56 protein-coding genes (2 of these 56 cut by a window edge) are annotated in these 56,095 nt (G+C 64.2%); 22 read left to right on the forward strand and 34 right to left on the reverse strand.

Annotated elements, in window-relative coordinates; translation table 11 throughout:
* Both JYK05_RS16885 and JYK05_RS16890 read right to left on the reverse strand, forming a co-directional pair.
* Positions 1-605: the 5' portion of a calcium:proton antiporter gene (locus tag JYK05_RS16885; protein ID WP_206468355.1), read on the reverse strand. Its footprint begins 490 nt before the window's first position; only the first 605 of its 1,095 coding nucleotides appear in the window; it begins with the start codon at positions 603-605; the stop codon falls past the left edge of the window.
* 159 nt (positions 606-764) lie between these two features.
* Entirely contained in the window at positions 765-1,196 is a 432-nt protein-coding gene (locus tag JYK05_RS16890) for an OsmC family protein (protein ID WP_175941681.1), read from the reverse strand.
* Positions 1,197-1,507: 311 nt separating this feature from the next.
* Here JYK05_RS16890 and JYK05_RS16895 point away from each other — a divergent pair, with 311 nt between their 5' ends.
* Positions 1,508-2,848, forward strand: a complete 1,341-nt coding sequence (locus JYK05_RS16895; RefSeq protein ID WP_206468356.1) for an FAD-binding oxidoreductase — start codon at positions 1,508-1,510, stop codon at positions 2,846-2,848.
* Positions 2,849-2,940: 92 nt separating this feature from the next.
* Positions 2,941-3,594 carry a DsbA family protein gene (locus tag JYK05_RS16900; RefSeq protein ID WP_206468357.1) on the forward strand — a complete coding sequence of 218 codons (654 nt, stop codon included), beginning with the start codon at positions 2,941-2,943 and terminating at the stop codon, positions 3,592-3,594.
* A gap of 24 nt (positions 3,595-3,618) precedes the next feature.
* Here the strand turns inward: JYK05_RS16900 and JYK05_RS16905 are convergent, their stop codons facing one another.
* The gene (locus tag JYK05_RS16905; RefSeq protein WP_206468358.1) at positions 3,619-4,524 is read right to left on the reverse strand and encodes a flagellar brake protein; all 906 of its coding nucleotides are present in this window, start codon (positions 4,522-4,524) and stop codon (positions 3,619-3,621) included.
* Between the two features lie 407 nt (positions 4,525-4,931).
* Here JYK05_RS16905 and JYK05_RS16910 point away from each other — a divergent pair, with 407 nt between their 5' ends.
* Positions 4,932-5,201, forward strand: coding sequence for a type VI secretion system baseplate subunit TssF (locus tag JYK05_RS16910; RefSeq protein ID WP_206468359.1), 270 nt, complete (start codon positions 4,932-4,934; stop codon positions 5,199-5,201).
* A gap of 169 nt (positions 5,202-5,370) precedes the next feature.
* Here JYK05_RS16910 and JYK05_RS16915 read toward each other — a convergent pair whose 3' ends face one another.
* The 5 genes from JYK05_RS16915 to JYK05_RS16935 all read right to left on the reverse strand — a co-directional run bounded on the left by JYK05_RS16915 (position 5,371) and on the right by JYK05_RS16935 (position 9,649).
* Positions 5,371-5,688: a four-helix bundle copper-binding protein gene (locus JYK05_RS16915; protein WP_175941688.1), complete on the reverse strand. Its 318-nt coding sequence runs from the start codon at positions 5,686-5,688 to the stop codon at positions 5,371-5,373.
* Between the two features lie 27 nt (positions 5,689-5,715).
* Positions 5,716-5,916 (reverse strand): hypothetical protein, encoded by a 201-nt coding sequence (locus JYK05_RS16920; RefSeq protein WP_206468360.1) that lies wholly within the window; start codon positions 5,914-5,916, stop codon positions 5,716-5,718.
* 71 nt (positions 5,917-5,987) lie between these two features.
* Positions 5,988-7,229, reverse strand: coding sequence for a hypothetical protein (locus JYK05_RS16925; protein ID WP_241269926.1), 1,242 nt, complete (start codon positions 7,227-7,229; stop codon positions 5,988-5,990).
* Positions 7,230-7,517: 288 nt separating this feature from the next.
* Complete coding sequence (locus tag JYK05_RS16930; RefSeq protein ID WP_206468362.1) at positions 7,518-8,912, reverse strand: MFS transporter; 1,395 nt, start codon at positions 8,910-8,912, stop codon at positions 7,518-7,520.
* 449 nt (positions 8,913-9,361) lie between these two features.
* Complete coding sequence (locus JYK05_RS16935; protein WP_175941695.1) at positions 9,362-9,649, reverse strand: hypothetical protein; 288 nt, start codon at positions 9,647-9,649, stop codon at positions 9,362-9,364.
* Between the two features lie 218 nt (positions 9,650-9,867).
* Here JYK05_RS16935 and JYK05_RS16940 point away from each other — a divergent pair, with 218 nt between their 5' ends.
* From JYK05_RS16940 to JYK05_RS16990, 11 genes are all read left to right on the forward strand, one after another.
* Positions 9,868-10,872, forward strand: a complete 1,005-nt coding sequence (locus JYK05_RS16940) for a hypothetical protein (RefSeq protein WP_371826427.1) — start codon at positions 9,868-9,870, stop codon at positions 10,870-10,872.
* 84 nt (positions 10,873-10,956) lie between these two features.
* Entirely contained in the window at positions 10,957-11,676 is a 720-nt protein-coding gene (locus JYK05_RS16945; RefSeq protein WP_206468363.1) for a PIG-L deacetylase family protein, read from the forward strand.
* The gene (locus JYK05_RS16950) at positions 11,673-12,641 is read left to right on the forward strand and encodes a glycosyltransferase family 2 protein (RefSeq protein WP_206468364.1); all 969 of its coding nucleotides are present in this window, start codon (positions 11,673-11,675) and stop codon (positions 12,639-12,641) included. Before JYK05_RS16945 ends, JYK05_RS16950 begins: the two co-directional genes overlap by 4 nt.
* 197 nt (positions 12,642-12,838) lie before the next feature.
* Positions 12,839-14,128, forward strand: a complete 1,290-nt coding sequence (locus JYK05_RS16955; protein WP_206468365.1) for a glycosyltransferase family 1 protein — start codon at positions 12,839-12,841, stop codon at positions 14,126-14,128.
* Positions 14,125-14,703, forward strand: coding sequence for an HAD-IIIA family hydrolase (locus tag JYK05_RS16960; RefSeq protein ID WP_206468366.1), 579 nt, complete (start codon positions 14,125-14,127; stop codon positions 14,701-14,703). Before JYK05_RS16955 ends, JYK05_RS16960 begins: the two co-directional genes overlap by 4 nt.
* A complete protein-coding gene (gene waaF / locus JYK05_RS16965) occupies positions 14,700-15,884 on the forward strand; it encodes a lipopolysaccharide heptosyltransferase II (RefSeq protein WP_206468367.1) in 1,185 nt (394 codons plus the stop codon). Before JYK05_RS16960 ends, waaF begins: the two co-directional genes overlap by 4 nt.
* A gap of 12 nt (positions 15,885-15,896) precedes the next feature.
* Positions 15,897-17,642 (forward strand): carbamoyltransferase C-terminal domain-containing protein, encoded by a 1,746-nt coding sequence (locus tag JYK05_RS16970; RefSeq protein WP_206468368.1) that lies wholly within the window; start codon positions 15,897-15,899, stop codon positions 17,640-17,642.
* The gene (locus tag JYK05_RS16975) at positions 17,639-18,694 is read left to right on the forward strand and encodes a glycosyltransferase family 2 protein (RefSeq protein ID WP_206468369.1); all 1,056 of its coding nucleotides are present in this window, start codon (positions 17,639-17,641) and stop codon (positions 18,692-18,694) included. The genes JYK05_RS16970 and JYK05_RS16975 overlap by 4 nt, the downstream gene beginning before the upstream one ends.
* Entirely contained in the window at positions 18,691-19,755 is a 1,065-nt protein-coding gene (locus JYK05_RS16980; RefSeq protein ID WP_206468370.1) for a glycosyltransferase family 9 protein, read from the forward strand. The genes JYK05_RS16975 and JYK05_RS16980 overlap by 4 nt, the downstream gene beginning before the upstream one ends.
* A complete protein-coding gene (locus JYK05_RS16985; protein ID WP_206468371.1) occupies positions 19,742-20,701 on the forward strand; it encodes a glycosyltransferase family 4 protein in 960 nt (319 codons plus the stop codon). Before JYK05_RS16980 ends, JYK05_RS16985 begins: the two co-directional genes overlap by 14 nt.
* A gap of 36 nt (positions 20,702-20,737) precedes the next feature.
* Positions 20,738-21,721 (forward strand): UDP-glucuronic acid decarboxylase family protein, encoded by a 984-nt coding sequence (locus JYK05_RS16990; RefSeq protein ID WP_175941718.1) that lies wholly within the window; start codon positions 20,738-20,740, stop codon positions 21,719-21,721.
* On the opposite strand, the gene JYK05_RS16995 is transcribed toward JYK05_RS16990, so the two are convergent.
* From JYK05_RS16995 to JYK05_RS17025, 7 genes are all read right to left on the reverse strand, one after another.
* Complete coding sequence (locus JYK05_RS16995) at positions 21,711-22,313, reverse strand: ParB/Srx family N-terminal domain-containing protein (protein WP_206468372.1); 603 nt, start codon at positions 22,311-22,313, stop codon at positions 21,711-21,713. The genes JYK05_RS16990 and JYK05_RS16995 overlap by 11 nt on opposite strands.
* A 9-nt stretch (positions 22,314-22,322) precedes the next feature.
* A complete protein-coding gene (locus tag JYK05_RS17000) occupies positions 22,323-24,989 on the reverse strand; it encodes an ATP-binding cassette domain-containing protein (protein WP_206469619.1) in 2,667 nt (888 codons plus the stop codon).
* 93 nt (positions 24,990-25,082) lie between these two features.
* On the reverse strand, positions 25,083-27,488 hold the full coding sequence (locus JYK05_RS17005; RefSeq protein WP_206468373.1) for a DNA polymerase II: 2,406 nt from the start codon (positions 27,486-27,488) through the stop codon (positions 25,083-25,085).
* Between the two features lie 175 nt (positions 27,489-27,663).
* Positions 27,664-28,335 carry a flagellar transcriptional regulator FlhC gene (gene flhC, locus JYK05_RS17010; RefSeq protein ID WP_175941722.1) on the reverse strand — a complete coding sequence of 224 codons (672 nt, stop codon included), beginning with the start codon at positions 28,333-28,335 and terminating at the stop codon, positions 27,664-27,666.
* Between the two features lie 17 nt (positions 28,336-28,352).
* On the reverse strand, positions 28,353-28,670 hold the full coding sequence (gene flhD / locus JYK05_RS17015) for a flagellar transcriptional regulator FlhD (protein WP_175941724.1): 318 nt from the start codon (positions 28,668-28,670) through the stop codon (positions 28,353-28,355).
* Between the two features lie 513 nt (positions 28,671-29,183).
* Positions 29,184-30,260, reverse strand: coding sequence for a purine nucleoside permease (locus JYK05_RS17020; protein WP_206469621.1), 1,077 nt, complete (start codon positions 30,258-30,260; stop codon positions 29,184-29,186).
* 199 nt (positions 30,261-30,459) lie between these two features.
* Positions 30,460-33,018 carry a mechanosensitive ion channel domain-containing protein gene (locus JYK05_RS17025; protein WP_206469623.1) on the reverse strand — a complete coding sequence of 853 codons (2,559 nt, stop codon included), beginning with the start codon at positions 33,016-33,018 and terminating at the stop codon, positions 30,460-30,462.
* A 68-nt stretch (positions 33,019-33,086) separates the two neighbouring features.
* Between JYK05_RS17025 and JYK05_RS17030 the strand changes: the two genes are divergently transcribed.
* Entirely contained in the window at positions 33,087-33,488 is a 402-nt protein-coding gene (locus JYK05_RS17030) for a hypothetical protein (protein ID WP_206468374.1), read from the forward strand.
* A gap of 24 nt (positions 33,489-33,512) precedes the next feature.
* On the opposite strand, the gene JYK05_RS17035 is transcribed toward JYK05_RS17030, so the two are convergent.
* From JYK05_RS17035 to JYK05_RS17045, 3 genes are all read right to left on the reverse strand, one after another.
* A complete protein-coding gene (locus tag JYK05_RS17035; protein WP_206468375.1) occupies positions 33,513-34,442 on the reverse strand; it encodes a cation diffusion facilitator family transporter in 930 nt (309 codons plus the stop codon).
* A 34-nt stretch (positions 34,443-34,476) separates the two neighbouring features.
* Positions 34,477-35,556 carry a selenide, water dikinase SelD gene (gene selD / locus JYK05_RS17040; RefSeq protein ID WP_206468376.1) on the reverse strand — a complete coding sequence of 360 codons (1,080 nt, stop codon included), beginning with the start codon at positions 35,554-35,556 and terminating at the stop codon, positions 34,477-34,479.
* A gap of 65 nt (positions 35,557-35,621) precedes the next feature.
* Positions 35,622-36,161 carry a putative glycolipid-binding domain-containing protein gene (locus JYK05_RS17045; protein WP_206468377.1) on the reverse strand — a complete coding sequence of 180 codons (540 nt, stop codon included), beginning with the start codon at positions 36,159-36,161 and terminating at the stop codon, positions 35,622-35,624.
* Positions 36,162-36,366: 205 nt separating this feature from the next.
* Here JYK05_RS17045 and JYK05_RS17050 point away from each other — a divergent pair, with 205 nt between their 5' ends.
* Both JYK05_RS17050 and JYK05_RS17055 read left to right on the forward strand, forming a co-directional pair.
* Positions 36,367-36,789, forward strand: a complete 423-nt coding sequence (locus JYK05_RS17050; RefSeq protein WP_206468378.1) for a BspC domain-containing protein — start codon at positions 36,367-36,369, stop codon at positions 36,787-36,789.
* A 298-nt stretch (positions 36,790-37,087) separates the two neighbouring features.
* On the forward strand, positions 37,088-37,291 hold the full coding sequence (locus tag JYK05_RS17055; protein ID WP_206468379.1) for a hypothetical protein: 204 nt from the start codon (positions 37,088-37,090) through the stop codon (positions 37,289-37,291).
* Positions 37,292-37,577: 286 nt separating this feature from the next.
* On the opposite strand, the gene JYK05_RS26385 is transcribed toward JYK05_RS17055, so the two are convergent.
* The 9 genes from JYK05_RS26385 to JYK05_RS17090 form a co-directional block, all read right to left on the reverse strand.
* Positions 37,578-37,802, reverse strand: a complete 225-nt coding sequence (locus JYK05_RS26385) for a type VI secretion system tube protein Hcp (protein WP_241269929.1) — start codon at positions 37,800-37,802, stop codon at positions 37,578-37,580.
* 27 nt (positions 37,803-37,829) lie between these two features.
* The gene (locus tag JYK05_RS26390; RefSeq protein ID WP_241269930.1) at positions 37,830-37,919 is read right to left on the reverse strand and encodes a type VI secretion system tube protein Hcp; all 90 of its coding nucleotides are present in this window, start codon (positions 37,917-37,919) and stop codon (positions 37,830-37,832) included.
* A gap of 62 nt (positions 37,920-37,981) precedes the next feature.
* Positions 37,982-38,290, reverse strand: coding sequence for a hypothetical protein (locus tag JYK05_RS17065; protein WP_175941737.1), 309 nt, complete (start codon positions 38,288-38,290; stop codon positions 37,982-37,984).
* The gene (locus JYK05_RS26735) at positions 38,287-38,517 is read right to left on the reverse strand and encodes a tlde1 domain-containing protein (RefSeq protein WP_347879158.1); all 231 of its coding nucleotides are present in this window, start codon (positions 38,515-38,517) and stop codon (positions 38,287-38,289) included. Before JYK05_RS26735 ends, JYK05_RS17065 begins: the two co-directional genes overlap by 4 nt.
* Positions 38,481-38,762: a tlde1 domain-containing protein gene (locus tag JYK05_RS26740; protein ID WP_347879161.1), complete on the reverse strand. Its 282-nt coding sequence runs from the start codon at positions 38,760-38,762 to the stop codon at positions 38,481-38,483. The genes JYK05_RS26735 and JYK05_RS26740 overlap by 37 nt, the downstream gene beginning before the upstream one ends.
* 420 nt (positions 38,763-39,182) lie before the next feature.
* The gene (locus JYK05_RS17075) at positions 39,183-39,950 is read right to left on the reverse strand and encodes an anti-sigma factor (RefSeq protein WP_175941740.1); all 768 of its coding nucleotides are present in this window, start codon (positions 39,948-39,950) and stop codon (positions 39,183-39,185) included.
* Positions 39,947-40,462 carry a sigma-70 family RNA polymerase sigma factor gene (locus JYK05_RS17080; RefSeq protein ID WP_175941743.1) on the reverse strand — a complete coding sequence of 172 codons (516 nt, stop codon included), beginning with the start codon at positions 40,460-40,462 and terminating at the stop codon, positions 39,947-39,949. The genes JYK05_RS17075 and JYK05_RS17080 overlap by 4 nt, the downstream gene beginning before the upstream one ends.
* A gap of 43 nt (positions 40,463-40,505) precedes the next feature.
* Positions 40,506-40,877: a hypothetical protein gene (locus JYK05_RS17085; RefSeq protein ID WP_175941746.1), complete on the reverse strand. Its 372-nt coding sequence runs from the start codon at positions 40,875-40,877 to the stop codon at positions 40,506-40,508.
* A gap of 158 nt (positions 40,878-41,035) precedes the next feature.
* Entirely contained in the window at positions 41,036-42,025 is a 990-nt protein-coding gene (locus JYK05_RS17090; RefSeq protein WP_175942440.1) for an AraC family transcriptional regulator, read from the reverse strand.
* A gap of 220 nt (positions 42,026-42,245) precedes the next feature.
* On the opposite strand from JYK05_RS17090, the gene JYK05_RS17095 reads away from it, so the two are divergent.
* Positions 42,246-43,298 carry an aldo/keto reductase gene (locus JYK05_RS17095; protein WP_206468380.1) on the forward strand — a complete coding sequence of 351 codons (1,053 nt, stop codon included), beginning with the start codon at positions 42,246-42,248 and terminating at the stop codon, positions 43,296-43,298.
* A gap of 33 nt (positions 43,299-43,331) precedes the next feature.
* On the opposite strand, the gene JYK05_RS17100 is transcribed toward JYK05_RS17095, so the two are convergent.
* Positions 43,332-44,198, reverse strand: a complete 867-nt coding sequence (locus tag JYK05_RS17100; protein ID WP_206468381.1) for an SDR family oxidoreductase — start codon at positions 44,196-44,198, stop codon at positions 43,332-43,334.
* A 183-nt stretch (positions 44,199-44,381) separates the two neighbouring features.
* On the opposite strand from JYK05_RS17100, the gene JYK05_RS17105 reads away from it, so the two are divergent.
* Entirely contained in the window at positions 44,382-45,563 is a 1,182-nt protein-coding gene (locus JYK05_RS17105; protein WP_206468382.1) for a 4-hydroxybenzoate 3-monooxygenase, read from the forward strand.
* A 160-nt stretch (positions 45,564-45,723) separates the two neighbouring features.
* Here JYK05_RS17105 and JYK05_RS17110 read toward each other — a convergent pair whose 3' ends face one another.
* Positions 45,724-47,982: an amylo-alpha-1,6-glucosidase gene (locus JYK05_RS17110; protein ID WP_175941755.1), complete on the reverse strand. Its 2,259-nt coding sequence runs from the start codon at positions 47,980-47,982 to the stop codon at positions 45,724-45,726.
* A gap of 190 nt (positions 47,983-48,172) precedes the next feature.
* Here JYK05_RS17110 and JYK05_RS17115 point away from each other — a divergent pair, with 190 nt between their 5' ends.
* Together JYK05_RS17115 and JYK05_RS17120 are read left to right on the forward strand one after the other, a co-directional pair.
* On the forward strand, positions 48,173-48,967 hold the full coding sequence (locus JYK05_RS17115) for a sulfite exporter TauE/SafE family protein (RefSeq protein ID WP_175941758.1): 795 nt from the start codon (positions 48,173-48,175) through the stop codon (positions 48,965-48,967).
* A 222-nt stretch (positions 48,968-49,189) separates the two neighbouring features.
* On the forward strand, positions 49,190-50,872 hold the full coding sequence (locus JYK05_RS17120) for an acid phosphatase (protein ID WP_206468383.1): 1,683 nt from the start codon (positions 49,190-49,192) through the stop codon (positions 50,870-50,872).
* Here the strand turns inward: JYK05_RS17120 and JYK05_RS17125 are convergent.
* Positions 50,869-51,267, reverse strand: coding sequence for a RidA family protein (locus JYK05_RS17125; RefSeq protein ID WP_175941762.1), 399 nt, complete (start codon positions 51,265-51,267; stop codon positions 50,869-50,871). The genes JYK05_RS17120 and JYK05_RS17125 overlap by 4 nt on opposite strands.
* 36 nt (positions 51,268-51,303) lie before the next feature.
* Positions 51,304-52,203: a LysR family transcriptional regulator gene (locus tag JYK05_RS17130; protein ID WP_175941763.1), complete on the reverse strand. Its 900-nt coding sequence runs from the start codon at positions 52,201-52,203 to the stop codon at positions 51,304-51,306.
* Between the two features lie 113 nt (positions 52,204-52,316).
* On the opposite strand from JYK05_RS17130, the gene JYK05_RS17135 reads away from it, so the two are divergent.
* Positions 52,317-53,213, forward strand: a complete 897-nt coding sequence (locus tag JYK05_RS17135) for an NAD-dependent epimerase/dehydratase family protein (RefSeq protein ID WP_175941765.1) — start codon at positions 52,317-52,319, stop codon at positions 53,211-53,213.
* Positions 53,214-53,268: 55 nt separating this feature from the next.
* On the opposite strand, the gene JYK05_RS17140 is transcribed toward JYK05_RS17135, so the two are convergent.
* From JYK05_RS17140 to JYK05_RS17150, 3 genes are all read right to left on the reverse strand, one after another.
* A complete protein-coding gene (locus JYK05_RS17140) occupies positions 53,269-54,372 on the reverse strand; it encodes a malate/lactate/ureidoglycolate dehydrogenase (protein WP_206468384.1) in 1,104 nt (367 codons plus the stop codon).
* A gap of 166 nt (positions 54,373-54,538) precedes the next feature.
* Positions 54,539-56,008, reverse strand: a complete 1,470-nt coding sequence (locus JYK05_RS17145; RefSeq protein ID WP_206468385.1) for a M20 family metallopeptidase — start codon at positions 56,006-56,008, stop codon at positions 54,539-54,541.
* Between the two features lie 71 nt (positions 56,009-56,079).
* Positions 56,080-56,095 carry the final stretch of a penicillin acylase family protein gene (locus JYK05_RS17150; RefSeq protein WP_206468386.1) on the reverse strand. Its footprint extends 2,417 nt past the window's final position, so only the last 16 of its 2,433 coding nucleotides appear in the window; its start codon lies beyond the right edge, outside the window; the stop codon is at positions 56,080-56,082.

Raw genomic sequence — 56,095 nt, forward strand, 5'->3', positions numbered from 1 at the left:
GCATCGGGCGAAGTCGCGGCCTTCGGCGCGAACGGGAGAAAATAATCGCGATGGCGGATGGTCTGCACGAACACGAACATCATGTACAGCACGAGCGACACCACGCCGACGAAAATCAGTTGCGACGTCGAAAGCGCCGGGCCGACCACCGTGCTCGTGAAGTTCGGCAGCACGAGCGTCAGCACGGAAAGCGCGCAGAGAATGGCGAGCGCCGCGCTCGCGCCTTGCAGCTGGAAGTCCTGCACGTGATGCCGCAGGCCGCCCATCAGCAGGCACAGCCCGACGATGCCGTTGCCGCAGATCATGATGGCGGCGAACACGGTATCGCGCGGCAATGCCGCCTTCTCGGGACCGCCGGACAGCATCACGGAGACGATCAGCGCCACTTCGATCACCGTCACCGCCACCGCGAGCACCAGCGTGCCGAACGGCTCCCCGACGCGATGCGCGACCACCTCGGCGTGATGCACCGCCGCGAACACGGCGAACGCCAGCGCGACCGCGGCCAGCGCGGTCAGCACGGCACCGTGAATGAGCGCGGCCGCGCCGAGCACGACGAGCGCGAGAATCGGCGCAACGAGGGTCCAGTCGAGCTTGAGTTTCATCGGCGCTCCGGGCTTGTCGGGTGAATGGGATCGTCGGCACGCGGCGACGAGCCATCGGCATGATAGCGGGCGGACCGCGCGCCGACGACAACGCAAAAAGCGCGACACAAAACAAAACGGACGGCCTGAGCCGTCCGCGATGCGCCGTTCGGTGGCGAATTACGACTCCAGTTCGGCGTTCAGCGTAATCTTCGCATTGCCGGCGAAGAGCTTCGACACCGGGCAGCCTTCTTTCGCCGCCTGAGCGGCCTTGTCGAACGCGGCCTTGTCCGCGCCCGGAATCTTCGCCTTCAGGTCGAGCTGGCACGACGTGATCGTGAAGCCTTCGCCGTCTTTCTCCAGCGTGACCGTCGACTTCGTTTCGAGGCTTTCCGCCTTCATGCCCGCCTGTTCGAGTTGCAGCGAAAGCGCCATCGTGAAGCAGCCGGCGTGCGCCGCGCCGATCAGTTCTTCCGGGTTCGTGCCCGGACCTTCCTCGAAGCGCGACTTGAATCCATACGGCGCTTCGTTGAGCACGCCGGTTTGCGTCGAGATGAAACCCTTGCCGTCCTTGATGCCGCCGCTCCATTTAGCCGATGCAGTCTTTTGCACGAGAGTTCTCCGTGAAGATGGTTTCAGTTGCGTTCGACCGGGCGCGCTGGCCTCGCTTCGATCAATGCGCACGACGTCCGGTCTCGATGACGCTTGTCGATGAACGCGTCGCGCCGAAGCAATGCGCGAAGCGTCGGGTCCATCGTAGCGGATCGCTGCTCGCGGCGCAGGAAGCGCGCTGCCGCACGACTTTTGTCCAGATGGCGAAGCACCGCCGATTCACTTACGATGCGTGGGCTCGTTCAACTCTCTGCATGCTTAATACATGATTCCACTCGCACGACGCGCCGCGACCCACGGAGCGGCCTAGCATGGGACCGCCGACCGAACGCATTGCCGAAGATGTCGTGCTGCCCGAGCGCGTCGACGTAGTCGTCGTGGGCGGCGGCGTGATCGGTATCAGCACCGCCCGCTTTCTCGCAGAGAAAGGGCTTTCGGTCGCGGTGTGCGAGAAGGGCCACGTCGCGGGCGAGCAGTCGAGCCGCAACTGGGGCTGGTGCCGCGCGACGCACCGCGACTTGCGGGAGCTCGAACTCAGCCTCGAAAGCCTGAAGCTGTGGCGTCGCATGGACGCGGATCTGGGGATCGACAGCGGCTATCGCGAATGCGGCATTTTGTATGCCGCCGATGACGCCGACGCCCTCGCCGATCATGAAGCGTGGCTCGCGCGCGCCGTCGCGAAGGTCGGACGCGGCGCGCTGGATTCGCGCATCGTGTCGCCCGAAGAAACCGCCGCGCTCATGCCGGGCACGGCGCGACGCTTCGCGGGCGGCATTTACACGCCGAGCGACGGCCGTGCCGAACCGCAACGTGCCGTGCCCGCGATGGCCGCCGCGCTGCGCGAGCGCGGCGTCAAGATCGCGATGCCCTGCGCCGTGCGCGGCGTCGAAACGAGCGGCGGCGCGGTGAGCGGCGTCGTGACGGAACACGGGCGAATTCGCTGCGACAGCGTGGTGATCGCGGGCGGCGCGTGGACGCGGCTCTTCGCCGGCAATCTCGGCGTGGACGTGCCGCAATTGATGGTGCGCTCGTCGGTCGTGCGCACCGCGCCGCTGCCCGGCGGCCCGGAGGTGAGCGCGTGCAATCAGTCGGTCGGCTATCGCAGGCGGCTGGACGGCGGCTATTCGATTGCAAACGCGTTTCGCAGCTACAGCGACATCACCCCTGACAGCTTTCGCCTGTTCGGCAAGTTCCTGCCCGCGCTCAAGAGCCAGTTCGGTTCCATCAAGCTCGGCTTCAACGGGCGTTTCTTCGAGGAGTTGCGCCGCCCCCGCCGCTGGCCGCTCGACCGCGAAACCGTCTTCGAGCGCGTGCGCATCCTCGACCCCGCGCCCGTCGAAGCCTTCAACGAAACCGCGCTCGCCGAGTTTCGCGCAATCTTCCCTTCGCTCGCGCATGTGACTGTGGAGCAGTCGTGGGCCGGCTATATCGACGTGACGCCGGATGCAGTGCCCGTCATCTCAGGCGTCGAGCGCGTGCCGGGGCTTTTCATCGGCACGGGGTTCTCGGGGCACGGCTTCGGCATCGGACCGGGCGCGGGCAAGTTGATGGCCGATATCGTCGCGAACGACGCACCGCTGGTCGATCCCCATGCGTTCCGTCTGTCGCGTTTCTTCGACGGCAGCAAGATCGAGATCGACGGCGGCTTCTGACGAACCGGGCGCCTTCGCGGCGCGCGGCGGCACGCGCTAACATACCGGATTCGCTGGCGACGCCGCCGCACTTCATTCGTTTTGAGGCTTTCATGGCATCCACGCCCCTTTTGTTCATCGACGTCTGGTCGGACTTCGTCTGTCCGTTCTGTTATCTGGAAACGCCGGTGCTCGACCAGTTGCGCAACGCCTACGGGGACGCGGTCGAGATTCGCTGGCACGCGTTCGAACTGCGTCCGGAGCCCGCGCCGCTGCTTGATCCGAATAGCGAACACATCGCGGAGTCGTGGGAGAAGTCGGTGCGCCCGCTCGCCGACGAGCGCGCTTTGCTCATGCGCATGCCGCCCGTCGCGCCGCGCAGCCGCAAGGCGTTCGAGACGGCGCTTTTCGCGCGTGAGTCCGGCCGCTACGACGTCGTGCATCGCGCGATCTTCAAGGCGTACTTCGAGGAAGGAATCGATATCGGCGACACCGACGCGCTGCTGGACATCGCCGCGACCTGTGGCGTCGATCCGGAGCTTCTGGAAGAAGCGCTCGATGAAGGCACGTACACAGATCTCGTCGTCGAAGACGAGGAATTCGCGAAGAAAATCGGCGTGACCGGCGTTCCGTTCGCGGTGCTGTCGCGCGAGCCGGCACCCGGAAAAGAGCCGCCGCCGCCCATCGCCCTGCGCGGCGCCGCGCCGGTCCAGCATTTCGAAGCGGCTATCGAGCGGCTCTTTCCCGACGGTTTTCCCGGCAGCTGAGCCGATACGCTTGCTGGAAGTCGGCTAGCAGTGGTGCTCCGCCATGAACGACTTCAGCGCGATACGCTGCGACGGTTCCAGCGCTTCGAATTCGAGTCCGTATGCGATGCCCGCGTCGCCGGATTCCGCCGCGCCGACGTGGCGCACCAACGCCGATGTATCGATCTCCACGTCGATGCCATCCGTGCTGAAGCGAAACGACAGGCGCAGGCGGTCGCCTGCCTGCGCGCTCGGCGCGGGCACGGTCAACGACATGCCGTACGGACTGATGTCGCTCACGCGGCCGAGTTGCGGTGATGCGCTCGGCTGACTTTCGATCGAATAAAGCGCTGCAAGCCGCGTCGGCATGCGGGCGAACTTGCGCGTGCGCAGGCGGCGGATGGCGCCGGGCGCGGACAGCACGACATAGCTGAACGGCTCGCGGCTCGTCGCATCGACCGTGCAGGCGAAGCGAAACACGCCGCGGCCCGTGAGCGCGACGAGTTCCACCGTCTCTCCGCGCGTGAGTTCGAGCGGTGCGACGCCGGTCATCACCGGCTGCGTGACGAAGAGCGACCGCTCACCGTTGCGCCGCACAGCCGAGAAACCGATGACTCGGCTCGCGTACATCGAGGACGCAGACCACCCGCTGCCGCGCAGGCCGACACGCCCGCCGATCGCTAGGCCCATGTCGTCGAGTGTCAGCGGCGCTTCGCGGCTGGCATCCGTGGTCGATTCCGCGGTCGCGGGCGCCCCCGCCGCGCGGTGCGGCTCGAAATGTCGAAACAGGAAATCGCGCGTGGTTTCGTCGGGGATGACGACGTCTGCTTCGAAAAGCAGCGCGCCGTCGGGTCCGAGGAGCGGCGTTCCGAGGGGCGCGTTCAGCGGGATGTCGCTTGCGGCGAGGCGGACAAGAGTCGGAGAAACTTCGGAAGCGGATTGTGCGGTCATTGGCCAGACGATTCTTATTGATTTTAAGAATCGTCGCCGTTGATTAAATTGGCGTCAAGCGGATTTCGGAATAAGTTACGCAATCCCGGCGCAATGACCCAGCCGACCGGTCACTTATTCGCCCAGATGTTATGCGCATAAATTTTTAGAGGTTTGCGCCGCTGCCCACGCTGAGCCGCCAGGCGTCCAATGGAGATGCCACTGATACATCGGACGCTTTCTCCCCACAACGGCTGCAAGAGAAGGCTGACGCTGACGCAGAGTGCAGTCGCGAGCGGTCCGGTTGCACCTACCCTCGCATTAGCGCGCGAAAGTCTGACCTTTCATCCCTACGACGAGAATCTACGATTAGGACAGCCTACTAACCGGGAACGTGTCTAGCTCGCTCCATGTCCCTCCGCTTCCTCATGCTGAGCATCGGTGCCGCTGCGATCGCTTTAGCGGTAAGCCATAGCCATGAACCCGCTCTTTCTCGTCAGTACCTGGAGCAACTGCGCTATACCGAAGCAGGCGCCGATGAATTCGCGCCACGATTACTCGAGATCGGTCGACGGCTGAACATCGACAGAACGGACATCGCCGGTTCTTTCATTCACAGGCTGCTTGCGTCTTTCGCTATCGTCATGGCGCGTAGAGGCAGTGCGTTCCTGCCTTTATTCCGCCGTTGTCGGCGGTAACGTAACGCAACAACTTACGCGTTACAGCGGTTCGCCACCGTTTCGCGCAGGTGTTCGCAAATTCCCATCCGACGAGGGGAACACCGGACTGACGGCGAAGTCGGCGCGTACCTGTAGCTCTAGCGTGCGATGAATGAACATAGCGATCCCGCACGCATACTTACCGTTGCTACAAAGCCCGGCACGCCTCCGCGCACTTCCGGCACGCGTCACTGCACGCCTGACAATGGCTCGCAGTATGCCGGCTGCACTCGTCCGCGCATGCATCGCAGATCCGCGCGCACAGGTCGAGGAAATCGCGCATGAACTGCGTGTCCCGCGCCAGCGATTCCGACGTGAAGCGGCACAGCGCCGCGCAGTCGAGGTCCAGACGAATGCACTTCTCCATGTCCGGCAGATGGCCTTCCGCAATGCAGGCCGAAGCGCAGTTGTCGCAAGCGGCGGCGCATCGGTCGAGCGCGGCAATGCAGTCGATATAGTCGCTCATTCGGCAAATCCTCGTTAGATTGGTGGACTAGTCGCGCGTCGATTGCGGCGGCACGGGGTTGTTGTCTTGCGCGGTCGGCAGCGCGTTCTCGCTCGCGGGATGGTGCTGCTTTTCGCGCTCATCCAGCTTCTCTTGCCGCGTATCGCCAGTGGCGGGGGCGCCCACCGGTTCGTCCATGTCGTCGGCCGTTGTGCGCGAGCCGTCGTTATCGCCTGAGACCTGGGTCATGCTGCCCTCCTTTGACGGGGTCATCGTTCGAGGACGATGCAGCAAACCTCGGTCCCGTCGTGCGCCAGGGGCTACACCTCGATCGACTCGTATCCGCCTTTCGGAACCTTATCCATCGACATAAACAACATCCGCAGTTCCGTACTCAAGCCGTGAAAATGGCACATGAACGTATCCGGCTTCGCGTAGTACCACGGCGTGTTGAGTTCGTTGAAGCTCACGAGGTCCGCAGAGTCCGGCTCGGGGCACAGGCCGTGCGAAATCATCTGCTCCATGAAATAAAACTGGTCGCCCTGGCTCGAAAACGTGTACTTGATGTCCTCGGTTTCCAGCACGCGCGCAAGGACGCCTTGCAGCACGTTCGCGTTCGCCTCCGTGTTGCGAAAGCCCATCACGCCCGAATTGAAGCGCCAGCCGCATATATCGGCGGTCAGCACGCGGTCGCGGCCCTCGGTGAATCGTTCGAGCTTCACGAAAGGATTCATGACGAGAATATCGGCATCGATCCAGAAGACCCATTCGTGATGCGGCAGATACTTGGCGAGCAGAAACGGCTTCGACCAGTTGCCGCATGCTTCACGCTGAAAGTCGGCTGGCACCGCGCGATGTTGATACAGCGTGTAGCCGTGACGCTCGCAGAACGCGCGCAGGCTCGCTTCGCCGAACCGCGCATAGCCCGCGATGTTCGGCGTGTACAACATGACGACCGCGATTGCCCTGCCCGGCTGATAGACGGTCAACGGCTCGTCGGTATCGCATCGAGGCGGCGGCAAGGCGTCGAAGAACGCGCTATGTCCGGCCGCATGGCACGCGTTCAGATGACGCGCGAACACGGCTCGCCAGCGCGGACCATACTTGCTATAGAGACGCGGCGTGAACACGAGCGACACCGCCACCACCGGCGCGCCGCGCAAGTCCGGGTGCTGCCCCGACCACATGGATGCAATCGGTATCACGCCGTTCAACAAGTCCCAGTCGGCAACAGCCGGAAACGCCTCCAGCAATTCTTCTTCCGTGACGAACTTGCCGTATTCGTAAAAGGCCCGGCATCGCGCAGCCATGCCACGCGCGATGCGGCGGTTCGCTTCCTTATTTCGGATGACGAACATTTCCGTATTGATGCCGAAGAAGCCTTTGGTCACGAGGCTGTCTCGTCCTTCCATGATCCGCCCGAAATCTTCGAAGCGAATGAAAAGCGCATTCTCCGTCGCGAAGATGACGACCTCGCCTTCGGCCGCGCGCGCGAGCCGGTCGCTGATCATCTGGTATTTGAAGAGGACACCGAGTTCGAGCGAATCGACGCTGCTCGACATCGACTCGTCGTAATGCGCCGCTTGCGTTCGGCGACAGAACTCGGCGTGGTTGTCGCGCGAGGATGTCGCGCGGCGGTCGGAGAAGCAGCTAACCAGTGTGACCATGTTGTACCGGCAAGTGAATAGCGTGGACGCACGAAGCGCGGCGCAAGAGGCCGCGCGCAAGGGGCCAAGCATATCCGTTGCGGTCAACGAACTTGCAAATTATTGCGTCAACCGAAGTATCGCTGCGCGCGGCGAAGAGCGACCCGCGCTCAATTGTAGGACGCGCGAAGAAGCATGAAAGCACTAACGACCGGCGGCGCGCTCGCCTGTTCGAATCACGCGCACGATGCCCACCGCGACGCCGATCGCGGCCGCTGCCGCCGCGCCGACGAGCGACACCTGCGCGCCGTGTTGTCCATACATGCCGAACGCAACGGCGGCGAGCGCCGCGCCCAGCGAAAGGCCGATCATGCGCGCCATCGTCATGAGGCCGCCCGCCGCGCCGCTGCGTTCATGCGGCGCGGACGTCAGCATGATGCGATTGTTCGGCGTCTGAAAGAAGCCGAATCCGATGCCGCACACCGCGACACGCCACGCGATGTCCACGTTCGAAGGCGATGCCGGCAGCCCGATCAAAAGACATAGCCCGATTGCCATGATGCCGAGTCCCATGCCGCCGATCAGCCCCGGCGCGTGCCGGTCCGACAGGCGACCGGCGAGCGGCGCGACGAACACAATCACGAGCGGCCACGGCGTGACGAGCAGTCCGGTCGTCGTCGCGCTGCGGGCGAACTGGTGCTGGAGCATGAACGGCAGCGCGAGATAGGCGAGCGTCTGCGCCACGTACGAGCAGATGGACGTCAGCGAGGACAGCGAGAGGATCGGAATGCGCAGCAGATCCAGCGGCACGAGCGGCGCGGACCGTCCGCGTTGATGGCGGATGAGCGCGAAACCGGCGACGCACGCACACGCGATCTCGACGAGAGGCAGCGCCCGCAGTTGCACATGGCCCTCGCCCGCGCCCTCGCCTGCACCGAGCCCGCCCACGCCCAGAATGAAGAGCCCGATGGCGAGCGCGCTGAGCGTCGCGCCCGCGAAGTCGAAGCGGCGCGCGGCGTTCGGCGTGCCGGGCGGCAGCATCGTGCTGGCGAGACCGAGGCCGATGATGCCGAGCGGCACGTTCACCGCGAAGAGCCAGCGCCATCCGGCGACCGAGAGAATCCCCGCCGCGACTGTCGGCCCGAGCGCCGCCGAAAGCGCCACGGTCAAGCCGAGCAGCGCGACGCCGCGCCCGACGAGCTTCGGCGGATAAACCTGCCGCAGCAGCGCGGGCACGATGGTCGACATGCATGCGCCGCCCACGCCCTGAATCGCGCGAGCAGCGACCAAGAGCGGCAGCGTCGGCGCGAGCGCGCAGCCTATCGACGCCAGCGTGAAGACCACGAAGCCCCAGAGAAACACGCGCCGGAAGCCGAGCTTTTCGCCGAGCGCGGCGAGCGGCAGCACCGAGACGGCGACCGCGAGCTGATACGCGGTGACGACCCAGACCGTATCGGCTGCGCTGCGCGAAAGGTTGTGCGCGATGGTCGGCAAGGCGACATTCGCAATGGACGAATCGAGGTTGCCGAGAAACGTGCCGAGCAGCACGGAGACGACTGCCCAGTAATTGACGCGGGTGGCGGGTATGGCGCTGTTCATGTCTGCTTTTGAAATGCCCGCGGGAGGCGGACCCGCGCGGCGCCCGCATGGTAACGGACACTGCCGTGCGTGTGCAAAAGCGTGCTGTCGGCCAATGTGCCGACTGCTCCCTGACGCTTCGCGCGAGCGCGTCGGCGATCACATCACCGACATGTCGTCTGAACGACCGTTCGTTCGCGGCGCAACGCTGACAGCGCTCACACCGTGACTCTTCGGCAATCCGCGGTGCGCCAACGCGACGACGCGGGCGTTTGCAATTTGGGTTCGGATGCCTGCCGGGCGGTGCGTTCGGACTGGCGCGGCCTCAATGCACATGGCGCGTCGCTTTGCCGACTCGACGAAGAATTCAGCAGACCTGCCCCGCCGCGCCGGGCCAGAGACCCGGGCATTTCCGTCGTGCGTTATCGAATGTGGAAGCGGCGCGAGCCGCCGGGCCGTTCATCGCGTGGCTATAAGCGCCGCTCCGGCGCAACGGCGGTCGAGCGTCCCGTAGCCGCATCATCGCAAGTCGTCATGTGAACGCCGCGCGGCACGTGGCGTCCATCCAGCTCGTCCCTGCCATATTGGATGGCGAACTGCTCGGCTGCCCGGGCCGTGGCGAACGGTCGAAACGGGCCGATCGCGCGCCGCACGCCGTCGGGCCGCTCGATCAGGACCGTCGCGATGAACTCGCCGGCCGCCCGCGCGACAATCGCCGACAACTCACACCCGCGGTACTCCACTGGAATGGCGTCCATCTGATCCTCGCTTCGAAATGGCTGGAGTGCGAAGGCGTCCCGCGCATGCCGACGCGCGCGGCACGGACGCCTTATTTGTAGCGCCGAATCGAAAGTCAGGACGTGCGTCGACGAACATTCCCTTTCTGCAATATCGGCATGATTCTCGTTTAGCCGCTATGCTTGGACGACGCTTTCACTTCGAAGGCATCTGCATTCCCGGTTCCGACTTTATTTCGATGCCATCTCTCGCTCAAAGACGCCCGTACAGACACGCCGCCTTCACAATGGCCGCCCTCGCGCTCAGCGCCACGGCTCACGTGGTCCAAGCGCAAGAATTCTCGATTCTCGCCGGCCCGCTCCAGAGCGGCAGCCAGAACACGTATTCGTGGGAAGCAAGCTATCGCGAGGGCCTCGGCCCGTACGCGGCATGGAGCTTCTCGTGGATCAACGAAGGTCATATTCCGAACCATCACCGCGACGGTCAGGCGGCGCAGTTGTGGGCGCGGATGCCGCTCTGGAACAACCGCCTCGAATTGTCGGCGGGCGCCGGCCCGTACCGTTACTTCGACACCAGCGAGGCGGAAGCTGGCGGCGACTATTCCAACACGCACGGCTGGGGTGGCATATTCACGCTGCGCGCCGCGTATTACTTCGATAACCGCTGGATCGCGGAGATGAAGCTCAATCGCGTGCAGGCGTTCGGCGGCCCGGACACGACCGCCCTGCTCTTCGGCATCGGTTATCAGCTCGACGCCCCGAACGGCCACGGTCCGCGCGACTCCGCGCCGTCGCGCACGACGAACGTCACCGGCAACGAGGTCACGGTGCTGGTCGGCACGACCATCCTCAACAGCTTAGATTCCGAATCGAACGTAGCGGAAAGCATCGAATATCGGCGCGGGCTGTGGAAGTACGTCGATTTCACCGCGTCGTATCTGCACGAAGGCGGCCACGTGCAATCCCGGCGCGACGGCGTCGCCGCTCAATTGTGGGCGACGCGCGCGTTCTTCGACGACCGGCTGACGCTCGGCGTCGGCGCGGGACCGTATCTGTCGATCACGCAGAACGACGATCTGCCGCAAAACCGCACCGGCGATGGCCGTTTCGCCGGCCTCGTCTCGGTGTCGGCGAGCTACCGCTTTACGAATCGCTGGCTCGTGCGCGCAACGTGGAACCGCATGGTGACGCGCTACGACCGTGATGCAGACATCATCGAAGCGGGCGTCGGCGTGCGTTTCTGACCGCGCCGTTACGTCCGTCGAGTTTCACCGCTGGCGCGGTACTTGCGTTTGGACGAGCCGTCATTCGCTCTCAACGGCTCCTTTATGATCGAAGTCCCGCGCAAAACGCTGCTCATCTCTCCCCATCTCGACGACGCCGTGTTCGGTTGCGGCGCGTCGCTCGCCGGCGCGGCCGACGTGCTGGTCTGCACGGTCTTCACGGGCTGCCCCGCCGCCGATGCCAGCACGGACTGGGACGCCCAGTGCGGCTTCGTGGACGCGAAGCAGGCGATGGCCGCGCGCATCGAAGAAGACAACCGCGCGCTCGGGCTGCTCGGCGCGACGCCGCTGCATCTCGGCTTCCTCGACTCGCAATACGTACCTTTCGCGCCCGACGCCGACAAGCCCACGCGCGCGGCGATGACGCAGGCGTTTCTCGACGCGATAGACGAGCATCGCCCCGAAACGCTGCTGATCCCGCTCGGCCTGTTTCATTCGGACCACGCGCTCGTGCATGAGGCCGCGTGCGATGCATGGTTGCGCCATCCCGAGCTGCCGTGCATCGCCTATGAAGAGGCGCTCTATCGATGCCACCGCGCGCTCTTACAGCAGCGGCTCGCGGACTTGATGGAACGCGGCATCGACGCTACGCCGCTCAATGCGCGCCTTCCCGAGCATGGGCAAGCCACGCGCCGCGAAGCGTTGAAGCGCGAAGCCGTGGCCGCGTACGCGAGCCAATTGAAGGCATTCGGCCCGAACGGATACGACGACGTGTTCCGGCCCGAGCGCTTCTGGACACTCGAAGTTGCGGAGGAACGCGCATGAGCTCGCTGCCGGAACGCATTGCACGCGCTGCTCACGACGCCGCCGCGCGCCTCACCGTTGTCGTGCTGACCTACAACCGCGCTGATCAGGTACTCGACACGCTGGAACGACTCGCGGCGCTGCCGGATCGCATCGACATTGTGGTGGTCGATAACGCCTCGTCCGACGATACCGCGGCACGCATCGCGCAAGCCTTCCCGTTCGTCGAACTCGTCGTCGCGCCGTCGAACATGGGCGCGGCGGGGCGCAATCTCGGCGTGGCGAAGGTCCGCACCGAGTACGTCGCCTTCTGCGACGACGACACGTGGTGGAGCCCCGGCTCGCTCACGCGCGCAGTCGAGATCCTCGATGCCGCGCCGCGCGTCGCGGTGCTGAGCGCGCGGGTGGTCGTCGGCGAAAACGGCGATGCCGACGAAACCTGCGAGCGCATGCGCGTGAGTCCGCTCGGCGCGAACGGTTTGCCGGGGCCGGCGCTCATCGGCTACATGGCCGGCGCGAGCGTGTTTCGCACGAGCGTTTATCGGGAGATGGGCGGCTATGAGCCGCGGCTTTTCATAGGCGGCGAGGAATCGCTGCTTGCGCTCGACATGCTCGATCACGGCCACGCACTCGTCTATGCAGACGAACTCGTCCTGCATCATCACCCTTCTCCGATCCGCGACAGCGCCTTGCGCAGACGCCTGCTCGCGCGTAACGCAGCGTGGGTCGCGTGGCTTCGCTTGCCGTTGCGCGAAGCCTTGCACGCGAGCATGCAGGCGCTCGCCGTCATGTGGCGCGAAGGCGCGTTCTGGCGAGATGCGATTCAGATGTTGCGTGGATTGCCCTGGGCGCTCGCACATCGGCGCGTGGTGGGCGCTCACGTGCGGATCATGCGATCGATCGTGCGCGAAGACGATCGCCGCCATGCCCGGGCAGAAGCAAGCAAACACGCCACGATACCGGCAGACGCTACACACACCGTGTAAAACCGCGCCGCTGCTGACGAAGGTACGTCTAACGAAATTTTGTTCGTCCCGCAACGAACCAACGATTCTGCGCAATTTTGCGCTGGTGGCACAACGAATGCTCACAGGCCATCAAGCTTCGAAAGACGCGGCAATCCCTGTGCGCGCTCAACGGCTCGAAGCCCATTTCGAACAACGCGAATCGAGGGGGCCTACACGTGAAGATCGCACTTATCAGTGAGCATGCGTCGCCTCTCGCGGTAGCGGGCGGTGTCGATAGCGGCGGGCAGAATATCTATGTCGCGCACGTCGCGCGGCAGCTCGCACGCAACGGCCATCAAGTGGATGTCTTCACGCGCCGCGACCGTTCTCTCTTGCCGCTGGTGTCGCGTTTCGAAGGCATACGCGGCATTCGCGTCATCAACGTGCCGGCGGGTCCGCCGGTGCAACTGGCGAAGGAACAGCTTCTTCCGCACATGGACGAGTTCGCTCGTTTCATGATCGGCTTCTTCAAGAAGCAGGCGACGCCTTATCACGTCGTGCATGCGAACTTCTTCATGTCGGGACTCGTCGGCATGCGCATCAAGGAAGCGCTGGGCGTGCCGCTCGTCACGACGTTTCATGCGCTTGGTCGCGTGCGGCGCATTCATCAAGGCGCGGGCGATGGCTTTCCCGATGAACGCTTCGAGATCGAAGACGCGCTCGTGCGCGAATCGGATTCGGTGATCGCGGAATGCCCGCAAGACGAAGCGGACCTCGTGTCGCTGTATCACGCCGAGCGCGAACGCATCGACCTCGTGCCGTGCGGCTTCGACAGCACCGAGTTTCATCCGATGAAGAAGGTCGAAGCGCGTGAGCGTCTCGGCTGGCCGCAGGACCGCTTCATCGTTTTGCAACTCGGGCGCATGGTGCCGCGCAAGGGCATCGACAACGTGGTGCGCGGCATCGGCCTCTGCAATCGCGAGTTGAACGAGGACGCGCATCTGTATGTGATCGGCGGCAACTCCGATGAAGCGAATGAGATCGCGACGCCGGAAATCGGGCGTTTGCGCGGCATCGCGCAGGAATGCGGCGTGGCCGACAAGGTGAACTTTCTCGGCCGTCATGGAAGGCAACGCCTCAAGACTTTCTATAACGCAGCCGATGTGTTCGTGACGACGCCGTGGTATGAGCCGTTCGGCATCACGCCGCTTGAAGCCATGGCCTGCGGCAGGCCGGTCATCGGCGCGGACGTGGGCGGCATCCGCTATTCGGTGGCGCACGAGGAAACGGGCCTGCTCGTGCCGCCGAAGGACCCGCGCGCGCTTGCCGATGCGCTCGCCACGCTGAAGCGCGACCCCGCGCGCGCCGAACGCATGGGCGCAGCGGGCCTCGAACGCGCTCGCGCCATGTTCACATGGTCCGGCGTCGCGCAGTCGCTCGAACGCGTCTATGCGCGCGTGGCGGGGGTGGATATCGCGCAGGACCTCGACAGCCGGCGCGCCGCATACGGCAGCGCCACCGCATGAAGCCCGCCGTTTTCCTCGATAAAGACGGCACGCTGCTCGACGACGTGCCCTATAACGTCGATCCCGCGAAGATGCGTCTTGCGCCAGGCGCACGCGATGCGCTTGCCATCTTCGCGCGCATGAATGTGCCCATTGTCGTCATCAGCAATCAGAGCGGTGTCGCGCTCGGCAAGTTCGATGAGTCAGCGCTTCGGCACGTCGAACGCAAGTTGCATGAGCTCGCAGCCGAAGCGGGCGCGCGGCTCGCGGGCATCTACTGGTGTCCGCATCATCCGCAGGGCACTGTCGCACGTTATGCACGGGTATGTGATTGCCGCAAGCCCGCGCCGGGCATGATCCAGCGGGCCGCGCGCGAACTCGACCTCGACCTGGCGCGAAGCTGGTTCGTCGGCGACATCCTCGACGATATCGAAGCGGGCCATCGCGCGGGCTGCCGCGCGGTGCTGATCGACAACGGCAACGAGACGCTGTGGCAGCGTGGTCCCTTGCGTGAACCGGATGCCACTGCGAAGGACATGGGCGAAGCCGCGCGCATCATCGAGCGTGCGTGGCATGCGACGGAGCTCGCGACATGAAGCGCGATCCGTCACGGGCGAACGATATCGCCATCCCTCTTCAGCCTGCGAACGCGCACGCCCGCGCGCCGGCCATCGCGCCTCAGCGCGTATGGGGCGCGGACGTGCGGCGCATTCTCTGCATTCGACTCGACAACCTCGGCGACGTGCTGATGACGACGCCCGCGCTGCATGCGCTGAAACACGCGTATCCAGGGCGGCATCTCACGTTGCTTGCATCGCGCTCGGGGGCACAGGCGGCGCGTTTCATCGACGATATCGACGACGTGATCGAATACGACGCGCCGTGGGTCAAGCATGACAAGCCCATCAATGCGAGCGGAGACATCGCGATGTGCGAGCGGCTTGCATCGCTCGGCTTCGATGCCGCCGTCATCTTCACGGTCTATAGCCAGAATCCGCTTCCCGCAGCGATGTTTTGCCATCTGGCGAAGATTCCGCTGCGCCTCGCGCATTGCCGGGAAAATCCATACGGGCTGCTAACGGATTGGGTCGCAGAACGCGAGCCGCAACAGGGCACGCGACACGAAGTCGAGCGGCAGCTTGCGCTCGTCCAGAGCGTCGGCGCAACGCACGCGGATACGCGCATGCGCTTCGCGTTGCGCGCCGAAGACGAGGCATCGCTTGCGCGCAAGCTCGACGAACGCGGTATCGATCTCGACGCGCCCTTCTTTGTCATGCATCCCGGCGCGACCGCCGCATCGCGGCGCTATCCGCCCGAGCGATTCGCGCAGGCCGCGCGCGTGCTCGCGGATCGAACCGGCTGGCCCGTGCTCGTGACCGGCTCGGCGAGCGAAGCCCCATTGTGCGAGACCGTCAGCGCCGGCGATACGCGCGTCGTCAGTCTCGCGGGCGCGCTCGAACTGGGCGAGCTCGCGGCACTGATCGCCCATGCGCGCGTGCTGATCTCCAACAACAGCGGTCCTGTGCATATCGCATCGGCGCTCAACGCGCCGGTCGTCGATCTGTATGCGCTCACCAATCCGCAGCATATGCCGTGGCAAACGCCGCATCGCGTGTTGTACCGCGACGTGCCCTGCCGCTGGTGCTATCGCAGCGTGTGTCCCGAAGGGCATCACACGTGTCTGCTCGGCGTGAGCGTCGATGAAGTCGTCGATACCGCGCTGTCCTTACTCGATGCCCGCACCGAACACCATCCTGCTCATCTGACACTACCCTGAGAGACGCGCCTTATGTACACACTCGGAATCAATGCGGTCTATCACGACAGCGCGGCGGCGCTGGTTCGCGACGGCGTCGTGATCGCGGCGGCGGAAGACGAGCGTTTCACGCATGTGAAGCATGCGAAGCGCCCCGTGCCTTTCTCGACGTGGCAGCTTCCTTTCGATGCCATCGACTATTGCCTGAAGGAAGCCGGCATCGAACTCGCGGATATCGACCATGTAGCGTATTCGTACGATCCGCATCTGTTCTCGGGCATGCCCAAGCAGGCGAAGGCGACCATCGCCCTGCCCTTCATGCCGTCGGAGCATGTGACCGGCAATCCCTCGGAATCGCCGTGGGACCCGCTTTTCCTGAGCTATATCGTCAATGCCCGCGGCCAGTTGCTCGACGGCGCGCCGCATCATCTGAAGAAGCGTTTCGCCAGCGGCGGACGCGCGCCGCGCTTCGAGTGGCACAACGTCGATCACCATCTGTCGCATGAGGCGAGCGCGTTTCTCGCGGCGCCGTATGAGAACACGGCGGTGCTCACAATGGACGGCCGCGGCGAAGGCGTGACGACAAGTCTCGGCCAGTTCGTCGATGGCGAATACAAGCGCCTCAAACAGGTGGAATTGCCGCATTCGCTGGGCTTGCTCTACGAAGCCGTGACGGACTATCTCGGCTTCCTTCACTCGTCGGACGAGTACAAAGTCATGGCGCTTGCTTCGTTCGGCAAGCCCGCATACGTCGATCAGTTCCGCGAGATCGTGAAGTATCGCAACGACGGCAGCTACACCGTGGATGCGCCGCGTCTCGTTGAGCGCTTTGGCCCGCGACGCGAGCGCGGCGGTCCGCTCACGCAGCATCACTACGACATCGCTCATTCGCTGCAAGTGGTGCTCGAAGAAACGGCGCTGGATCTCGCGCGCTGGCTGCATGAACGCACCGGCCTCAAGCATCTCGCGATGGCGGGCGGCGTCGCGCTCAATTGCGTGATGAACGCGCGTCTGCGTGATCGGGGTCCGTTCGAAGACATCTGGGTTCAACCTGCTGCGGGCGATGCGGGCACCGCGCTCGGCGCGGCGCTCTGGACCGACTATCAGGAGCGCGTGAAGCAAGGCGATAAAAGCCGGCGCTGGCACATGAATCACGCGTATCTCGGCCCGCGTTATGAAGACGACGAGATCGAGCAGTTCCTCAAGTGGTCGAAGACGCCGTACCGCCGGCTGAACGACATTGCGAGCGAAACCGCTGAGATTCTGGCGTCCAATCGCGTGATCGGCTGGTATCAGGGACGCACGGAGTTCGGTCCGCGCGCGCTCGGTGCGCGCTCGATTCTCGCGTCGCCGATCGATCCGTCCATGCAGGCGCGCCTGAACGAAATCAAGGATCGTGAAGACTTTCGCCCTGTTGCGCCCGTGGTGATGGAAGAACACGCTGCCGACTGGTTCGTCGATGCACGCGTCGCACCGTTCATGCTCTTCGTATTCGATGTGCGCGAGGATATGAAGTCGCGCATTCCGGCGGTGACGCATATCGACGGCACGGCTCGCGTGCAGACCGTGAACCGCTCGCAGCATCCGCTCTATTACGACTTGCTCGCCGCATTCAAGGCGCGCACGGGCGTGCCGGTGCTCGTGAATACGTCGTTCAATACGCGCGGCGAGCCGATGGTCAATTCGCCGCGCGATGCGCTCGAATCGTTCTGGACCTCGCCGCTCGATGCGCTCGTAATCGGGCCGTTTCTGATCGAGAAGCCGGGAGTGCGTGCATGAGCACGATTGCAGGCTCGTTTCCCTACGACGGCGCGAGGGACGCGTCCACGCAGCGCAATGCGGGCGCAGCGGCGGGCGCGGCCTTCGACGTGTCGGTGGTCGTGCCGACGTATCGGCGGCCCGACATGCTGGAACGCTGTCTGCGGGCGATCATCGCGCAGGACTACGACAAGGCGCGCTTCGAGATCATCGTGTGCGATGACGGTCCCGATGAAGCCACGCGCTCGCGCGTCACCGCGCTCGCCCGCGAGTTCGACGAAGCGCCCCGCATCCGCTACGTTCCCGTCACCGCAACTCAAGGCCCTGCGGGCGCTCGCAATGCGGGATGGCGCGCATCGGGCGCGCCGCTGATCGCGTTCACCGACGACGACACGATCCCCGATCCGCACTGGCTCGCGGCAGGCGTGGCCGCGTTGCGGGCGGGCGCGGACGCGGTATCGGGACGTATCGTGGTGCCGCTCCCCCCGCGTCCGACCGACTACGAGCAAGACGCAGCCGGTCTCTCCCGCGCGGAATTCGCGACGGCTAATACGTTCGTGACGCGCTCGGCGCTCGCACGCGTGGACGGCTTCGATGCCCGCTTTACGTCGGCGTGGCGCGAAGACTCCGACCTTCAGTTCGAACTGATGCGCATTGGCGCGCATATCGTGCGATCGCACGATGCAATGCTTCTGCATCCGGTGCGGCCGGCACGCTGGGGCGTGAGCTTGTCGCAGCAGAAGAAGAGCCAATTCGACGCGCTGCTCTACAAGAAGCATCGGTCGCTCTTTAAGACACGCATTCGCAGCCTGCCGCCGCTGCTCTACTACGCGATCATCGTCGCCGTAGTCGTGGCCGTGTTCGCGCTCGCGAACGGCAACAACAAGCTCGCGGGCGTCTGCCTCGCGGCCTGGCTCGGCATGACCGCATGGTTCTGCTTCAAGCGCCTGAAGTCGACCGCGCTGACACCGTCGCACGTGCTGGAAATGGCGTGGACATCGCTATGGATACCGTTTCTTTCGGTGTACTGGCGAATTTACGGCGCCATTAAATTCCGCGTGGTATTCATATGAAACCGGAGCACGTCGAGCGCATTGCGATTTTTCGGGCGCTTCAGCTCGGCGACATGCTGTGTTGCGTGCCCGCGATGCGTGCCCTGCGCCGCGCTTATCCGAATGCACACATCGCGCTGATCGGCTTGCCGTGGGCGCATAGCTTCGTCGAACGCTATGCGCATCTCGTCGATGAATTAATCCTGTTTCCGGGCGCCGTCGGCTTTCCGGAGCAGGAAGAAACGGACGCGCACCTCCCCGCCTTTTACGATGCCATGCGCGCGCGCCGCTTCGATCTCGCGATCCAATTGCACGGCAGCGGCGGCGTGGCGAACGATATCGTCGAAGCGATGCACGCGCGCGTCAACGCGGGCTTTCTCAAGCCGGACGAAGCACCGCGCGCAGGCGTATTCATTCCGTGGCCCGACGCGTTGCAGGAAGTCGCGCGCTATAACGCGCTGATGCAGGCGCTCGGTATCGATGCGCACGACACGCAACTCGAAATTCCGCTCACGCAACACGACACGCACGAGTGCGATGAACTGATCGAACGATATGGCCTCGACACTGCACGGCTTGTTCTCGTGCATGCCGGCGCCCAGCTGCCTTCGCGACGATGGCCTGCGGAACGCTTCGCGCAAGTGGCAGCCGCGCTTTCGAGCGATGGCTGGCAAGTCGCGTTGACCGGCAGCGCAGGCGAAGCGGCCATCACCGCGAGCATCGCGAACACGCCCGGCGTGAACGCGATAGACCTGACCGGCAAGACATCGCTCGGCGGGCTGGCGGCGCTCGTGGCGCGCGCGCGACTCATTGTGTGCAACGACACGGGGCTTTCGCACGTGGCGGCCGCGATGCGAACGAAAAGCGTCGTCATTGCCTCGGGCAGCGACACGCAACGCTGGGCGCCGCTCGATCATGAAAGGCATCGCGTGCTCGCGGACTATCCGCCGTGCCGTCCGTGTTCGTTTCGCGAGTGTCCGTATGGGCATCCTTGCGCGCTCAATGTGAGCGTTGCGCAAGTGCTCGATGTCGCACGACTTCAATTGCCCGTAGAAAAACTGGAAACCGATGCCCACTGCTAATCAACGACGTCTGCGCGTGCTCACATGGCACGTGCACGGCAACTACCTCTACTACCTGACTCAGGCGAAGCACGATTTCTATCTCGTCACGAAGCCCGGTCATCCGCCCGGCTACGCCGGCAAAGTCGGAGTGCTGCCGTGGGGCGATAACGTCCATGAGGTACCCGCCGACGAAGTGGCATCGCGTGAGTTCGACGTCGTGCTGTTTCAGCATCGCACGCACTGGGACGACGATCGCATCAACCTGCTTTCGGATGCGCAGCGGCGCTTGCCTCGCGTGTATATCGAACATGATCCGCCGCAGGAGAATCCGTTCGAACAACGCCATTGGGTGCAGGATCGCGACACGCTACTCGTGCATGTGACGCACTTCAATCGCCTGATGTGGGACAGCGGCGACACGCCGACGCGCGTGATCGAACATGGCGTGGTCGTGCCGGAAGGCGTGCGCTATACGGGCGAGAAGGAACGCGGCATCGTCGTCATCAATCATTTGCGGCAGCGCGGGCGCAGGCTCGGCAGCGACGTGTTCGCGGATGCCGCGCAACGCGTGCCGCTCGATCTGGTCGGCATGGACGCGGAATCGGCGGGCGGTCTGGGCGAGATCGGCAATCTGGATTTGGCTGCGTTCTCCGCGCAATACCGCTTCTTCTTCAACCCGATTCGCTGGACGAGCCTGGGCCTCGCCATCGTCGAAGCCATGACGATCGGCATGCCGATCATCGGTCTCGCGACGACGGAACTCGCCACCGTCATTCGCAATGGCGAGAGCGGCTTCATTCATACGGACACGAACGCGCTCGTCGATGTCATGCAACAACTGTTGCGCGATCCCGCAGAAGCGCGGCGTCTCGGCGAAGGCGCGCGCCGTCTCGCGCTGGAACGCTTCAACATCGACCGCTTCGCCGCCGAATGGGAAGCGACCTTGCGCCACGTGTGCAGTTGACCGACCGCGACCCAATCACCACAAAAAGGAACCGACATGAAGGAAGCATATCGCAAGCGCATTCTGGTGACGGGCGGCGCGGGCTTTCTCGGCTCGCATCTTTGCGAACGCCTGCTGGCGCAAGGGCACGACGTGCTGTGCGTCGATAACTTCTATACGGGCACGAAGGACAACATCGCGCATCTGCTCGACAGTCCCAACTTCGAACTGATGCGTCATGACGTGACCTTTCCGCTGTACGTGGAAGTGGACGAGATCTACAACCTCGCATGTCCTGCGTCGCCGGTTCATTATCAGCATGATCCGGTGCAGACCACGAAGACGAGCGTGCACGGCGCGATCAACATGCTCGGGCTCGCCAAGCGCGTGAAGGCCAAGATCTTTCAGGCATCGACGAGCGAAGTGTATGGCGATGCGCGCGTTCACCCGCAACAGGAAGCGTACTGGGGCAACGTGAACCCGATCGGTCCGCGCTCATGCTATGACGAGGGCAAGCGTTGCGCCGAAACGCTCTTCATGGACTATCGCCGGCAGCATGGTCTCAACATCAAGATCGCGCGGATCTTCAATACGTACGGGCCGCGTATGCATCCGAGCGATGGCCGCGTGGTGTCCAACTTCATGATGCAGGCGCTCGCCGGCGAGCCGATCACCGTCTACGGCGAAGGCACGCAGACGCGTTCGTTCTGCTATGTGGACGACATGGTGGACGCCTTCATCCGTTTGATGAACACGCCCGACGACGTGACGGGCCCGGTCAATCTCGGCAATCCGCATGAACTGTCGATGCTGGAGATCGCGCAGCGCATCGTCGCGTTGACTGGCTCGAAGTCGGAGATCGTGTTCCGCCCGCTGCCGATGGACGATCCGTGGCATCGTCAGCCGGATATCACGCAGGCGCGCCAGCTTCTCGGCTGGGAACCGGTGACCGTGCTCGACGAAGGCTTGCGCCGCACCGCCGCGTACTTCCGGCAGATCATCGAGGCGCAGCAGACTCGTTCGGCACTGGCTACGCTTTGACGTTGTAGCCCGGCAGCGCGCGCGCTTCGTCTTGACGAGAAGCCGCGACTGCCTGCGCGAGCGCCTTGGCGAAACCTGCAATCGACGAGAAGTCGCCCTGCACGCGCTCGCGGAAGTACCCGGCCCACGCGAACTTTGCATTGACCTCGGGCGAATCGGAATAGACACCGGCCATTCGCACAAAGGCAGCAAGGCTCAGATACGGATCGTCGGGCATCGCGGCGATGGACGGCGGCAGTGCTTCGACCGGCGTTTCGCGGCCTTGCGCATCGAAGGGATGAAGCCAGCGCCGCTCGCGCAGCGCGGCGATGAACGAAGCTTGATCGCGGTCGCTGTAGTCGCACGCGATCATGACCGGCACGACGTCGATGCCCAGTTCATACCAGGCGCGCGCCCAGTGATGATGATCGATCACATGCAGCGTGCCGCCCGGCCCGCGTACCACACGCAATGCGTGTTCGCGCAGGAATGCCGCGCGTTCGTGCTCGGGCGTGCTGCTCGTAAGACGCATTTTCTTTCGCACATGCTCCATACCGAGCGCGCCTTGCGTCGGCTTTAGTTCAACGATGCGCGCCGATGCTTCGGTGTCCATATCGTATCCTCATGCTTCGGTGCGCGCGGCGACCTGCCTGATCGCCGCGATCAGCCGCTCGGCGGGAACGGGCTTCGTCAAGTGCAACTGAAAGCCTGCCATCTGCGCGCGCAGCCGGTCTTCCGTCTGCGTGTGTCCTGTCAACGCAATGGCCGGCATGCGTTCCCCGAGCGACACACGGCGGCTTGCTTCCAGTTCGCGCACGCGGCGCAACACCTGATAGCCGTCCTCTTCGCCGAGCACGATGTCGCACAAGAACGCATCGGGCCATTCCTGCGTCGGCGCTTGCGCGAGCCATTCGAGCGCCTCTTTGCCCGACGCTGCCAGTCGCACGCCCGCCCCCGACGTCTCCAGCACCGCGCCGAGCGCCTCGCGAGCGGCTTCCTGATCGTCCAGCACCATGACGCACAGGCCCTCCAGAGTGCCGGTAACGTTTGCGTTCGGCTCCGCGAGGCCCGCGAAACTGTCGGTATCGACCACGGGACGCAGCGGCATCATCGCGACGTAGGCGAGGTGGCCGTCGACATAGCCCACCGTGAACGTGCCGCCCGTTTCCGCCAGCGCCTGCTCGAGCCGGCGAGCCTGCTCCTGCGAAAGCGGCGCGGGCTGCGCGCGACGGCCCAGCACGCACACGCGCACCTGATTCGCTTCGCGTTCCACACGCAGCTCGACGCGCTCGCCACGCTCAGCCGCGCGTGTCTCCGTGCGACACAAGTCCGCGATCACGAACTGCAGCACGCCGGGGTCGCCGGTCACGCGCAGATCGGCATCGGGCATCATGGTGTAAAGCTGCACGCCGTGTTCGACCATTTCCTCGTGCAGACCATCGACTACGCCCGCGATCAACGCGCCGAGGCCGACCGGTTGCGCCGACACCTTGCGCTGAACCTGCGCGAGCTCGCCTTGTTGCGATTGCAGCGCCCACATACGCGCATACACGCCACCGCGCTCGATCAGTTCCGCATGCTGACCTTGCTCGACAATGCGGCCGTGCTCCATCACGAGAATCCAGTCCGCATTCACGACAGTCGAGAGCCGGTGCGCGATGACGATGGACGTGCGGCCTTGCGCGAGGCGGTCGAGTTCGCTCTGAATGGCGCGCTCGGAACGCGTATCGAGCGCCGAGGTGGCTTCATCGAACACGATGATGCGCGGATCTTTGAGAATGGCCCGCGCGATCGCAATGCGCTGCCGCTCGCCGCCCGAGAGCCGCACGCCGCGTTCGCCGACGCGCGTGTCGTAATGATCGGGCAATCGTTCGATGAAGCTGTCCAGTTGCGCGGCACGCGCCGCGCGGACGACATCGGCACGCGTGGCGGACGGCCGGCCATAGGCGATGTTATAGGCGATCGTATCGTTGAAGAGCACGGTATCCTGCGGCACGATGCCGATGGCTTCGCGCAGGCTCTTTTGCGTGACCTGCCGGATGTCCTGACCGTCGATGGTGATGACACCCGCCGTCGGTGAATAAAGCCTGAAAAGCAGCTTCATGAGCGTGGACTTGCCCGAGCCGCTGCCGCCGACCACCGCGAGTTTCTTGCCCGGATGCGCGCGAAAGTCGATATCGCGCAGTATCTGTCGCGCCGGATCGTAGCCGAAGTCCACGTGCTCGAATTCGATTTCGCCTGCCGTCACGACGAGCGGCTTGGCATCCGCCTCGTCCACGTCTTCACCGCGACGGCCTCGCGCAAGCAGAATCTCGAACATGCGTTCGACATTCACGATGGCATCGTTCGTCTCGCGAAAGACGAAGCCGAGCGTGTTGAGCGGCGCGCACACTTGCACGATATACGCGTTCACGAGCACGAGGTCGCCCACGCTCATCGTGCCCGCCACCACGCTCTGCGCGGCGAGCAGCATCACGGCCGCGATGCCGATGGCGATCACGGTGCTTTGCCCGACATGCAGGATCGTCAACGCGCGCTGGTTCGCGGTGCGCGCGTCGACCCACTTGTCGAGCACGGTGGAAAGACGCTGGCGTTCGACGTCTTCGCTCGCAAAGAGCTTGACCGTCTCGTAGTTCAGCAAGCTATCAACGAGGCGGCTGTCCGATTGCGCTTCGAGCCGGTTCACCGCGCGTTGGAAACGCATGCGGTAGCGCGTGAAAATCAGCGTATAGATCGCGTAGCAAACGAACGTCGCGCCGATCGCAACCATGAAGGTCTTCGCATACTGGCTCACCATGATGGCGACGACCGTGCCGATTTCGATGAGCGTCGGCACAATGGTGAAAATGGCGACGCCGAGCAGAAAGCCGATACCGTCCGCGCCTTTTTGCACGTCGCGCACCACGCCGCCCGTTTCACGCTGCGCATGAAAACGCGCGCCCATGTTGTGCAAATGAGAAAACGTGCGCGCGGAAAACGACGCGACGGTGCGTTGCGTGACGACGCTGAACAGCACGTCGCGTGCTTCGTTGAGCACGTCGCCGAGATAGCGCATCAGCACATACGTCAGGATCACGAACACCGGGAATACGGCGTTCGCGGTGGGCTTGCTGAACTCGTCGATGACGTGTTTCAGCATCAGGGGAACGGACACCACCGCAAGGCGCGACGCAATCATCAACGCAACGGCACCGAGCGTCTGCAAGCGAAACGTCCAGATCGCCTGCCAAAGGTCCTTCACGATGCGGTTACGAACTTGCGAGCGGCTGATTTCCGTGGACGCAGTCATCATGTGCATGCTTCCATTCTCGTTGTCGATGCAAGCAACGCGTAAAGCGGCAGCAAGTGCCGCGCCCGCGCACGCCCGTTCGTCTTTTGATGCCTAGAAAAGCGCTTGCTGTCCCGACATCAGCGTGGCGAAGTCGTTGCGCAAGAACGGCAGAATGCCGTCGGCCACGGGCTGTAGCTGCTTGCTCACGTAATGCTCGTAGTCGATAGGCGCATGACGCGCTTCGACCGGCTCGGGGCCGCCGACCGTCATCACGTAGCTGATCCATCCACCGTTCTGATATTGCAGCGGGCGTCCCTGCTGCGCGTTGAATTCGTCGGCGGTGCGCGCGGCGCGTACATGCGGCGGCACGTTGCGCTCATAGTCGTCGAGGCTGCGGCGCAGGCGCTTTCGATAGATCAACAGGTCGTTCAGCTCGCCGCGCCGCGTGCGCTCGACGTAATCGCGCACATAGTCTTCATAAGGCTCGTCCTTGAAGATGCGCATATAAAGCTCTTGCTGAAAACGCTGTGCGAGCGGCGTCCAGTCCGTGCGCACCGTCTCTAGCCCTTTATAGATGATTTCTTCGCTGCCGTCCGCGCGTTGCGTGAGTCCCGCATAACGCTTCTTGCTGCCTTCGTCGGTGCCGCGAACCGTCGGCATCAAGAACCGCTTGAAGTGCGTTTCGAATTGCAGTTCCAGTGCGCTATCGAGACCGAATGTTTCGCGCAGATGCTCGCGCCAGTAATCGTTGACATGCTCGACGAGCGCGCGGCCGATGCGCGCGGCGTCGTCCTCGCTGCGGGCGCGGCGCAGCCACACGAAGGTCGAATCCGTATCGCCGTAAATGACGCTGTAGCCGCGTGCTTCGATCAGCTCGCGCGTGCGATGCATGATTTCATGGCCGCGCATGGTGATGGACGAGGCGAGCCGCGGATCGAAAAAACGGCAGCCGCTCGAACCGAGCACGCCATAGAACGAGTTCATGATGATCTTGAGTGCCTGCGAAAGCGGCTTGTTGCGCTGACGCTTCGCGGCCTCGCGCCCTTCCCATACTTGTCCGACGATGGCCGGCAGACAATGCTTGTCGCGCGAAAAGCGCGCGCCGCGAAATCCGGGCACGGTGCGCGTCTCTTCTTGCGCTTCGCTCATGCCTTGCGCGAGACCGACCGGATCGATCAGGAAGGTGCGAATGATCGACGGGTACAGGCTTTTATAGTCGAGCACGAGCACTGAATCGTAGAGACCGGGCCGCGAATCCATCACGAAACCGCCGGGACTCGCTTCTTCCGGCACGTCGCCGAGATTGGGCGCAACGTACCCTAAGCGATGCATGCGCGGCATGTACAAATGCGTGAACGCCGCGACCGAGCCGCCGCTGCGGTCGGCGGCCAGTCCCGTCACCGTCGCGCGTTCGAGCAGGAACGGCAGAAGCTCGGTCTTCTCGAAGATCTTCGTGACGAGCTCGCAGTCGGTCAGGTTGTAGCGTGCGAGCGCAGGCTTGTCTTCGCGAAAGCGCCGCTCGATCTCGTCCATGCGGGCGTAGGGACTGTCGATCGCCTTGCCTTCGCCCAGTAGCGATTGCGCGACGTATTCGAGGCTGAAGGAAGGAAAGTTCCACGTCGCCGAGCGCAACGCCTCGATGCCGTCCATCACGAGCCGTCCCGCGACGGATGCAAAGAAGTGATTGCGCTTCATGCCGTGCTCGCGCCATTCGATCACGCTGCCATCGCGGCCAATGGCCAGCGGCACGTCATAAGCGTCGGCATGCTTCTGCAGCACGCGAAGATCGAACTGCACGACGTTCCAGCCGATGATCGCATCGGGATCGTGCTCGGCGATCCACGCGTTGAAACGCTGAAGCATCTCCGCGCGGCTCGCGCAATATTCGAGGTCGAAGTCGAGCGGCGGATGCGCGTCGCCCGTGGGTGGCCCGAGCATATAGACCTGCCGCGCGCCGCAGCCTTCGAGCGCAATGGAATAGAGCTCGGCCGTAGCGCTCGTTTCGATATCGAGCGAGACGAGCTTAAGCGTCGGACGATACGCCGGCGCAGGCTTCAGCTCACTGTGAACCACGCCGTCGCGCGCTTCGCCTTCGAAGGAAACGGGCGCGGTGATGAACCGCTCCATCAGATAGCGCTCGGTCGGACGGATATCCGCTTCGTAGACGGTCACGCCCACATTCTTCAGCGTCTTTTCGAGCGCGAGCAATTGACGATACTGCGCGCAGTAAAGCCCTAGAACCGGCTTGTGTCGAAAGTCCGTGAGCGGCAGTTCGCGCAATTGCGCATCGCGCACGGTGCGCACGAGCGGCTCGGCCGTATCGCGATCTTCCGCGCGGATGAACGCTACCGGCGTTTGCGGCGCGATGCGGACCTTGCGCGGACCGTCGTCGGTGGCGAGCCAGAACTCGACCTCGGTGCCCGCGGCCGTATCGCGCCAATGACGCGTCAGCAAAAAGCCCTGCCGGGAGTGATTCGGTGCCTGAGCCAAGGCGTGTCCTTCGAAAGCGCGTGCCATCGAAGCATTTTATTTGGGGCGGATAATGCAGCGGCGCGCATTGAAAGCGCGCCGGCGTGAACGAAGCGAGAAAGCTGGTGCAGAAAGTAAAACGCGGTAGCGGCCTGCCGGTCATCCACCATCCAGAACATCCACGCTGGATGGTCCTCGAAGGATGCGCCGGCGCCGCTACCGCCTAAGCAGCCTGTGCGACCAGGCTTGCGCGCGGCGGCTGCAAGGCCGCCACGTTTTCGAGTGCGACATGCGCCGGAAACTCCGGTGCTGGCGGCACTTCGCTCTTGCTAGACACAACCTCCAGAGCGGCTTCTTGAACGGCCTGTCGAGCGGCCGCCGCTTTCTTGGTCTTCCCCGCGCGTGACGGCGGCTGGCAGGCCCCGCACACCACGTTGTTCTGCAAATCATGTTTGTGTGCAACAAACTTCCCGGTGCAGCGGCAGCACGCCGTCATCTGCAGCATGCCCGCGTCGAAGAAGCGCACAAGAGTCCAGGCCCGCGTAAGGTCGAGTACCGCCTCGGCGCCACTATGATTGCAGTGCTCGAGATACAGCCGATACCCCTTGGTCAACGCATCGAGATGCGAACAACCGGCTTCGTTCTTGAGGAACGTATAGGTGTTGTAGAACAGCGATGCGTGGATATTCGCGAGCCACGTCATATACCAGTCCGCCGAAAACGGCAGCATGCCTTTGGGCGGCGACACGCCCTTCACTTCGCGATAGAGACGAATCATGCGATCCCGCGAAAGCGTGAGTTCGCTCTCCAGCACTTGCATGCGCGCGCCGAGTTCGATCAGCGCGATGGCGCGGAACACTTCCTGGGCGTCTTCGGTGAGGCTCTTCTTCAGCATGGCTCGCTCCGTCTCTCTTAAGCGAACTGTTCGGCCGGCTGGCCAGCCAGCAGGATGGCTGCGTGCGTCGGCGCGATGTCCGCGTTCTTCGCGGGCTGCGTCAATGCGGACAGCATCGAGTGATCGTTGAAGCGGAAAGCGCACAGCAAATTGTCGGATTGCGCGAGCTTGACGACCTGCGCGAGCGTGAGCCCAGACAGGAGGTCAGCCAGTTCGGCCGACAGCCCGAGCCGGAACATGCCGATGGCCCGGTCCTCGCGCAGCAGACGCTGTGCGAGCATGATGTAAGACAAGTTGATTTCCCGGATCGATTCCAGCGTCTCGCGACCGTTCATGGTTGCTGCTTCCAGTAAATCCCCGATTTTCTCGCCGGCTTTTGCCGATATCTTTTTTGTGCCTCACCGGGCTTGCTTCGCCCGGCTACGTACTTTGATACAGGCCGTTACAACTTGTAACAACACTGTGAAACGGATTCTAAGGACGGCCTTAATCGAGCGCAAGACCATCTCAATAATATTTTGTTGCAAACAACACTTTCGATCGGTAACGTTTGCTTCGTCGCGAAACCGGAAAATTTGACTGCGTTTCGACGGGAGTTTTTCGTCTGCTCGTTCGAATTTTGCGAGGCTGGTTTTTTATATGAGTAATTGCCTGACGCCCGGAACAACGGGGCGTTCGGGCATTCGGTTGACAGAATGAAGGGATATTTTTGAGACGCGCTTTTAGGCCGAAAAACGGTAAAAATGCCGCGATACCGGAAATTACCGATTCGCGGCTATAGGTGTAATAGATTCTGATGTCCTGTTACTACCTTGTGACATCGGACAAAACGAGGGTTTGCCCGGTGCTTATCGCTGAGGCACGCCTTTGCGCCACGCGCCCCAGTGGGAGACGATTTCCTGAACGAAAGGATTGCCGGTCAGATACAAATTCTGGATGGCGGGTGTAAAACCGCCCTGCGCCGAATAGTTCAGAAGGTTGTCGCTGGCCGTCTGTCCTTCGTACGGCCGGTCGAAGTCCGAGCCGGCGCGCAGGTCCGCCACGCGCGACAAATCCACTCGCTTGACGCTCGCGGCGCGCTTGAGCGCCTCGAAGGTCGCGTTGTCCTCCTGCTGCGTCGTGCAGTAGACGCCCTTCCCGTCAGTCAGCAGGCGCGTCCAGTAACGCGCCCGCTCGCCGATGTACTTGCCCGACCACCAGGTATCGCCCGCGAGCGTGTCGCACTGGATCACGCGTGGCGGCTGGTTCGCCGGCGCGTAGTTGAATTTGGCGCGTGCCACCTTCGCCTGATCGCTGTCGGAGAGCGTCACGTTGCGCGAAAGCGCGTAGGCCGCGTCCGCGAGCGACGCGTTCAGCGCGAACACTTCCGTGCGATAGTCGAGCGGCGGTTTGTCGTGCGGGCTCTTCGTGTTGATGCCGAGAAAGCCGGTCGGCCAGTCCGCCGGCTTTTCGCGGGCGTCGATTTCCCACTGGATGCCGAAATCGACCAGATACTTCGCCCACGCCGCCGAGCCGAGCGTCCCCCGCGCCGGATCGATCCCGGCGATCCCCGCGATCAGGAAGTACGTGTGCCGCAAATCGAAGCGGTCGGAGAACGTCAGCGCCATGATCGACGCCGTGGCGTTCGCGTGGCCCATGCCGGTGGTGATGACGCACACGTCGTCGCGGTTGCAGTGCACGTCCGGATAGTCCGGCGAAAGTCCCGGCACGTGCACCGCCTCCCACGGGCCGAGGTTGTCGAGCCAGACCTGGCCTTCCGGCCCGAACATGGTGACGATCATCACCTTGACGTGCCGGCCGCCGTCTCCGTGGCGTTCGCCGTCTCCGTGGCGTTCGCCGCTCATGTCGTCGGGTTGTTGCGCGAAGGCGCAACCGGTGAAAGCGCACAGCGTCGCGAGGCCGGCGGCGGCGAGCGCCGCGCGCATTTTCGCGGGCGCGCGCTTGAAACGAGTCGATTGAAACCGTGCGGCGATTTTCATGGCGAGCATCGTCCTCTTGAAGGTTCGAACTTCGAAGAAAAGCCGCCGCGCCGTGGCAGTCATGTGGCGGCGCGGGCGGCCCGGACGATTATAGGAGAGCCAATAAGCTATTCGACCGCGCGGGCTCCGATGCTCATATGCCCGCTCATGTACCGCTCTGCGCGCCGCGCGGCGGCGGCGCGTTCGCGGCGACATTGCTGCCCGAGGCCGCTTCGCTCGTCGGATGTTGCGACGCCTTCGACGGCTCCGCGCGCTGTTCCGCGCCTGTCCGTTCGCTATCTTGCTGAAGCTCCTGCGCGGTCTCGTGCCCGTTGCCGCCGACGATCACGAAGTTGCGCTGCGGATTCGCGATCTCGATGCCGCGCGCCGTGAACTCGTTGAGAATGCGCCGGTTGAACTCGCGCTGCACCGGCCAGCGCGCGCTGTCGCGACACTGAATCTGGCCGGCGAGCGTGACCGTCGAGCCATCGACCGCATCCACGCCCCAGAAGCTGAAGTCGGAGAGAATGCCGTCGCTAAACGCCTCGTCCTGGCGCAGCGCGCTGCCGATCTCCTTCAGCGTCGCAATGGCGAGATCGACGTCCTGGCCGAGCGCAATCGACACGCGCACCGCCGCGTTGCCGATGCCCCGGTTCGTGTTGTTCACCGTCGTCACGGAACTGAACGGCACGGTGTAGAGCGAGCCGTCGCCGCCGCGCAGGCGCACCGTGCGGATCGACAGATACTCCACCGTGCCCGACACGCCCGCGACCGTGACCCAGTCGCCGACCTGCATCGCGTTCTCCATCAACAGGAAGATGCCGGTGATGAAGTCCTGCACGAGCTTCTGCGAGCCGAAACCGAGCGCCACGCCGAAGATGCTGGCGCTCGCGAGCAGCGGCGCGGTGTTCACGCCGATCTCCGAGAGCCCCGTCAGCACGACCACCATGCCAATGACGACGAGGAGCGCCGTGCGCATCATCGGCAAGAGCGTGCGCAGGCGCGCGGCGCGCACGCGGTCGCCCGTGGCGTTCCACTGTTCGAGACGACGCTCGACCAGCACGTTGGCCGTCTCCCACACGAGCACCGCGAAAACGGCGGCCACCGCGATGGTCAGAATCGCCGACGCAAGCCGGTTGCCCACGCCGCCCGAGGTGAAGAAGCGCACGACATGCACGCCCCACACTTCGAGCAGCGCAATGACGGTCGCCACGCCGATGACCGTCTGCACGATCCGGCGCAGCACCGGGTAATAGCGGTACGCGTGGCGATGCGCGATGGACTTGCTCGCGAAGTCCTCTTCTTCGTTGTCGCGGAAGAGGCGCCCGAGCGCGCCGAACGCGACGATCGCAGCCACGCGCGCGCCGACCAGCACCAGCAGCGACACGCCGCCGAGGTGGAAGAGCGTGCTGTAGCCGTTCTGCACGTCGAGCGCCCACACGAACCACAGCGCGATCACGAAGAAAATCGCGACGCCCGCCCAGACATCGGCGACCCAGCTGCCGACGAGCGCGACCGACCGATACGCCGTCATGCGCTGGCGAATGCTCTCGCCGACGAGCCTGCGGGATTCGAAGATCACCCACGCGACCATCAGATGCACGACGAGCGTGACGATTTTTAGAATCGCGATATGCGCGGCATCGGTCAGGCCGAGCGGCTCGCAGCCGTTCGCGAGCGCGATACCGGCGCCCGCCACGATCACGATGCGCAGCAGCCAGCGGTACATGTACATCGCGTACTGATCGCGCATTTGCAGGAGCCGCAAGCCGCGCGCGCGCGGCGCGACGAAGAAGCCGAACACGATCATCACGAGGCGGCAGACCAGATACACGTCGATCAACGCGCCCGCGACGTGCGCCTCGGTCGTGTTGTCGTCGATGAAAACCGACATCAGCACGGTCGCCGCGCCCATGAACACGCCGAGCGGGATCAGCCTCAGCACGAGATACAGCAGCGCGTTCGGCAGCCGCCGCAGCAGGGTCCAGTGCCGCGCCGCATGGCGCTTGCCGCGCGCCGCGTCCGCCTTTCGCTCCGCGACATGCTGCTGCACTTCGTCGCCGGAGCGGTGCGCCGCATCCTCGGCATGTTCGGCGGCGCGTTGCTCCTGCACCAGTTCCGGCTCGGTCACTTCGGCGTCCGCGACTCCGCGCGCGGCGACTTTCTCGCGCGACTTCCTCAGAAGACGCCCCGCCAGATATTCGATCACGAGCGCGGGCAGGAGCGAGAGCAGCACCGACCATGCGACATGGGCCATCAGATCCCGCGCCTGCTCGCTCGCGAGCCGGTCGTGCCACCAGTGCACCACCGAGCGCACGTTGAGTAGTGCCGCCACCGAGTGCCGCAGCCCCGTGCCGAAATGCACGAGCCAGTTGCCCGCCTGACGCGAAATCTGCGATGCGAGGCCGTTGGCCTTCAGCGAATTCGCCAGCACGCCCGACGCCCCGGATGCCGGCGCGGCGCCCGCAGCCGAAGCAGGCTGCGCCGCGCTCGCGGGCGCGGCGAGCGTGCCGGCCGCGGCCACCGCGCGCAGCGTGTCGGCGACTTGCGCGCGCCGCTGCGGATCGTTCAGGACGGAGAGCGCATCGCGCGCCTGTTGCGGCGTCAGCGCGACCGCGGGCTGCGACGCATGCTGCGCGGGCGCGGCGGCCAGGGCGGTTGGCGAGAGCATCGAGACGAGGCCCGACACGACAATGAAATAGACGGCAAGTAAATAGTTGCGCATGGGTCGGATGAAGATCACGAAATTTCGGGGACTCGATGCGGACGACGCGCACGGCACGGAATCACGCGATGGCTCGACAGGCGGCGCGCCGCAAGCACTGCACGCCGCGGACCGAAGCGTGCTATCGCGTTGATGTTGAAACCACAATGACAAGGACAATGCTCAAACGTTCGCAGTACCGGGGTCGATTTCGCTGGTTGAAAGACGGCGCGCGCGGGGCGAAAGTCGCGCTCGCGGCGGCTTCGTTGTCTGTAGCACTTGGCGCACCCGCTCCGCCTTTTGCGTCGCCGGGCGGCATGCCGAACACGCCGCGCGCCGCGTCGGGCGCGCTTGTGGCCAATGGGCGACACGCCGCGCCGTTGCCTGAGATGGGCGTCACGCAGGTTCCGGACCACGGCCGCACCCAAGTGCCCGCGACGCCCGTCACGCCGCGCCCACACTATGCGCGGGCGCCCGCGCATTTGCCTTGAGTCTGCCTTATATGCAGCGCCGGCTCAGGCAGCGGCGGCAGACTTGCGCACTTCGCGCGGCACATCCGGCTCGAAGAACACCCAGCGCACTTGGGGAAATGCACGCTGAAGGTCTTCTTCGATGACGTTGATCGCGTCGATCATCGCGCGGCCGCTCGGGTAGTCGATCATCTCGGCCTGCACCGCGACGACGAGATGCTTGCCCCACTGCAACGTAATGAGGCTGATGATGTGCGTGACTTCCGGACGGGCGCGCAGATGCGCGTCGATGGCCTTGCGCACTTCGGGGCTCGCGGACTCGCCGACGATCATCGACTTCACCTCGCGGGCGACGAGAAACGCGATAACCATGAGCAGCAGGCCGACGCCGATGGAGCCGGCGGCATCGTAGGCCGGATTGCCGGTGATCATCGTGAGCAGCACAGCGGTGAAGGCGATGGCGAGACCCGCGAGCGCGGCCACGTCTTCGCCGGCCACGACGAGCAGCTCGGATTCGCGCGTCTCGCGGAACCATCGCCATAAAGTCTTGTTCGGCGTCGTCTTGCGTATCTCGCGCACGGCGCCGGCAAGCGAAAACGCCTCCAGCGCGACGGACACCCCGAGAATCACGAGCGCGACGATCGGATTCGACAAAGGCTCATGGTGCAGCAGCCGATGCGCGCCCTCGTACACCGAAAACGCCCCGCCCACGAAGAAGAGCAACAGCGCCACGAGAAGCGCGTAGAAGTAGATCTCGCGTCCCGAGCCGAGCGGATGCAGCGCGTTCGCCGGAGCCTGCGCGCGCTTCAGCCCAAAGAGCAGCAGCAGTTGATTGCCGCAGTCGGCGGTGGAATGAATGGCTTCCGCGAACATCGAGCCGGAACCCGTGAACGCGGCTGCCGCGAACTTGCAAACCGCAATGCCGAGATTCGCGGCGAGCGCGTAGAAGATGGCTTTCGGCGATTCTTCCTTCATGTGCACCCGCTGAGGATTATCTAGGAGAGTTGTGTTAGCGCACCTCGACGCGCCCAGCGCCGTCCGTCATTTCGCCGATGACCGCGGCCTCGGCGAAACCATCGGCACGGAAAATCGCCAGCACGTCGTCGACGGCTTCGGGCGCGCACGACACGAGCAGCCCGCCCGATGTCTGCGGATCGGTGAGCAAGGTTCGGGCCGCTTCCATCGACGTGCCCGGCAGTTCGCCCAGCGTGACGTCTGCGCCATACGCGGCCCAGTTGCGGCCCGACGCGCCCGTGAAGATGCCGGCCTGCACGAATTGCTCGACCTGCGGCAGCCACGGCAGCGCGGCATAACGGATACGCGCCGTCAGCCCCGCGCCGCGCGCGAGTTCCAGCGTGTGCCCGAGCAGGCCGAAGCCCGTGACATCGGTGAGCGCGTGAACGCCGTCGAGCTGCGCGAGTTCCGCGCCGGGGCGATTGAGCTTGGTGGTCGCGGCGATCATCGCGGCGTAACCGGCCGCATCGAGCCGATTCTTCTTGAGCGCCGCCGAGAGCACGCCGACGCCGAGCGGCTTGCCGAGAATCAGCACGTCGCCCGCGCGGGCCGCCGCGTTGCGCTTCACGCGCGACGGATGCACGACGCCGAGCGCCGCGAGCCCGTAAATCGGCTCGACGGAGTCGATCGAGTGGCCGCCCGCGACCGGTATGCCCGCCTCCGCGCACACCGCCTCGCCGCCCTTCAGCACTTGCGCGATGACGTCGTGCGGCAGCACATTGATCGGCATGCCGACGAGCGCGAGCGCGAGAATCGGCTTGCCGCCCATCGCGTAGACGTCGGAGAGCGCGTTGGTCGCGGCGATGCGGCCGAAGTCGAACGGATCGTCGACGATCGGCATGAAGAAGTCGGTCGTCGCGACGATGGCTTGTTCATCGTTGAGCCGGTACACGGCGGCGTCGTCGGCGGTGTCGTTGCCGACGAGCAGATTCGGGAACGCGGGCATCGGCGCGCTGCGCTTGAGCAGGTCGGCGAGCAGGCCCGGCGCGATCTTGCAGCCGCAGCCGCCGCCATGCGAGAGGCTCGTGAGACGCGGGCCGTTTGTCGATTCAGGGGTAAGTGCGGTATCGGTCATCGTTTGAGTCATGCCAGAAAGTCTTCGATGACCTGCATTATCGCCGCTCGCGGCCCGGCGCGTCTTTACGCGATCCGTTCGAAGAGGCCGGGGTAGTCGGTCACGAGGCCGTCGTCATCGACCGCGATCTCGGCGGTGAAGCCCGTGTCGAGTCCTTCGAAGCGGTAACGCCTGTTCGGCTCGATACATGTATAGGCTTGCGCGACGGCGCTCACCGTCATCTCCGGGACGCGCACGTACGCGACGCGAATCTCGCGCCGCTCGCCCGGCTGCAAGCGCAGGCGGCGGATGGGCAACGTATTGGTGAACGGCGTCGCGATGATGTCCACGTCGATGCAGCCGTTGAGCGCTTCGTGCGGCGCGCCGTGCTCGTCGGTCCACGCGTGCGCGCGATGCAGATCGATCGACCCGCCGCCGGCTAGCTTCACGGCAAGCCGCGTGACCTGCCAGCGCGCATCGCACTCGATGCGGTAGGTGATGCCGAACGCCCCGGCCTCGCCCTCGCCCACGACGACACTTTCGATGACGACGCCATCGGACCGCTCATCGAGCACGAGGTGCTCGAGCCCTCGACCGTCCCGCTGCATCCATCGCGCTTGTTTCATGATGTGCCTCGATTCGTAAGCCGGCTCACGAACAGCATACAACGCGACGCGAAGGCTTTCGATCGGCATTCGATCTTCGATGCGCTCGACGGAGAAAAACATCGCACGGTATACTTCGTGCATCTCAAAAACGAGGCGCGCTTCTCCCTGCGATGCGCGTCCGTGCTCCATCTCGTTCCCTGCCGACAACGCCCATCGTGACTGCATGAAACCCTTGATCGCCCCTGCGCTGTGCGCGCTTCTGCTTTCGGCGTCGCTGTTCCAGATCGTTCAGGCTCAAGAGACGCCCGACCCTACCGAAGACTATTCGTATCTCACGCGCCTGCATGTGCCCGATACCGTCGTGCAATGCGTCGCGGCTTTCGACCGCTGGGTCGAAAACGCGCCGAAGTACGACACGCTGATCGTGCCGGACCGCCGCGTGTTGTCCGCGAAGATCGACGACGACACGGCGATCCTGAGCCCCGCCAATCCCATTCCCGTCGACAAGGTGATCTTGATGCGCGCGTTTGCCAAGGCGCGCGGCAAGGCGCAATGGATGCGCGTCGATAGCCGCTGCGGCGTGCGCGACGGACAAGTGGTCGGCGTCTCGCTCACGCCGAACATGAAGCCGCAGATCGTGCGATGAACGGCGGCAAGCGTCGTGTTTATAAGCCTGCTTCGTAAATATTTCAGGCAACACTTTTGCTTACAAACGAACACGGCTTGTCATTTTGCTAACAGCTAAATTGGTTTCCACGGATTCACACGGAGAAACCCATGAAGAAGTTAGCGATTCTTGCGGTACTGAGCGTGGTGTTGGGAAGCACGCTGTCGGGCTGCATCATCGTGCCCGATGGAGGCGGCTATCACCACCATCACGACTATTACCGCTAAAGCCGGAACGGTCTGACACGCTGCGAACCATTTACTTGAAGGAGCCAATCATGTTCGACATGACAAAGAAGAGCCTGCTTATCGCTTCCGTTGCCGCTTCGCTCGGCTTAGGTCTCTTGAACGTCGCATCCGCTGATGTTCATCACGGGCATCACCATGCCGTGAAAGTGGGCTGGCACGGCGATCGTTACTGGGACGGGCACCGCTATTGGCAGCGCGCGGAGTGGGAACGTCATCACATGCATCACGGTTGATCCCGGGCTTCGCTCGATAGAAAGCCGCAGCGCATCGGGTCGCTGCGGCTTTTTGTTTTCTCGGCGGGTCGTGCTGGGACCTGTTGGACCGGATGGTGCATTCGAGCAGCCCGAGCGTGAGCGTCTTCGCGCACGAGACCGCGTTGGAGCCTACGCGGTCTGATTGTTCCTCATGTCGATCAATCCCGTAACGGCACCCATCGCGCCACCATGCCGATTCTGCAGAATATATTCTTGCTTCATGCGTGAGAACGATAGACCGACTGTTTCGATTGCGTAACCGCCGTCAGCCGAAGGCAAGACTTTTTGTGATTACCACATCGGACATCGTGATTCGATAGAACGTAAACGGCAACCCGCCCGCTTTGCGCATCGAGAGTTTGACTTCGCTGATGTGCTTGCCCTGGAAGCAGAAGGCCGCGAGCGTCGGTGATGCGCAATCTACCTCGTGCTGAAACACGAGATCGGACACTGAGGCTTTGCTTGCGCCGCCGCCGGAGCCTGACAGCATGCGTGCATCTTGTTCGATGAGAAACTGTCAGTGAATTACGTCGATGGCGTTGGGGAAGTCCGCATCTTGTGACTCGCCTTTGATGCCGTCGAGCTGGATAAAGATGTCTGAAGTCATTCGAGATGTCCTATTACCTACGGCGTACTGGGTTCATTCGTGCGCGTTTCGTGCCTCTGTGCTCACCGGCGCTGTGTCGCGCGCCACCACTTCGCAACACGCCACAAACAAAGCAGGCCGATGCTCGCAACCATCCAGCAAACCAGAAACGTTGCTAGAAGACTGGTGTCGATAATGTCTTCGATGGGAGGATCGTTAGCGCCAAACACGGCCAATAGACGGCGCGTGGCAACGTCCATCCAATAAGGCATCTCGTCCTCACGGATTACGATGGCTCGGGTGAGCCACACGCCCCCCATGACCGAGCCGATCACAAAGATGCCACCTAAGGCCGCGCGCCGAAGAAGGGTTGATGTACGCGGAGTCATCATCGAACCGTCACCGTGCCGTATGCTTTCATCGAGGATCCGGGCACCGACAAAACTGGCGGCGAACGCCGGATGAATCGTTGTAACAGTTCGAATTCAGCGGGATTCACTAAAGTAATGCAGCCTTCGCTAAGTTCGCGTCGGCCTTCTGGATGCAAGCGAAAGTTTCGACGCGCGACGCCGTTCACCATCGTTACGTTGCCGCTTTTCGGATTCCACAGCGGAACCATTTCGTGCGGTCGGCCGAAGCTATCGGTGAGAGGATGTCGCGCATTCTCCCGAGCAGTCCGCCGGATTGCCGGTCCACTAGATAATAGATTCCCGGCGGTATCGGCCCGACGTCGGGCGTCTCAATCCGTGCCGGATTATCCCGGCCTTCTTTTTGTCCCGAGAACGCCTCTACCGTTCCATACCCCTCACACACGAGTGTGGAAGTGCGGCGATTATTTAATGTGAAGACGCAGCGAACCGGCATGCTCAAGACCTTGCTGTTTCGCGCTCAGCGCTACGAGAATGGGGAACCGTGAGATATCCATCGCCGCGGCGCTCATTCTCATTCTTCTCGGCGCGCAAGAGCGGGAGCCTCTCCACGAACCGCATAGACGAACGGTTTCCGCAAATGATCGCGCTGGTTCGGCTTGATGACCTCATAAATTCTTGCGACAGCGCAGTTATCTCGGAGCTAATTAGCCGAATGGCAACGAACCGAGCACCGCGCAAGTCGTCACCCGGATCTTGCGTAGCACGCACATGAACACCCTTAATCATATTAAGCATTCCCTATCAATTAAGACATCGGCGCCGTAAGAGTAGCGCTAACGAAGAATGCTATGTATGGATTTCTGTCACTTCACCTGACGCTTGCGCCCAACCAGACATTGCGTGAATCCACGCGTCACCAATTCTTCGGATCCCCGCCCAGTTCCTTGCACGTGTCATAGGCGATCGCCTGCAGCTTCGCCTGCCCGATTTGCCCGGAGAGCGCATAGCCGACGCGATCCGATGCCCAGTAGTACGTCGTACGCGGACCGTCGCGCAGCATCCTGACCTTCGCGTCGTTGCGCGCGACGGTGGTCATGTACAGCGTGAGCCGTTCGCCCGATGCGTTCTGATACATGAATTGCGCGGCCGGCCCTTCTTCGCCCGGCAAGAGACGCCCGCCGACGAGCTCGAAGCCGTACTCCGCAAGCGATGGAATCGTGAGCGTCCGGTTGAGCCGCTTCGACAGCCAGTTCACGAGATGATCCTGCTGTGACGCCGCCACTTCCACCGCGTGCCGCTGCTCGGGCGCATACACCGCGTAGGCGATATCCGCGCGCTCAGCGAAACGCGCACGTGGCTCGCCCAAAGAAGGCAGCAGCATGTGCATGAGAAATCCGCACGCGATACCGACGACGAGAAGGCACGCAGCCAGCAGATAACGTTGCCTCGCGGGCGGCCGCATCACGACGATCTGCGGCTCCGCCCGTTCCGCCGCGAACAGCGCGCGCAACGCGTTGTCCTGCGCGCGATAAGCGGCCACCGTCGCTTCGCAGGCGGCGTCGTTAGCGATGCGCACGGCGGTCGCGTCGCGTTCGTCGCCGGGCAACTCGTCGTCGATATAGGCGGAGAGCGCCTGCAACGCGCGCTCGTTGTCGTCGGCCGGGCGGTCTTGATTCGTCATGAGCGGCTCACCACTTTCAACGGCGCAGGACGCTCCTTCTCTTCGCCCAGCAAGACGCGCATATGTTCGCGCGCCCGCGAGAGGCGCGACATGACCGTGCCCGCCGGCACGTTCAGCACCTGCGACGCTTCCTGATAACTCATTTCCTCGACGCATACGAGCAGCATCACTTCGCGCTGCTCGACCGGCAGACAGTACAGCGCGCGCTGCACGTCGCGCAGCACGAGGCCATCGACTTCGCCGCGCGGCGCGGCCATCTGCCGCCAGGGCGCGGTTTCATCGTCGACGGCAATATCGCGGCGTCCCCGCAACTGGTCGATATAGATGTTGCGCATGATCGTGAAAAGCCATGCGCGCAGATTCGTGCCCGCGCGGAACATGCTCGCGCGGTTGAGCGCGCGTTCGGTGGCATCCTGCACGAGGTCGTCGGCCCACGCGCGATCGCCCGTCAGTGCGCGCGCATAGCGGCGCAACTGCGGGAGGTGCGCGAGAAGATCGTGCTCGAAGTTCACGAGCGTGCTTCCGAGTGTGCTTTATATCGCGCCGGTCACGGCTTCAAGGCTTGACCACGTGCCACACGTTGCGAAAGTTGTCGCCGTTCTTGTCGCCGGGCTTCGTGTCCTTGGCGAACCGGTACACGCGCTTGCCGTCGTAGGCCCATTGCTTGCCGCCGTCGGCCGCTTCGGTCGTCCATTTGCCGCTCGGCTGGTCGGAGTCGCTCGCCATCGCGGCCGGCCACGCCTGCGCGCAGCCGCCAGTGCACGCGCTCGGGCTGCCTTTGGTGTCCTTGTCGAACGTGTAGAGCGTCATGCCGTTTTCGTCGACATACATGCCGTTGGCTTCCTTGGGCGCCGCCGCGAAAGCCGACGACGCGACGCACGCGACGGTTGCGGTGACGCTGACGCTCATCAAAATGTGCTTGTTCATTTCATCTTCCTCGCGAAAAAAGTACGTGGCAGTTTCCGCAGAACGTCCCGCGGCGCTGCGTTATTCCGCGGACGATGAAATAAACCGATGCGGCAGCGCCGACGCATCGCCAGTCAGCATTCGTGAGGTCATGCGCAGTGCGTCGTGCGTCGTGCGGCTCATGCGCCGGCGGCGGCCGCATCGCGCCAGCGGCGCGTATCGCGCAGGGGCGGCGCGCCGAAGAGCCGGCTGTACTCGCGGCTGAACTGCGACGCGCTTTCATAGCCTACGCGATGCGCGGCCGTCGCGGCATCCGCGATATCGAGCAGCATGAGCCGCCGCGCTTCCTGCAAGCGCAACTGCTTCTGATATTGCAGCGGGCTCATCGCGGTCACGGCCTTGAAGTGATGATGCAGCGACGACACGCTCATATGCACGTCCTTCGCGATGTCCTCCACGCGCAACGGCTGATCGAAATGCTGACGCAGCAGCTTGATGGCCTTCGCGATGCGCTGCGTCTGGCTGTCGTTGAGCGCGATCTGGCGCAGCCGCGCGCCGGAGCCGTTCATCAGCAGCCGGTACAGAATCTCGCGCTTGACGAGCGGCGCGACGATCGGCACGTCTTCCGGCGTGTCGATGAGGCGCAAGAGGCGCAGCACGGCGTCGAGCATCGACGTGCCGAGGCGATTGACGAACAGGCCGCGCGAAGCGTCGGTCTGCGTCGCGGGCGGCAGGTTCTGGTCCTGGATCAGCGAGGTGATCTCTTCGACATCGAGGTCGAGCCGCAGGCCGAGATACGGCTCCGAATCGCTCGCGACCGTCACCTGGCCGATCACCGGCAAATCGACGGACGAAACGAGATAGTGCATCGGATCGTAGACGTACACCTCGTCGCCGACGATCACGCGCTTCGAACCCTGCGCGATGAGCGCGAGCGCCGGCGTCTGGATGCCCGGCTTCGGCCCGCCGGGATTCATCACGCGATGCAGGAAAAGGCCCGGCACCGGCGTCTCCGTCGTGCCTTCGCAGCCTACGGTAAAGCGGTCGATCAGCGCGACCAGATCGAGCCGCGCCTGATCGAGCGTGGAGTCGGATGAAACGCGGTGCGTTTCGCGGGAATGATCGTGACCATCTTTTCCGGCGAGGCCGGGCGTGTCGTTCAGCGCCATGGTTTCCGAAGGGACTCGAGCGTGGAAGAAGTCGACATAGCTTACTCGCGCGAGCGCGATCGTGCGCGCAAGCTGCCCCCGCGTTTGCAGGAACAGGCAAGGATTCGACAGGATCAGGCTATGAACGCCGCGCGTTGCCGGACGATACTGCATTGGCGGCACCGAACGCTCGTCGCATTTCAGCGAACGCTTCACGCCTATCGTCCACTCGGGAGCAACCATGCGCTACAGGAAATTCGGCAACACCGGCCTCTTCGTCTCCGAACTGTGCCTCGGCACCATGACGTTCGGCGGCGGTGGCGGCGGCATCTGGGACAACATCGGCCAGCTTCAGCAGGCGGACGCCGACAAGCTCGTCGGCCGGTCGCTCGACGCGGGCATCAACTTCATCGACACCGCCGATGTCTACGCCGACGGCCAGTCGGAAATCATCACCGGACAGGCGCTCAAGAACCTGAAGGTGCCGCGCGAGAATGTCGTCGTCGGGACGAAGATTCTGGGCGAAGCGGGCACCAAGAGCGTGAATTCCCGCGGCGCGTCGCGGTTTCACATCATCGACGGCGTGAAGGCGAGCCTCAAGCGCCTGCAACTCGATCACGTCGATCTCTATCAGATTCACGGCTTCGATCCCGCCACGCCGATCGAAGAAACACTGCGCGCGCTCGATACGCTCGTGCAGCACGGCCACGTGCGCTACATCGGCGTGTCGAACTGGGCGGCTTGGCAGATCATGAAGGCGCTCGGCATTTCGGAGCGGCTCGGGCTCGCGCGCTTCGAATCGTTGCAGGCGTATTACACGATCGCCGGACGCGATCTGGAACGCGAACTGGTGCCGCTGTTGCAAAGCGAAAACGTCGGGCTGATGGTGTGGAGCCCGCTCGCGGGCGGCCTGCTCTCAGGCAAGTTCACGCGCGAAGGCGGCAAGGAAGAAGGCAGCCGCCGCTCGAAATTCGACTTCCCGCCGGTCAACGTCGATCGCGCGTACGACTGCATCGACGCGATGCGCCGCATGGCCGAGGCGAAGAGCGTGTCGGTTGCGCAGATCGCGCTTGCGTGGCTCCTGCACCAGCAGGTGGTGACGAGCGTAATCGTCGGCGCTAAGCGCATCGAGCAACTCGATGACAACATTGCGGCGACGAATGTGCGACTCAGCGAAGACGAACTCGCGGCGCTCAACGAAGTGAGCCAGTTGCCGGCCGAATACCCCGGCTGGATGCTCACGCGCCAGGGCGAATACCGCCGCAACCAGTTGAAGGAAGCGGCGGGCGAGTAAGTCTCGGGCCTGCGAGGGTAGCCGGCAGGCCGGTCAGATGATCGGCTTGCCGCCCGTCACCGCGATAGTCGCGCCGGAGATGTAGCTGCCCTCGTCCGACGCCAACATCACATAAGCGGCCGCGAGTTCGGCGGGCTGTCCGGGGCGCTTCATCGGCACCTGCGAGCCGAAGTTCTTCACCTTCTCGGCCGGCATGGTGGACGGAATCAGCGGCGTCCAGATCGGGCCCGGCGCGACGCAATTCACGCGAATGCCGCGCTCGGCCAGCAACTGCGCGAGTCCGCCCGTGAAGTTCTGAATCGCGCCCTTCGTGCTCGCATACGCGATCAGGCCGGGATTCGGCGCGTCGGCGTTCACGGACGTCGTGTTCACGATCGCCGCGCCTTCCTTCATGTGCGCGAGCGCCGCCTTCGTGATGCGGAACATCGCGCCGATGTTCGTCGAATAGGTCTTGTCCCACTCGTCGTCGCTGATTTCCTCGAGGCTGTCGTAGGTCATCTGATACGCCGCGTTGTTCACGAGCACGTCGAGCCGGCCGAATGCATCGGCCGTCTTCGCGACGATGTCGCGGCAATGCTGGCGATCCGTGATGTCGCCGGGCAGCAAGAGCGCCTTGCGCCCCGCCTGCTCGATCCAGCGCGCGGTTTCCTTCGCGTCGTCGTGTTCGTCCAGATAGGCGATGGCGACGTCCGCCCCTTCGCGCGCAAAGGCGATCGCCACCGCGCGGCCGATGCCGCTGTCGCCACCCGTGATCAGCGCCGCTTTGCCGGCAAGCCTGCCGCTGCCTTTGTAAGTCTCTTCGCCATGATCGGGCTTCGGGTTCATCGCTTCGGTCAGGCCCGGCGTGCGTTCCTGTTGCTGGTCGGCGAAAGGCGGCTTCGGATATGCGCTTGCGTCCATGTCGGTGTCCTCGTGTTGATGAGTCGGGATAAACCCTTGGTCAGCAAGCACCGGACCCGATTTGACGCGGGTTTGCGGCCGTTATCTCAATAATGGATAGGCGCTATCCGCTGTATCGCGTTGCGACATATCGCCACGATGCCGACACTGTACGCACAACATCACGACGCAACGGAGACATTCATGCGTACTCAAGTCGGCATCGTCGGCGCGGGCCCGGCGGGGCTTCTGCTCTCTCATCTCCTTCATCTGCGCGGCATCGAATCGGTCGTGCTCGAAGTGCGCAGCCAGCAGGACATCGAATCCACCATTCGCGCGGGCGTGCTCGAACAAGGGACGATGGACCTGCTCAACGAAGCCGGCCTCGGCGCGCGGATGCAGGCCGAAGGCGCACTGCATCACGGTTTCGAACTCGCGTTCGAAGGACAGCGGCGACGCATTGCCCTGACCGAACTGACCGGCCACTCGATCACGGTCTACGCGCAGCACGAAGTCATCAAGGATCTGGTCGCGGCGCGCATGGCGGCGAACGGTGCGCTGAAGTTCAACGTGTCGGACGTTTCGCTGCACGACTTCGCCGAGAACAGCGACCGCAAGCCGCGCATCAAGTACCGCCACGAGGGACGCGACGAAGAGCTGGAGTGCGACTTCATCATCGGCTGTGACGGCTCGCAAGGCGTCTCGCGCAAGTGCATTCCGGAGGCGGTGCGACAGGACTATCAGCGCGTGTACCCGTTCGGCTGGTTCGGCATTCTGGTTGAAGCGCCGCCCTCGTCCGACGAACTCATCTATGCGCGCCACGACCGCGGCTTCGCGCTTATCAGCACGCGCTCGCCGGGCGTGCAACGCATGTACTTCCAGTGCGACCCGAAAGATTCGGTCGATGCCTGGTCCGACGACCGCATCTGGGCCGAACTGCACGCGCGCGTCGATACGGCGGACGGCTGGCAGATCACTGAAGGGCGCATTTTTCAGAAGAACATCGTCGGCATGCGCAGCTTCGTTTCGACGCCGATGCAGTCCGGCAAGCTCTTCCTCGCTGGCGACGCGGCGCACATCGTGCCGCCGACCGGCGCGAAGGGCATGAATCTGGCGGTGTCGGACGTGCGCGTGCTGACGGCGGCGCTCGTCGGCTATTACGAGGAAAACGACGCGGCCTCGCTTGCCCGTTACACGGAGACGGCGCTCAAGCGCGTGTGGCGCGCCGAGCACTTCTCGTGGTGGATGACGCGCATGCTGCACAAGCTCGACGACAACTCGCCTTTCGAGCAGCGGCTGCAAGTTGCCGAGCTCGAGCATGTGACGACGTCGCGCGCAGCGGCCACCGCGCTTGCGGAGAACTATGTCGGGAGTGTGGCGGTTTGAGTTAGCGTTCGCTTCGCTCCGCGCTGCGTTGTTGGTGAGGCGCTGGGCGTGGCAGTTTGATCAGCGGCTGGACTCCCTCGGCCGCTTGAAGGCCTACTCCCAATCACGCTTCCCTCTCCGACGAGGGCGCCCGGCACCCGTCCGCGCGCCCCCGCGGACTTCACAGCACCGCCACGACCCGCGCATCGCCCTCCACCGACGGCACCACTTGCCCGCCCACACGCCGGAACGTGATGGTGACGTTCTTCTCGCCGATTCGCAGATCCCCGATCTCCAGCCAGTCGATGCCCTCGGGCAACTGCGGCCGGTCGACGCGGATTTCGTCGTTGACCGCGTCGATCGTCACGCCCAGACACGCCTCAAGAATCATGAACGGCGCCCCCGCCGCCCATGCCTGCGGCAGGCACGCCACCGGGTACGCAATGGGCCGCTCGCCGCGCTGCCGCGTGAAGCCGCAAAAGAGCTCGGGCAAGCGCATGTCGAACGTGACGGCCGCCTCGAACAACGATTGCAGCAGGCCAACCGCCGCGCCGCGCTCGCCGTAGCGTGCAAGGCCGCGCGCGCAGATGGCCGAATCGTGCGGCCATACGGAGCCGTTGTGATACGACATCGGATTGAAGCGCGGCTGCCCTGCTGCGAGCGTGCGCACGCCCCAGCCGGTGTGAAAGAGCGCGGATTCCAGTTGACGCGCGACCGCCTCGCCGCGCTTGCGCTCCACGAGGTCGAATGCAAGCAGATGCCCCGCGTTCGACGAGAGCACCCGGCAAAGCTCGTTGCGCCCATCCAGCGCGATGCCGTAGAAGTCCATCTCGGGCATCCAGAAGAGCGCCTCGACGCGTTCGCGTATGTGCTCGGCGCGCCGCTCGAACTCCGCTACCCGCTCATGCTCGCCGCGCTCGCGGGCAAGGCGGGCCATCGTGGAGAACGCCGTTGATGCATAAGCCTGCACTTCCACGAGCGAAATCGGCCCGATCGGGAACTGGCCGTCCGCATGAAACACGGAGTCATGACTGTCTTTCCAGCCCTGATTGGCAAGGCCGTATTCGGTCGCCCGCTGGTAGCTCAAGAGACCATGCGGGTTTCGGTCGCAATGGCGCGCCACCCAGCCGGCGGCCAGTTGCAGCGCCGGCCAGATTTCGTCGATGAGCGCGCGGTCTCCCGTGCGCTCCGCATACGCGCCGGCAAGCACGATGAAAAGCGGCGTGCTGTCCACGCCGCCGTAGTACAGCGCGAACGGCACTTCGCCGGTGGCCGCCATTTCGCTCTTGCGGGTCTCGTGCATGATCTTGCCGACTTCGGCGTCTCTGAACGCCGAGTCTTCGCGCGCCTGATGCGCAGCCAGAAAGCGCAGGACGCCGCGCGCGAGCGTCGGCTGCAGCCACAGCATTTGCAGCGACGTGATGATGGCGTCGCGTCCGAACGGCGTCGAGAACCACGGAATGCCCGCGTACGGGTACGGGCCGGTTTCGAGATCCGTGGTCAGCAAGCCGAGGTCCGCGAGCGACCGGTCGATCCATTCACTGAAGAGCGGATTGCTCGATCTGACGCGGGCGCCGGCGCGGCGCTTGTCGCGCATGCTGCGGTGCGCGTCGACGAGCGCCTCGCGGATGGCCGGCCGTCCCGATTCCGGCGCGCATTCCGGGGCTTCCGCTGCGTTGCGCTTGCTTTCCTCGCTGGCGTCGTTCAGGGCGTGCGTGACCGCCGTGACCGACAAATACACCGAAATCGCCGTCTCCGACTGAATGTGGAGCGCGTAGTCGGCGCGCGTCGGCGAGAGAACGTCCGGGGCGGGCGTGAACTGGATGCGCGCGGTGCGCTCTACTTCGTCCAGTCCGATGTAGCTCAGCACGACTTCCCCGTTTTCGACGGCGGGCGGGCGCAAAGTGCCGCGTTTCGGCCGAATGGTGCCGCGCACTTCGAACATGTCCAGGAAGTCGGCGGCGAACGAGATGGAAAGCGGCACCGTCGACGGTTCCGTGCCGTAGTTCGTGAGCACGATGCTTTCGTGCAGCACGTGTCCCGATAGCACACGTTTGCGCTCGACGTGAATCACGCCCTCCGGCGTGCGTGCCCCGCCGATGGGCGGCAAGGGCCGGTTCGTCAGATGCGCGGTGAACACGGCGTTGTCGCTCGAAACGCTCCCCGATAGCAGCGAAGGCGCGCGGCCGCCGAAGGTCAACACCAGTTCCGAAAGCACGCGCGTGTCGTTGACGAACAGGCCGTCGTCACGACCGCGGATATCGCCGTTGGCGTCGTAGACGGCGAAGGTGTTGCCGGACTTGAGGACGAATTGCCGCTCGGTCGGCTGGTTGACGTTCTCGGTTGGGATGAATGCCTCGTCCGTCGCCGCCAACTGCTGCTGTTGCTGCTGCTGTTGTTGCTGTTGCGTCGGGTTCTGCGTCTGTTGCTTCGTATCCATTGCACCTTCCTGAAAGTGACGTGAAAGGGGCGCCCGATGGCGCAAAGTGGCGATTCGCAGTGCGCCGTGAGCCGTTACAGGCGAACGGCCGGCGGCTCGCGCACGGGTTTCGTGCAGCAGGTGAACCGCTGACCGGCTATCATCGACGGTTTTTCGACCCACCGACGCCTGACCGGTTCTCTCCGCGCGCATGTCATTTCCGCATATCGACTTACTTTATTCCGCTTCCGGGCTGGCGGTCGGCTTTCTCGTCGGGCTGACCGGCGTGGGCGGCGGCTCGCTGATGACGCCGCTGCTCGTGCTCCTCTTCGGTATCCATCCGGCCACCGCCGTGGGAACCGACCTGCTGTATGCCGCCGCCACCAAAACCGCGGGAACGCTCGTCCACGGCCTGAAAGGGTCCGTCGACTGGCGCATCACCGGTAGGCTGGCGGCAGGCAGCGTGCCCGCGGCCGCCGTCACCCTGTACTTCCTGAATCAGCACGGGATTACCTCGCCCGGCACGGCGCGGCTGATTCAGTTGATCCTCGGCACGGCGCTCCTGATAACCGCCGTATCCCTCGTGTTCCGACCGCAGCTCGCGCGCTTCGCTTACCGCAAGGGCCATAGCCGCCCGGAACGGCCCGCGCGCACGGCGGCGTGGACCGTGCTGACCGGCGCGATCCTCGGCACGCTGGTTTCCATTACGTCCGTCGGCGCCGGGGCCATCGGCGTGACCGTCTTACTGCTGCTCTACCCGCGCCTCGCGACGGTGCGCATAGTCGGCTCCGATGTCGCGCACGCCGTGCCGCTCACGCTCATTGCCGGCGCGGGCCACTGGATGATGGGCTCGGTCGACTGGTCGTTGCTCGTGTCGCTCCTCGTGGGTTCGATTCCGGGCATCGTGATCGGCAGCAATCTCTCGTCCAAGGCGCCCGAAGCACTGCTGCGCTACCTGCTCGCCGCCACCCTCGTTCTCGTCGGAATAAAGCTCGTCTTCAGTTGATGTTAGTCACGCGGCTCGGCGGTTTCCAGTCGGCCGAATGTCATAGGCAAAATCGCATGTTCCGGTTTTTTTGCTTATGCCGTTCGGCCGGGTTTCCGTCATCCGGTCGATGCGGCATCATGCGCTGTCAGACCCAACGAGGCGCGAGCGTCAGGCGAGCGTCGTTTTGGCGTCGATCATCCGCGCGCCGGCCGGCGTGTGCATGCAACGAGGAGTCACGCGATGAAACCGAACGACGAGCCGAATCTCGAACTTCCCGCAGCCGACGACGCCCCTGTCGACCCCGCGCGGCGGCGCTTGCTGGCTGCGGGCGTCGGCCTTGCCGGATGGTCGCTCGGCGGCTGCAATCTGTTCGATCACAAGCCGGCCACGCCGAAGACGGCGGCAGACCTTACGCTGGACCGCGCGCTCGCGGCGCATGCGCGCCAGATCGTCGTGATCTACGCCGAAAACCGCAGCTTCACGAATCTCTACGGGGACTATCCGGGCGTGCAGTATCCGCTCTCGGCAGTGACGTCCGCGCAATGCACGCAGTTCGACCGCGACGGCGTGACGCCCCTGCCCACGCTGCCCAAGATCTGGGGCGGCCTGGTGCCGCAGGCTCAGGAAGTGGATGGCAAGCGTTACGCCATTGCGGAACATCAGATCAGCGAGCTGCCCAACGGCCCTTTCCGCCTCATGGACGCGCACGGCGAACCGCTGCCCAACAGCGTCATCACGCGTGATCTGGTGCATCGCTTCTATCAGAACCAGATGCAGATCAACGCCGGGCGCAACAATCAGTTTGCGGCGTGGGGCGACTCGGGCGGCCTCGTCATGGGCCACTATGGGAATTCGCCCGATACGCTGAAGCTTTGGGACCTCGCGCAGCAGTACACGCTCTGCGACAACTTCTTCATGTCCGCGTTCGGCGGCTCGTGGCTGAACCACATCTTCCTGATTTCGGCGCAGGCACCCTTCTATCCGGACGCAAAGAACGGCCCGGCGGCGAAACTGCTGGCTGTCGTCGAAGGCGACGACCCAACCGGCACGCGTCTCAAGCTCGCGCCCGATTCGCCAGGCTCTGCGCTGGACGGCCCGCCGAAGTTTGTCCGCGACGGCGCGCTGACCGCCGACGGCTACGCGGTCAACACCATGTTCCCGCCGTATCAGCCGAGCAACGTGAAGCCCGCGCCCGGCGGCGACCCGCGCTTCGCGGATACGTCGAACGCGCTGGTGCTCCCGCCGCAGACCTACGCGACCATCGGCGACCGCTTGTCGGACAAGGGCGTCGACTGGGCGTGGTACAGCGGCGCGTGGCAATACGCGCTCGATCACCGCGACACCGGCGCGGTGCCCGACTTCCAGTACCACCACCAGCCGTTCAACTACTTTCGCAACTATGCGCCCGGCACGGCCGCCCGCGAGCGGCATGTGCGCGATGCCGGCATCGGCGACGATCCTTCCACGAACAAACTGCTCGCCGATATCGACGCCGGCCGCCTGCCGCCTGTCACGTTCTACAAGCCGCAGGGCAACTTGAACATGCACGCCGGCTACGCGGATGTCGCCTCGGGCGACCGCCACATCGCCAATGTGATCGAGCATATCCGGCGCGGTCCGCAGTGGCAGAACACGGTCGTCATCGTGACCGTCGACGAAAACGGCGGCTGGTGGGATCACGTCGCGCCGCCGAAGGGCGACCGCTGGGGGCCGGGCTCGCGCATTCCGGCGCTCGTCATCTCGCCGTTCGCGAAGCAGGGCTATGTCGATCACACGGTCTACGACACGAACTCGATCCTGCGCTTCATCTCGCGCGTGCATGACCTTGCGCCGCTCGACGGCGTGGCCGCGCGCGACCGGGCGATGGCGGCCAACGGCGAAGCGCCGCTCGGCGATCTGACCAACGCGCTGGATCTCGCTTAAACCGGAGCCGGTTCGACCCACGCACGCGCCGAGATTTCGAGCAGATAGCCGTAATGCAGCGCGCCGACCGGCACGACGGCGCGCGCCGGCTTCCACGCGCCGAAATGACGCGCGTAGATGTCGTTGAACGCCTTCCAGTGCTCGACGCCGACGAGATAGACCGTCACTTCGATGCAGTCCGCGAGCGCTGCGCCCGCCGCTTCGAGCACGGTTCGTAGGTTGCGCAAGGTCTGCTCGGCCTGCTCTTCGAAAGGAAGGTCGCCGGTGTGCGTGCCGTCCGGGCGCACGGGCAACTGGCCCGAGACGCAGATCAGATTGCCGGCGCGCGTCGCATGGCTGTAGTGGCCGGCGGGAATGGGCAGGCCGGGGGCGTTGATCGCTTCGATCGGTGGCATGGTGGAGTCCTGTATCGAGTGGGAGCAGCGGTGCCGTCAGAGCGCCAGCTTGCCCGCGAGAAAGTCGAGGAACGCGCGGGCCCGCGCGGCCATCGACTCGCTTTGGTAATAGACGGCGCTGATCGGCTGGCGAACGTCGCGCAGCGCATCGTCGAGAATCGGGCGCAGGCGGCCCGCTTTGACATCGGCGGCAGTCATGAAGTCGGCGAGACACGCAATGCCGCCGCCGTCGAGTGCCAACTGCCGGATCGTCTCGCCGCTCGACGCGGAAATCGCGGGCTCCACGGTCACGAACTCCGCCTCGCGCCCTCCGCGCGTATTCCGCAGTGGCCAGTCGTTGAGACTCTCGGGCGCCGTGAAGCCGATCAGCCGGGCGCACATGAGTTCGTCGACGTCGCGCGGCTCGCCGTGCTCGGCCAGATAAGCCGGACTGGCGAGCACGCGCAAGCGGCTACTGCCGAGCGCGCGTGCGTGCAGCGTGGAATCCTGCAGCGCGCCGATCCGGATCGCAATATCGACACGCTGTTCCAGCAAGTCGACGATGCGCTCGTTGCTCGTCAGTTCCAGCGAAATATCTGGATAGAGCTCGGCGAACGCTCTGACGTGCGGCACGACGCAATGAAGCATGAACGGCGACGCCGCATCCACGCGCAGCCGGCCCGCCGGGCGCTCGCGGCGTCGGGAAAGCGCTTCCTCGGCGTCGTCCATCGCGGCGAGTATCGCGCGGGCGCGGGTCAGGAACAGCTCGCCTTCGTCGGTGAGTTGCAGCCGGCGGGTCGTGCGGCGAACGAGCGTCGCATCGAGTTTCTTCTCCAGCCGCGTCAGCGTCCGACTCACGCCCGACACCGTCTGTTGCAGGCGTTCGGCCGCCGCCGTCATCGATCCGCTGTCGACGACGGTCACGAACACGAGCAATTCGTCGGTGTTGGTCTTCATGGCGGCGCGTCGATTATTGAATTCCAGTCAAGTTTCCTTTGAGACTAACACGGTTTTTGCGAAAGTCGAAACGGACGATACTGGGCGCACTGGTTCAATCAATGGAGCAACGAATGAATATATTTGTGACTGGCGCGGGCGGTTTTATCGGCGGATCGATTGCGGCGGGGCTGGTTCGTGACGGGCATCGCGTGCGTGGACTCATCCGCCGCGAAGAGCAGCGTGATGCGCTGAAGCGCGCGGGCATCGAGCCGGTCGTCGGCAGTCTGGACGACAGCGCCCTGCTCGCCGATGAAGCGCGAACCGCCGATGCCGTCATCAACGCGGCCAGCAGCGATCATCGCGGCGCGGTCGAGGCATTGGTGCGTGCGCTCGAAGGGTCGGACAAGCCGCTGCTGCACACGAGCGGATCGAGCATCGTCGGGGACGGTTCGGGCGGCGAGGCGTCGGAGGACATCTACACCGAGGCGCAGTTGCCCGAGCCGACCGCCGACAAGGCGCCGCGCGTCGCCATCGACCGTCTCGTGCTCGACGCAGCTAAGCGCGGCGTGCGCTCGGCGGTGCTCTGCAACACGCTCATCTACGGTCACGGCGCGATTCCGGACACCGCGAGCGTCCAGTTGCCGCGTCTCGAGCGGCAAGCGAAGAAGAGCGGCGTGGTCAGGCACGTCGGCCGCGGCTTGAATATCTGGTCGAACGTCCATATCGACGACGTCGTCGATGCGTACCGGCTGGCACTCGCGAAGACGCCGGCGGGCGCGTTCTACTTCATCGAGAGCGGCGAGGCGCAGTTCCGCGACATGACGACCGCGATGGCGAAGGCGCTCGGCTTGCGTGGCCCGGAAGACTGGCCGCTGGAACAGGCGATCGAGGAATGGGGCTACGAGATGGCGTCCTACGGGCTCGGGTCGAACAGCCGCGTGCGGGGCGAGCGCGCCCGCACGCTCCTCGGCTGGCAACCGAAGCGCACGTCGGTGATCGAGTGGATCGAGAAAGAGATGGTGCGCTGATCGGCACCACGCGGCGAAATTGGCTTGACCAATTTCGCCTCGCAGCATCTTGCGCTTACTTCAATGCGTCCGCGTACTGCGCGATTTCGGCTTCCGTCATGCCGGATTTTTGCGCCGATTCGCGAATCTGCTTCCACGTGGTCGGATCGATCGGCACGCCGTTCGCGCCGCGTTCCGCGCGACGCGCTTCTTCCGGCTCGCCCGGCGCGTAGATCGCATCGACGCCCTCGGCGCGCGGCGACGCCTTCATCCATTGGAGGAATGCTTCCGCTTCGGCCTGCGCGGCGGGCGCGTCGAACGCGTTCGGATCGAGAATGACCGACGTCATGCAGTTGTAAATGGCGCTCGACTTCTCCAGCGTGCTTTCGTGCGTCGTGTAGCCGCCCGACAGCGCGCCGCCGAAAATCTCGCACAGCGCGGCCAGTCCCGAACCCTTGTGCAGGCCGAACGCCGTCAGCGCGCCGAACGGCTCCTCGTGCATGACCTTCGGCTCCACGGTCGGGCGCCCTTCGTGATCGAGCAGCATGCCCGGCGCGACCTTCACGCCCTTGTTATACGCGACGCGCGTCTTGCCGTAAGCGATGCCCGCCGTCGCGAAATCGAGCACGAGCGGGTTTTTGCCGTCGCGCGGATACCCGGCGCAGAACGGATTCGTGCCGAAGCGCCGGTCGATGCCGCCGAACGGCGCGACGAGCGGATCGCCCGCTACGTTCACGAAGTGGAACGACACGAAGCCCGCCTTCGCGCATTGCTCCGCCCAGTGGCCGATGCGCCCGATGTGGTGCGCGTTGCGCAGCCCCACCGCGCACACGCCGAATTTCTTCGCGCGCTCGATGCCGTGCTCCATCGCCTCGTACGCGACGACCTGCCCGAAGCCCTTGCGGCCATCGACGGTCAGCACCGCGCCGGCGTCGCGGACGATTTCCGCGTGCGTGTTCAGCTGCAATTGGCCGTCGGCGAGCGACGACGTGTAGCGCGGAATCATGCCGACGCCGTGCGAATCGTGGCCCGACAGATTGGCCATCACGAGGTGATCGGCTACGAGTTCCGCCTCCCGCGCCGCGCTGCCGGCGTGCTCCCAGATGGCGCGGACGTAGGCATGCAAGGTGTCGGCGGCGATGCGCTGTTCTTTTACTGCGGTTTGGCTCGTTTCGTTCATTGCGACTCTCGTCTCCAAAGTCGATTGCTGACGCGTCGTCTCTACGTGCGACGCGGGGCCTTCTACTTTACAGACGATCAACTGGCCTGACCAGTTTCATTTTCAGCCAAACCAAAGAAAACGCCCGCAAGCGCGGGCGTCAGTCCGACAACCGTGGAAAAAAAGCTCAGGGCGCAGCCGCGATCACTTCCGCCACTGCCGCCGTCAGCTTGCGGGCATACGGCACGTGCAGGAATTCGTTGGGTCCGTGCGCATTCGATTTCGGACCGAGCACGCCGCACACCATGAACTGCGAGCGCGGGAAGCCTTCCTTCAGCGTATTCATCAGCGGAATAGTGCCGCCCTGCCCGATATAGGCGACATCGGCGCCGAAATGCCGGCGTGACGCGTCGTTCAGCGACGACGCAAGCCACGGCGCAAGGTCCGGCGCGCTCCAGCCCGTGGCCGCGCCCGCTTCCGGCTTGAACGTGACTTTCGCGTTGTACGGCGGATCCAATTCGAGCAAGGACTTCAGCTGCGCGACTGCCTCCGTCGCCTCGACGAGCGGCGGCAGGCGCAGCGACAGCTTGAACGCAGTGCGCGGCGCAAGCACGTTGCCGGCGTCCGCGAGGGGCGGCAGGCCGGCTGCGCCCGTCACGGTCAGCGACGGCCGCCACGTCGAATTCAGCAGCGCTTCCTTCGGATCGGTGGTGGTCGGAAGCACGCTGCCTCCATCCTGACCGCAGCTCCACGGCAGCTTTTTCCAGACATCGTCGCCGAGAATCTGCGCCGTGGCTTCCGCTTCGCGCAGGCGTTGCGCCGGAATCGCGCAGTGGAAGTCTTTCGGCAGCAGATTGCCGGTGGCGGCGTCTTCGAGGCGCTCGAACAGTTGCCGCATGATGCGGAACGTCGACGGCGCGATGCCGCCGTAGCCGCCCGAATGCAAGCCTTCTTCGAGCACCTGCACTTCGAGGTCGCCCGCGACGAGCCCGCGCAGCGACGTGGTCAGCCAGAGCTGATCGTAGTTGCCCGCGCCCGAATCGAGACAGATCACGAGTCCGACGTCGCCGAGCCTGTCGCGCAGCGCGTCGATGTACGGCAGCAAGTCGTAGCTACCCGACTCCTCGCACGTCTCGATGATGCCGACGCAGCGCGGCCGCTCGACGCCCTGCGCGTCCAGCGCCGCGAGCGCCGTGATGCTGGCGTAGGTCGCGTAGCCGTCGTCCGCGCCGCCGCGCCCGTAAAGCTTGCCGTCCTCCAGCTTCGGGGTCCACGGACCCAGATCGCTGCGCCAGCCTTCGAATTCCGGCTGCTTGTCCAGATGGCCGTACAGCACGACCGTTTCGGTGCTGCCCGAGCGCGTGGCCGGGGCTTCGAAGAAAATCACCGGCGTGCGCCCGGTCAGCCGCACGATTTCGACTTTCAAGCCTTTGACCGGCTGCGCCTTCACCCAGTCGACGGCGTCCGTGACCACGCGTTCGATGAAGCCGTGGCGCGCCCAGTCGACGTCGAACATCGGGCTTTTGGCGGGAACGGCGATGTAATCGGTGAGCGCCGGAACGATCTCGTCGTTCCATTTGCGGTCGACGAATGCCTGCAGCGCGGACGCGTCGAGCCGGACTGCTTCTTCTTGCGGTGTGCTGTCGCCAGTAGTCATGACAGAGATTCCATGCGGGCAAACCTCCATCATAGACGGGAAACTTCCGGCTCGCGAAGCGTCTCGCGATCTCAGCGCGCGCCGTTG

It is taken from the genome of Caballeronia sp. M1242 (assembly GCF_017220215.1).
Taxonomy (GTDB): Bacteria; Pseudomonadota; Gammaproteobacteria; order Burkholderiales; family Burkholderiaceae; genus Caballeronia.

Bases quoted from the DNA above. Each gene is read 5' to 3' on its own strand.
- JYK05_RS16895 (WP_206468356.1), top strand. From the start codon at position 1,508: ATGGGACCGCCGACCGAACGCATTGCCGAAGATGTCGTGCTGCCCGAG.
- JYK05_RS16900 (WP_206468357.1), top strand. From the start codon at position 2,941: ATGGCATCCACGCCCCTTTTGTTCATCGACGTCTGGTCGGACTTCGTC.
- JYK05_RS16905 (WP_206468358.1), bottom strand. From the start codon at position 4,524: ATGACCGCACAATCCGCTTCCGAAGTTTCTCCGACTCTTGTCCGCCTC.
- JYK05_RS16910 (WP_206468359.1), top strand. From the start codon at position 4,932: ATGCTGAGCATCGGTGCCGCTGCGATCGCTTTAGCGGTAAGCCATAGC.
- JYK05_RS16915 (WP_175941688.1), bottom strand. From the start codon at position 5,688: ATGAGCGACTATATCGACTGCATTGCCGCGCTCGACCGATGCGCCGCC.
- JYK05_RS16920 (WP_206468360.1), bottom strand. From the start codon at position 5,916: ATGACCCAGGTCTCAGGCGATAACGACGGCTCGCGCACAACGGCCGAC.
- JYK05_RS16925 (WP_241269926.1), bottom strand. From the start codon at position 7,229: ATGTCGAGCAGCGTCGATTCGCTCGAACTCGGTGTCCTCTTCAAATAC.
- JYK05_RS16930 (WP_206468362.1), bottom strand. From the start codon at position 8,912: ATGAACAGCGCCATACCCGCCACCCGCGTCAATTACTGGGCAGTCGTC.
- JYK05_RS16935 (WP_175941695.1), bottom strand. From the start codon at position 9,649: ATGGACGCCATTCCAGTGGAGTACCGCGGGTGTGAGTTGTCGGCGATT.
- JYK05_RS16940 (WP_371826427.1), top strand. From the start codon at position 9,868: ATGCCATCTCTCGCTCAAAGACGCCCGTACAGACACGCCGCCTTCACA.
- JYK05_RS16945 (WP_206468363.1), top strand. From the start codon at position 10,957: ATGATCGAAGTCCCGCGCAAAACGCTGCTCATCTCTCCCCATCTCGAC.
- JYK05_RS16950 (WP_206468364.1), top strand. From the start codon at position 11,673: ATGAGCTCGCTGCCGGAACGCATTGCACGCGCTGCTCACGACGCCGCC.
- JYK05_RS16960 (WP_206468366.1), top strand. From the start codon at position 14,125: ATGAAGCCCGCCGTTTTCCTCGATAAAGACGGCACGCTGCTCGACGAC.
- waaF (WP_206468367.1), top strand. From the start codon at position 14,700: ATGAAGCGCGATCCGTCACGGGCGAACGATATCGCCATCCCTCTTCAG.
- JYK05_RS16970 (WP_206468368.1), top strand. From the start codon at position 15,897: ATGTACACACTCGGAATCAATGCGGTCTATCACGACAGCGCGGCGGCG.
- JYK05_RS16975 (WP_206468369.1), top strand. From the start codon at position 17,639: ATGAGCACGATTGCAGGCTCGTTTCCCTACGACGGCGCGAGGGACGCG.
- JYK05_RS16980 (WP_206468370.1), top strand. From the start codon at position 18,691: ATGAAACCGGAGCACGTCGAGCGCATTGCGATTTTTCGGGCGCTTCAG.
- JYK05_RS16985 (WP_206468371.1), top strand. From the start codon at position 19,742: ATGCCCACTGCTAATCAACGACGTCTGCGCGTGCTCACATGGCACGTG.
- JYK05_RS16990 (WP_175941718.1), top strand. From the start codon at position 20,738: ATGAAGGAAGCATATCGCAAGCGCATTCTGGTGACGGGCGGCGCGGGC.
- JYK05_RS16995 (WP_206468372.1), bottom strand. From the start codon at position 22,313: ATGGACACCGAAGCATCGGCGCGCATCGTTGAACTAAAGCCGACGCAA.
- JYK05_RS17000 (WP_206469619.1), bottom strand. From the start codon at position 24,989: ATGACTGCGTCCACGGAAATCAGCCGCTCGCAAGTTCGTAACCGCATC.
- JYK05_RS17005 (WP_206468373.1), bottom strand. From the start codon at position 27,488: ATGGCACGCGCTTTCGAAGGACACGCCTTGGCTCAGGCACCGAATCAC.
- flhC (WP_175941722.1), bottom strand. From the start codon at position 28,335: ATGCTGAAGAAGAGCCTCACCGAAGACGCCCAGGAAGTGTTCCGCGCC.
- flhD (WP_175941724.1), bottom strand. From the start codon at position 28,670: ATGAACGGTCGCGAGACGCTGGAATCGATCCGGGAAATCAACTTGTCT.
- JYK05_RS17020 (WP_206469621.1), bottom strand. From the start codon at position 30,260: ATGCGCGCGGCGCTCGCCGCCGCCGGCCTCGCGACGCTGTGCGCTTTC.
- JYK05_RS17025 (WP_206469623.1), bottom strand. From the start codon at position 33,018: ATGCGCAACTATTTACTTGCCGTCTATTTCATTGTCGTGTCGGGCCTC.
- JYK05_RS17030 (WP_206468374.1), top strand. From the start codon at position 33,087: ATGGCTCGACAGGCGGCGCGCCGCAAGCACTGCACGCCGCGGACCGAA.
- JYK05_RS17035 (WP_206468375.1), bottom strand. From the start codon at position 34,442: ATGAAGGAAGAATCGCCGAAAGCCATCTTCTACGCGCTCGCCGCGAAT.
- selD (WP_206468376.1), bottom strand. From the start codon at position 35,556: ATGACCGATACCGCACTTACCCCTGAATCGACAAACGGCCCGCGTCTC.
- JYK05_RS17045 (WP_206468377.1), bottom strand. From the start codon at position 36,161: ATGAAACAAGCGCGATGGATGCAGCGGGACGGTCGAGGGCTCGAGCAC.
- JYK05_RS17050 (WP_206468378.1), top strand. From the start codon at position 36,367: ATGAAACCCTTGATCGCCCCTGCGCTGTGCGCGCTTCTGCTTTCGGCG.
- JYK05_RS17055 (WP_206468379.1), top strand. From the start codon at position 37,088: ATGTTCGACATGACAAAGAAGAGCCTGCTTATCGCTTCCGTTGCCGCT.
- JYK05_RS26385 (WP_241269929.1), bottom strand. From the start codon at position 37,802: ATGCTGTCAGGCTCCGGCGGCGGCGCAAGCAAAGCCTCAGTGTCCGAT.
- JYK05_RS26390 (WP_241269930.1), bottom strand. From the start codon at position 37,919: ATGACTTCAGACATCTTTATCCAGCTCGACGGCATCAAAGGCGAGTCA.
- JYK05_RS17065 (WP_175941737.1), bottom strand. From the start codon at position 38,290: ATGATGACTCCGCGTACATCAACCCTTCTTCGGCGCGCGGCCTTAGGT.
- JYK05_RS26735 (WP_347879158.1), bottom strand. From the start codon at position 38,517: ATGGTTCCGCTGTGGAATCCGAAAAGCGGCAACGTAACGATGGTGAAC.
- JYK05_RS26740 (WP_347879161.1), bottom strand. From the start codon at position 38,762: ATGCCGGTTCGCTGCGTCTTCACATTAAATAATCGCCGCACTTCCACA.
- JYK05_RS17075 (WP_175941740.1), bottom strand. From the start codon at position 39,950: ATGACGAATCAAGACCGCCCGGCCGACGACAACGAGCGCGCGTTGCAG.
- JYK05_RS17085 (WP_175941746.1), bottom strand. From the start codon at position 40,877: ATGAACAAGCACATTTTGATGAGCGTCAGCGTCACCGCAACCGTCGCG.
- JYK05_RS17090 (WP_175942440.1), bottom strand. From the start codon at position 42,025: ATGGCGCTGAACGACACGCCCGGCCTCGCCGGAAAAGATGGTCACGAT.
- JYK05_RS17095 (WP_206468380.1), top strand. From the start codon at position 42,246: ATGCGCTACAGGAAATTCGGCAACACCGGCCTCTTCGTCTCCGAACTG.
- JYK05_RS17100 (WP_206468381.1), bottom strand. From the start codon at position 44,198: ATGGACGCAAGCGCATATCCGAAGCCGCCTTTCGCCGACCAGCAACAG.
- JYK05_RS17105 (WP_206468382.1), top strand. From the start codon at position 44,382: ATGCGTACTCAAGTCGGCATCGTCGGCGCGGGCCCGGCGGGGCTTCTG.
- JYK05_RS17110 (WP_175941755.1), bottom strand. From the start codon at position 47,982: ATGGATACGAAGCAACAGACGCAGAACCCGACGCAACAGCAACAACAG.
- JYK05_RS17115 (WP_175941758.1), top strand. From the start codon at position 48,173: ATGTCATTTCCGCATATCGACTTACTTTATTCCGCTTCCGGGCTGGCG.
- JYK05_RS17120 (WP_206468383.1), top strand. From the start codon at position 49,190: ATGAAACCGAACGACGAGCCGAATCTCGAACTTCCCGCAGCCGACGAC.
- JYK05_RS17125 (WP_175941762.1), bottom strand. From the start codon at position 51,267: ATGCCACCGATCGAAGCGATCAACGCCCCCGGCCTGCCCATTCCCGCC.
- JYK05_RS17130 (WP_175941763.1), bottom strand. From the start codon at position 52,203: ATGAAGACCAACACCGACGAATTGCTCGTGTTCGTGACCGTCGTCGAC.
- JYK05_RS17135 (WP_175941765.1), top strand. From the start codon at position 52,317: ATGAATATATTTGTGACTGGCGCGGGCGGTTTTATCGGCGGATCGATT.
- JYK05_RS17140 (WP_206468384.1), bottom strand. From the start codon at position 54,372: ATGAACGAAACGAGCCAAACCGCAGTAAAAGAACAGCGCATCGCCGCC.
- JYK05_RS17145 (WP_206468385.1), bottom strand. From the start codon at position 56,008: ATGACTACTGGCGACAGCACACCGCAAGAAGAAGCAGTCCGGCTCGAC.